Source organism: Collinsella sp. AM38-1BH (assembly GCF_003467545.1).
Lineage (GTDB): Bacteria > Actinomycetota > Coriobacteriia > Coriobacteriales > Coriobacteriaceae > Collinsella.
The window spans coordinates 1-57671 of sequence record NZ_QSHC01000006.1; the positions used below are offsets into that span (position 1 = coordinate 1).

A 57671-nucleotide genomic window follows, 5' to 3' on the forward strand; every position below is an offset into this window, starting at 1 on the left:
TCGACGGGGTTGTTGCCGAGAGCGTTGCCGCCAAGGGCGACGACAATACGATCGGGCTTGCCAAGAGGCTTAGACATTGCTGGAATCCTTTCTGTAAAAGGCCTACAACCCATTAATAACCCGCGTCCGTGCGATACGCGAGTTTATTAAGGTTTATATTCTCTTTATCGCTCATTTTATTCATTTTGAAAATAGTGGAGCGGTGAACGGTCGTTTTTATCCGCTCAGCGTACAGAACCCCAGCTCAGACATATCTACGCCATTTACGTGCGACTTTATTTGAATACAGCAAGGATTATGTTGGATTATACAAACTATACCTCTGCTAAACACAAAACGGACAGCATAATATCTTACTCGCACTATACGAGATTCTATGCACTTATAGGACGAGTATGCATCCCTGCAAAAACATGGGGCTTTTCATCCAACAAAAAGGATAGTCGATCGTGCTTCACCCTGCGGTAAGCGACTGTGAACAAGTTGCGCTGTGCCCAAGCGTCCAAAAAAATCTAAACAGGGATATTGCTTCGGCTCCCAAGGCGTGATACTTTAGCCAAGTACAGCACGGGCTGGGGCGGCAGGCATCTGTCGTGAAGTTTGGGTTCGGCGACCCCGTGGCTGTCTTCTCCTTTATCCGCCAGCGAGCCCCTTGAGCGACGGATTGAGGAGGTCCTTACTATGACAAAAATGCTCAAGATTGCGCTGAATGGTGAGACGTTTCTCGCCGACATGCTCTGGGACAAAGCGCCCGAAGCATGCAGATTGTTCGAAGCGTCCTGTCCGGTCGAGTCGCGCATCTTCTCGGCAAAGATTTGCGATACCGAGGTGACCTATCCCGTATCGGGCCCCATCGCCAACTACGAGCACATCGAGAATCCCGTCTTTAACGAGCCGGCGGGTGCGGTGAGCTGGTACGGCGGCTGGTCTTCGGTCTGTATCTTCTTTGATGTTTGCGAGCCTTTTGGCACCTGCAACATGTTTGCCCGCATCTGCGAGGCCGACCGCGAGCGCTTTGCCACCGCTTGTCGCAACATTTGGGACAATCAGGGCATGTACATCAAAAACGAAATCGTCGAGATCGAAGCGGAGGCCTAAATATGATGAGTATCGACACCCTGCTTGTACTCGACCTTGCAGAGTACACCACTTCGCTAGAAGCCCTTGCCGACCAAATGATGCTTGAGGAGCCGCGCGATATCGACTATATGCGTCGCCGCAAGCTCGACACTGGCCGCGAGTTCGCAGTATGGAACTTTACCGTCGGCTACTGCATGAACGCTGCCGACGCCCTTTCGCTCCTGCGCGCCCAGGCAGCCGAGAACGTCAACGGTAACACCGCCGACTTGGCCACCCTCAACAACAGCGCCGCGCGCCTGTGCGACTGGTTCTCGGGCGCCTTTGACGTCACCGGCAAGATGGACGATACGACCGCCGTCCTCGCCCGCAGCCGCGACCTCTACGCCCAGGTCGAGACCCATGAGCAGTTTGCCGCCCTCACCCGCGCCACCGAGCGCTATCTGGTCCAGCTGCAATTTTGGGTCGATCGCCAGATTCCCTGGCCGGCCATCAGCGACCTGGTCCACGGCTACCGTCTGCGCACCGAAACCGGCGAGACAAGGTAAACCGGACTAGCAGCACCAACCACACCCCATCACGGGGCCCAAAGTAGTAATCAAGAGGCTGGAGACGCAAGCAACAGCGTCCCCAGCCTTTTTGCATGGTACCGCGCCGGTTCGATGGCTTTGAGACCTAAGCGAATCTTCGCTATCTGCCAATTTCTGTATGATTTGGGTCATTTCTAACTGCCAATTTTTGTACTTATAGGGGCAATCCTATCTACCAATTTTTGTCATTTAGGAGTTTTAATGCCACCCAGTAAGATCATTGATGGGCTTTTGAACTGGCAAAACAACTCCAATAAGGCGTTGCTTGTTATCAGCTCCCCCTCTATACCCAGAGAAGCGCGTGGTTTCGCGGCAATGCCGCGAAACAGCAACCGGGACAAAAGGCCCTGCCAACCACGCCCCCCGTTCAGCCCCACAATCCGAGGACGTAGTCGTAGCAGGATCTGAGGGCTGACCTTCGCGGACATTCCGCAGGACGAAAGAACCCCCGCCGCACGAAGTGCGCAGCGGGGGTTCTTTCATGTCCGAGGACGTCCGCGAAGGTCAGCCCTCAGATCCTGCGGTGAGAGACCTAGGCCTCGTTGTACACCGTCTTGAGCTTCAGCAGGTGCTGGTAGCGATCCATGGCGGCCTGCTCGTTCTCCTTGAAGAGCTCCTCGGCGCGCTCGGGGAAGGAACGCGTCAGCGAAGCGTAACGGGCCTCGTTCATCAGGAACTCCTGATAACCGCCCGCGGGCTCCTTGGAATCGAGCGAGAACTTCTTGCCGGCAGCAGCCTCGGGGTTGAAGCGGAAGAGGTTCCAGTAACCGCACTCGACAGCCTTCTTCATCTCGGCCTGGCAGTTCTGCATGCCGCCCTTCTTGATGGAGTGCATCTCGCAGGGGCTGTAGCCGATGATGAGGGACGGGCCGTCGTAGGCCTCGGCCTCATGGATGGCCTTGAGGGTCTGAGCCGGGTTGGCGCCCATGGCAACCTGTGCCACGTAGACGTAGCCGTAGCTCATGGCAATCTCGGCCAGAGACTTCTTCTTGGTCACCTTACCGGCAGCGGCGAACTGAGCGACCTGGCCCAGGTTCGAGGCCTTGGAGGCCTGACCACCGGTGTTGGAGTAGACCTCGGTATCGAAGACGAAGACGTTGACATTGTGGCCGGAAGCCAGGACGTGGTCCAGGCCACCGAAGCCGATGTCGTAGGCCCAGCCGTCGCCGCCGAAGATCCAGAAGGACTTCTTGGTGAGGTAAGCCTTGTCGGCGAGGATCGCCTTGGAAGCGTCGCAGCCGCACTTCTCGAGCTCGGCAACGTAGGCAGCGGCAGCGGTCTTGGAAGCCTCGGCGTCGTTGACGGAGTCGATCCAAGCCTGGCCGGCGGCCTTGAGCTCGTCGGACGGACCATCGGCAGCGATGATGTCCTGGGTGGCGGCGATCAGCTTGTTCTGGACGGCCTCGTAACCGACAGCCATGCCCAGACCGTGCTCGGCATTGTCCTCGAACAGGGAGTTGTTCCACGCCGGGCCGTGACCGTCCTTGTCCTTGCAGTAAGGAGCGGTGGCAGCGGGGTTGCCCCAAATGGAGGAGCAGCCGGTGGCGTTGGAGATGAACATGCGGTCGCCGGCGACCTGGGTCACCAGACGTGCATAGGCGGTCTCGGCGCAGCCGGCGCAGGAGCCGGAGAACTCCAGGTAAGGCTGCTTAAACTGGCTGCCCTTGACGTTGGCCGCGATGAGCTCCTTCTTCTCGGAGACGTTCTCGACCATGTAGTCCCAAACGGGCTGCTGGTCCATCTCCTGCTCGGTGGGAACCATCTCGAGGGCGCCCTTGGGGCAGACCTTGACGCAGTTGGTGCAGCCCATGCAGTCGAGCGGGGACACGGCCATGGTGAACTTCATGCCCTTGGCCTTGGGGCCCATAGCGTCGAGCGTGCGGGTAGCCTCGGGCGCGGCGGCAGCCTCGTCCTCGGTCATCGCGAACGGACGGATGGTGGCATGCGGGCACACATAGGCGCACTGGTTACACTGGATGCACTTGGTCTCGTCCCAGTGGGGAACGACCACGGCGACGCCGCGCTTCTCGTATGCGGAGGCGCCCAGCTCAAACTGGCCGTCGGCGCAATCGACAAAGGCGGAAACGGACAGGCTGTCGCCATCCATGCGATCGATGGGCTCGAGCAGGTTCTTGACCTGCTGAGCGATGGCGGACTTGGTCTCCTCGGAGAGCTCGACGGGAGCGGCATCCTCGGCGGTAGCCCAGTCGGCCGGAACCTCGAACTTACGGAAGGCGGTAGCGCCAGCATCGATGGCCTTATGGTTGGCGTCGACGATGGCCTGGCCCTTCTTCATGTAGGACTTGGTAGCCGCGTCCTTCATGTACTGCAGGGCGTCCTCGGCGGGCAGGACCTTGGCCAGCGCGAAGAAGGCGGACTGGAGCACCGTGTTGGTGCGCTTGCCCATACCGACCTTGGCCGCCAGGTCGATAGCGTCGATCAGGTAGACGTTGACGTTGTTGTTCGCGATGTAGCGCTTGGCCACGGCGGGCATGTGCTCGGCGAACTCCTCGTCGCTCCACTGGCAGTTGACCAGGAAGGTGCCACCCGGCTTGACGTCGCGGACCATCTTGAAGCCCTTGACGATGTAGCTGGGGTTATGGCAGGCGACAAAGTCGGCCTTGGTCACGTAGTACGGCGAACGGATCGGGGAATCACCAAAGCGCAGGTGCGAGACGGTGACGCCGCCGGTCTTCTTGGAGTCGTACTGGAAGTAGGCCTGGACGTATTTGTCGGTGTGGTCGCCGATGATCTTGATCGAGTTCTTGTTGGCGCCGACGGTACCGTCGCCACCCAGACCCCAGAACTTGCACTCGATGGTGCCGGGGGCTGCGGTGTTGGGCGCATCCTCGGCCTCGGGCAGGCTCAGGTTGGTCACGTCATCGACAATGCCGATGGTGAACTCGCGCTTGGGCTCGTCCTTCTTGAGCTCCTCGAAGACAGCGAACGCGGACGCGGGAGGCGTGTCCTTGCTGCCCAGGCCATAACGGCCGCCGACGACCTTGATGCCCGTCTTGCCGGCCTCGTAGAGAGCGGAGACGACGTCCTGGTAGAGCGGCTCGCCGATGGAACCCGGCTCCTTGGTGCGGTCCATGACGGCGATCTTCTGGACGGTCTCGGGGAGAACGTCGACGAAGTGCTTGATGGAGAACGGACGGAACAGGCGAACCTTGACCAGGCCAACCTTCTCGCCGTGAGCGTTGAGGTAGTCGATGACTTCCTCGAGCACGTCGCAGAAGGAGCCCATGCAGACGACGACGCGGTCAGCATCGGGAGCGCCGTAGTAGTTGAACAGGCCGTAATCGGTGCCGAGCTTCTCGTTGATCTTCTTCATGTAGCCCTCGACGACGGCAGGGAGCTCGTCGTAGACCTTGTTGCAGGCCTCGCGGTTCTGGAAGAAGATATCGCCGTTCTCGTGGCTGCCGCGGGTGTGCGGGTGCTCAGGGTTGAGCGCGTGGTCGCGGAAAGCCTGGACGGCGTCCATGTCGCACATCTCGGCCAGATCCTTGTAGTCCCACATGGCGACCTTCTGGATCTCGTGGCTGGTGCGGAAGCCGTCAAAGAAGTTAAGGAACGGGGTCTTACCCTCGATGGCGGCAAGGTGAGCCACCGGCGAGAGGTCCATGACCTCCTGGACGTTGCCCTCGGCGAGCATGGCGAAACCGGTCTGACGACAGGCCATGACGTCGGAGTGATCGCCAAAAATGTTCAGGGCGTGGGAAGCGACGCAACGCGCGGAGACGTGGAAGACGCCCGGGAGCTGCTCGCCCGCGATCTTGTACATGTTCGGGATCATCAGGAGCAGACCCTGAGAAGCCGTGTAGGTGGTGGTCAGAGCACCGGCACCCAGCGAACCGTGAACGGTACCGGCTGCACCTGCCTCGGACTCCATCTCGACGACCTTGACCGGGGTGCCGAAGATGTTCTTGCGACCCTGGGCCGCCCACTGGTCGACATGGTCGGCCATCGGGCTGGACGGCGTAATGGGATAGATTCCCGCTACCTCGGTGTACGCATACGAAACATATGCGGCCGCCTCGTTGCCGTCCATAGACTTAAACTTACGCGCCATATACCCCTCTCCTCTCATATAGGTATACAGGCCCCGGCGATCGCCGGGATGTTGGCGTGATGGGATTTTCGCTGTTGCTTCCATCATCTGGCAGGCAGACTGAGCAGCAGGTACATGGCGTGGAGAGAAGGCATGCCGAGGCGAGGGGCAGCTGATGCACCCCACAGACTCGACCGCCCGTCTTGCACATGACCGAGCGCCGCAAAGGCCGCATGCCGGATGCTCCCGGGCACGCCCCGGCGATGGGAAGCGCCCGCAACGGAAATCCGCATGCGGGTTTATTGTACCCCGCCGCCAAGCTATATTTCGTCAAATATAGGTGGGCGGTAAAGGTTTGCCTTGGGTGACCGCCAAGGGCCAAAATGGCCCCTCCATCCCCGGGCGACTGGCTCTGGCGCGACAAGGAGTGTCCCCAAGTGCCGGCAGAAAAGGAGCGTCCCTATCTGCCGGCTAGAGGGCACCGAAGAGGATGGCGTAGGTAGTGGATTCGCCGAGCTTGAGCTCGTCGCCGGGATTGAGTTGGGCGGAACGACCGGGCTCGACCTGAATGCAGACACGCGTGGCCCCGTTTACCACCACGGTTCCGTTGGTGGACGACAAGTCCTCGACGTGCCAGATATTTTGAGCATCGCACCAGATATGGGCATGGCGGGCCGAGACATCGTCGCCGACGTCGGTAATATCGCCCTCACCAGTGGCCAGCGCGCCAATCTCAACACCCTGCTCACTCGGCTGAATCCAGCGCGGGGCGCTCACGACAAAACTGTTTTGTATGCGCAGCAAGCCCAAAGGGTGCGCCGGGGCGGGTTCGCGTTCGCCCGCGGTCATCGACATGCCAAGCGAACGCGGCGTGGATGTGCCTCCGCCACAGGTCGCGTGCGCGTAGTCGATGGCATAGTTCACCGAGGACCGCACATCCGCCGAACAACCGACGGCGACAAACAGCACCAGCACGGCCTCGGCGCGCTCGGCGGGCATGAGTTCCGCCGCCTGGGACAGGCGATCGAGCGCGTTGCGATAGAGATTCGTGTCCTGGTGGCACTCTTCGAGCGCGCGTACCATCGGTTCACCTGCAGGACCGCAGACCATATTGATTACAGCCGTGGAGTCCATGGGATTGCGCTGGCGCAGGGCCAGTTGCGACATAATACGCGCAGCCGAGGTACCGTATTCGGCAAAGTAGCGCTGCTGAAGCGTGCCGACCGGCGCGCGAACGATAAAGCGGGAAACCCAAGAGCGATCGGCGGCTCGGCTCTGCGGGCTGCGGCCGTCGGCGAGCGGACGGGACGAAAGCACCAAGCCACACAGCTCGATATGGCTCAGATGCGCCGCGCGCTTAAAGATATCAAACATGGCGCCGCATGGGGTGAGCTCAACTTGAGATGCCATGACCTAGGCCTCCTTGGTCGTAGAAATAGAATCGGACGATACTTCGACAGGTCCGCCAAAAGTGCGGGCAGCTGCGGCGCCACCAGCAAGCGGAGTCGCCATCTGGGCTTTTGTGCGTCGCGGTGCCGAAACGGGAAGCTCAAAGGCAAAGCCCATCGCAAGCAAAAACCACGTAAGCGTATAGGTTGCAATCAGAGCGGCAACAAGGCCGCCCATCACGGCGCGTTGAGAAAATACGCTACATGCAGCCACAGCCAATACCGGAACCTCGCAGGCAGAAAGCGCAAGCACACCCTGCAGGAACCCCGAGCGCCGATCGCGCGCAAGTGCCCCCGCGGCAACGCCGGCTATGCCTGGCAGCGCCAACGCCAGTGCGGCAATAATACCCGGTAGCGACCCAGACCACACGAGCGATCCCAAAGTCGCCGTCACGCGAGCGCCCGATGCCAGCAGCGCGGCCGAAACCACGACCACAGCCCAAACCACGCCGCAGACGACCGCCGCGCCGACCATCAGCGCGCGACGAACCGCGCGGCCGGACGCATCCATGGGGCACGGCGTGAGCGGCTCGCCACGGAGCGAACGACCGACATTTTGCGCATAGTGGTCACAAAACGCCGAGAGCGCCGCCTCGACCGCCGCCGGCTCGGGACGATCTTTTTGAGAGCTGGACAGACAGGCCATCACCACGTCGAACAGCTGGGCATCGACAAACGCCAGCGCATCGCGTAGCTCCTCGGAATCCGGCTCAAGCCCCAGCTGCTGGGCCTGCTCGGCCGCGGCGAGCGCCACATCGGGCTCACGACGAAGCAACTGAGTCAAATCGCAACCGGGCGCATGGGCACCAATGGGATAGTCGGGCCGCGTGTCCATCTTGAGACGGTAGGGGCTCGCGATGTCGCGCGTCTTTTTGCGCGAACCCGAGGTGCCCGAAGTGCTCGGCGCGGCTTCGTATGGCGCGACGCCGGCAATGAGCTCGTAAACCGTGCTTGCCGCGGCATAGACGTCGATCGCCGGCGACATACGCAAAGCGCGCAGATCGGGAATATCGTCGGTGAGCATCTCGGGCGGGGCATAGGCAACCGTCGCGCGACGCAGCGTGGCATAGCGCTCGGTAAAGGATGCCTTGCCGCCGGTACCGGCCACGGCCGACGCAGGCTCAAGCGCCAGCGACGAGCCAAAGTCGATCAGGCACAGGTCAAAGGTGCCCTCGGCAAGCTGCCGGTCAAGCGGTAGACGCGCCGTGCGCACCATAATATTAGCGGGCGAGATATCGCGATGGACAAAGCCCTCACCCACCAGGCTCATACGGCAGAGCAGATCGAACAGGTCGCGACCCAGACGCGCCGCCACAAGCGGCGACAGGCGTCCGGCATCGTCCACGGCGAGTCGCGAACGCAAGCGGGCGAGCGTCTCGCCCTCGACCCATTCCATGACAATTGCAGGCACACCATCAACCTCGCCCCAGCCATAGAGGCGGGGAAAGCCCTTAAGGCCCGAAAGGGCGCGATGGCATTCATATTCCTCGCGAAATGCCGCTTTGAACTTGGCGACCAGCGACTCATGGGCGGCATCGTCGTCAAACTCATCGCGCGTCGGCAAGATGAGCTGTTTGAGTGCTACGTCCTCGCCTTGGGCGTTGACAGCACGCGTCACGCGGCCGATACCGCCACGGCGCATGGTGGCATCGTCGGCAAACAGTATCGTAAAACGACGCAGATAGGCAGGCAGTTCGTCCTGACCGAGCGCAATGGCCGGCTCAAACCCGTCGACACGCGCCAGGCGCAGGCCGACCATGGGATCGCGACCGAGCGATTGTGGTGTGGTGGATGCAAGATCGGTCATCATAGGGCAAGCGCCGCCACGTTATTGTTGAAGTTACCGAGCGCGACGTCATCATCGCCGTAATGGCCGACCCATTGACATAGGTTGGTGTAACAGCCCCACAGATTGGCATACTGCTGATACCACCTTGACCGGGGCGAGAATGTCTGACGACCGAACTCGGCTCGAATGACAAACATCTCCCCGACCAGGCTGTCGCACGGCCTGGGATCTCCCGTAGAGTTATAGGTCGAGACCACGTCATTGGCACGAGAAACATAGCCGTCGAGCATGTTGTACTTGGCCACAAGCCAACTGTGAATGCTCTCTTCCTCAGCAGCGGAAAGGCCGCCGGAGTTTGCATCGTTGTCAGTGTTGCCGCCCGTCGAGCCGCCGTTTCCAGGCCCTCCGGTAGAGGAACCCGACCCAGAGCCGCCGCCCGAACTCGATGAATCCGAGCCGGAGCCAGAAGTATCCGAGCTACCGGGCTTTCCGGACTGCTGGGCGTCCTGCTCCTTTTGCTGCTCGACCTTATTCACCGTTGCCGCCACGCTATTGTTGGACAATCGATCGATGATCTTGGTGTTGGTGAGCACGATGGTTTTGCCATTGGCAAGCGTGACTTCGTTGTCCGGGGCCTCGGCGCCGTCCGCATCGTCGGTGCCAAACACAATATGCCCGACCACACTTGCCCAAGCATATCCAGTCGTGGTGCCCAGATCGCTTTTGGCCTCATGCCCCACGCGCGGTTCGCGTGCGGCATGCGCCTGCATCATGGACGGCACGGTCATGCCATAGGCAGAAACGCCAGCTATGACCAGCACCAGCGAGCACGATAGCAGTGCGTACGCCCGCGGCGCCAAGCCCAGTCGGCGTCGTATGCGCACCGCGGCGCCGCGCTTTGTCTGAGTGCCACCGGGCCGCATGCGTTCTCCTCCAACAAAAACACGCCGCTCGGGAGCGGCGCATTCATTCGAATCCATATTTGAGTGTATCAGCGAACCCAAAAGGTTGCGCAACGAATGAGCAAATTAAGGATGCGAGTGGAAGCATCCATGCGATAAGCGGATACAAAGCATCTTTGTTGCACAACAAACTTACAGTCGCACAGGGAAATTATGACTACCCCGTGCGTCGCGAGGAAAACATACGGCAGGAGCAGGCTCGCCACCTAAATCGCGCGACGGGCCTCGATGGCGCGGCCAAGCGTAAGCTCGTCGGCATACTCCAGGTCGCCGCCCACGGGAAGGCCGCTTGCCAGACGCGACACCTCGACGCCCAACGGCTTGATAGTGCGGGCCAGGTAGCTCGCCGTGGTCTCGCCCTCGATGTTGGGGTTGGTGGCGATGATGACCTCATGGATATCCTCGTGGCCCAGACGCGCCAGCAGCTCGCGGATGTGCAACTGCTCGGGACCAATCTTGTCCATGGGACTGATCACGCCGCCCAGCACATGGTACAGGCCATGGTAGCTGCCCGTGCGCTCGATTGCCTGGACGTCGCGCGGCTCGCCCACCACACAAATGCGAGTGGTATCGCGCATCGGGTCCTGGCAGATGGAGCACTCGTCGGCCGTGGCGTAGTTAAAGCAACGGCTGCAAAAGTGGACCTCCTGCTTGACCTCCAGGATGGCCTCGGCCAGGCGGCGCGCCTCCTCGGCGTCGGCCTCCAACAGGTAATAGGCGATGCGCTGGGCCGACTTGGGACCAATGCCCGGCAGGCGGCCCAGCTCATCGAGCAGTTTTTGCAGACTGTGATTCGCACTCATATATATATGCGTGTCTTAGAACGGCATGCCCGGGATGTTGAGGCCGCCGGTGATGGCGCCCATCTGCTTGTTGGCGAGCTCGTTGACGCCGCGGACGGCCTCGTTGACGGCAGCCATAATCATGTCCTGCAGCATATCGACGTCCTCGGGATCGAGGGCATCGGGATCGATGGTGAGGTTGACGAGCTCCATCTCGCCGTTAACGGTCACCTTGGCCATGCCGCCGCCGGCAGAGGCGTCGACGGTCTGGGACTTGAGGTTCTCCTGCGCGGCGGCAAGCTGCTCCTGCATCTTGCGGGCCTGCTTCATCATCTGCTGCATGTTCATACCGGCCATGATGGCTCCTTTACGTGCGGCCGCACGCCGAGCTGCAAGGGCAGCCGGGACGCGGCGGGACTTTCAAACTCAAAAATCGTACCACGGCGCGCGGCCAGCAAGCGGGGCAGTCACGCTACCTCAGTCGATATACATGTCCTGGAGTGCAAGCCGCACCCGAAGATTATGCAAAGTTGAATAATTCGCATCTGCATAATATTGAAAGCTAAATCTTGTAGAGCCGGAATCCGACATTTCATTTGCACCGCTAAAGACCTGCATGCCGATCCGTTGCTCACGGTGACGCGCATGGCAGCGGGGTATAATTTGATTGCCATAGATAGTAATTTGGAGGTGCCCCATGAATGCCCCCAACGCGCTCCAAAACATCCGCTCAAAACACCCCGTTGCATATGTGGTTCTCTATCTCTTTGTCGGCTGGGCATTGTTGGTTGTCATCACCCATGCCATAGCTTTTGGAGCAGAACTGCTGATAGCCAGCTCGGACCAGCCCGTCGTCAAATGGGAGACGACCGATGAGTGCACCGACGGAACCCGAACCGTCTACTACAACAGCCCGTCCCTCTATCAAGAGTTCAAGGTCAAGATAAAGGACTTCAAGATTGTCGATGCCGAGCTAGGCGTTTATTTGGCAATCGGAGCAACCATTAACGCCGAGCAAGTCGAGTACACGGACAGCCATGCGACGTATCGTATCGACCTCAGCATCCTAGGCCGACCGTCACGCACCTGTCTGCTCAAATGCGACATACGCGGCACCACACTACACATGTCCGAAATACAAATGCGCCCGGGCAAGGGGTTCTCTTCTTGAGCAGTATACCCGCCCGTACGGCTACTCCACCGGTTTGAAGATGGTGGCCTGACCGAAGACGCTGCGGATGAGGTCTTTGGCCTCGTCCTCGGTCTGCGGGATGCTCGGGGCTGCGCCCTGGTGGCCGAAGGGGCTGCCGGCGCCGGGGTTGGACTCCCAGGGAGCTGCAGGAGCGTCCTCCTCTTTGGGGGCAGCTACAGCGGACTTGGGCGCGGGCGTCGCACCCGGCACGTCGAACGGAGGCAGATCGTCCCCGCTCGCATCGCCAGCGAAGCCGCCGACCATAGCGTCGTCGTAGGGCACCTGCTCGGATTCCCACGGCGCGGACTGCGCGACAGGCTGAGCTTTGGGGGCAGCCGAGCGCTCGGGCGCACGGGGTGCGGGCTCGGTCGGGAGCTTACCCGTGGCAGGAGCACCGGCGGGGTTGTCGGAGCGTAGCCAGGGGGCTTTGCCCAGGTCAGACGACTTGGGCGCGGGCGAGACGGGCTTGGGCGCGGGTGTCGGAGCAGCCGGTTTGGGCGCCGCGGGCTTAGGCGCCGACGAGGTCGATGCCGTTACCGGTGCCGCTTGCTGCTGCGGCGCGCTGGCGCTCGAGGATACAGGGGCCGCCGAGGACACGGGTTGCGGGTCCGCAGATGCCGCAGCCCGTGCAGATGGAGAATGCTCCTCATGTTGAGGAGCCGGCGTGCCACCCCCATCCAGGACATAGTCGACGGTACGACGACCGAAGACCGCGCAGACCGTCGGTAGGACCACCGACTGCGTATCGGCGCGACCGAGCATCTTAATGGCAAAAGTCGAACCCGCGGGGAACGAGACCGTGAGCTTGGAGCCGTCGTCGGCCGTGGCGCGGGCGTTGAGCAAAAGCCCTGCGTAGGAAGCCTGACGCGCCTTGACGCGCTCGACGACCTCGGCCCATTTGCGCTGCAGCTCGCCGGCGTCCTCGACCGCGGGGGTCTCGGCGGCGCCGGCGGCAGCAACCTGGGCGGCATTGTTGGACTGGGGCTGAGGCGTCGGAGCCGGCGCAGGCTGAGGTGCAGGCGCTGCAGGCTTGGAAGCTGACACGGGTGCAGGCTGAGCCGCCGGAGCGGCAGCACCACGGTCCCAAGGCATGCCACCCTGGCGCGCGGACGTAGCAGCAGGGGCAGCGGATGCCGCCGGAGCGGCAGCACGAGCGCCCGAAATGAGCGTCGGCTGTTGGGCAGCAGCGGGTACGGATGCTGCAGGCGCGGCGGCCTGAGCAGCAGCCACGCTCGCCGGCACGGCGCCGTTGGCAACCATGGCCTCCAGGCGTGCCACGCGCTCGGCCAATGCCTCAATCGTTAAATCGGCCTCGGGACGCGCCAGACGCGTGCAGGCAATCTCGAGCACCAGGCGCACGTCGCTCGCGCCCCTCATCTCCAGTGCGGCATCGTCGAGCACCGTCAGCACACGGGCCAGGCGGTCGGCAGGATGCTCGCCAAAGGCAGCGGCCTCGGCAGCAAGCGCCTCGGCCTGCTCGGAGCCGCCCTCAAACAGCTCGGCACGAGCACCGGCAACGCAGGCAACGTACACGTCACGCACGTGCGCCACCAGGTCGCGCGTCAGCTCCAGCAGGTCGTTTCCTTCCTCGACCTGCGTACGGATCAGTCCATAGAGCTCGGCAACATCGCGATCGGCAATGGCGCGGGAAAACTCGCCCAGAATCTGGTCCGAAACCTCGCCTAAAAGAGAGCGGGCGTCGTCCGCATGCACAGAACCGTTGCCAAAGACGCTCAGCTGCTCCAGCGTGGACAACGCGTCGCGCATGCCGCCCTTGGCATGGCGCGCCACGATAGCCAGCGCCTCATCGTCGTAATCGAAGCCCTCCTGCTCGCACACGTATGCCAGGCGGTGCTCGATATCCTCGTTGCCGATGCGATGGAAATCGAAACGCTGGCAGCGCGAGAGGATGGTCTCCAGAATCTTTTGCGGGTCGGTGGTGCACAGCACAAAGATCACGTGCGCCGGCGGCTCCTCAAGCGTCTTGAGCAGCGCGTTGAACGCCGCCGTCGTGAGCATGTGGACCTCGTCGATGATATAGATCTTGTACTTGCCGCGCACCGGGGCAAAGTTGACGGAGTTGATGATCTCCTCGCGCACATTGTCCACGCCCGTGCGGCTTGCGGCATCGAGCTCGTAGACATCCGGGTGGTTGCCCTCGGCAATGAGCTCGCACTCCTCGCAAGTACCGTCGGGCATGCAGCCGCTTGCACCCTCGGCGCGCGCCGCCTCGGCATTGCGGCACAGCAGTGCCTTGGCCAGAATGCGCGCCATGGTGGTCTTGCCCGTGCCGCGCGGTCCGCAGAACAGGTAGGCGTGGGACAGGCGCCCCTCGGTGATGGCGTGCTCGAGCGTCGAGACGATATGCTGCTGGCCCACCACGGAGTCGAAGGTGAGCGGGCGATACTTTCGGTACAACGATTCCATGGGTGCTCCCCCGGGTATACTGAGTCTTGTTGCCGCGACGGCCATGCGGTCGCACGGCATACTGCATTCATAATAACCCGTACGGCGAGCCCGCCGCGATAGGAGTCCAAAGAGCATGGCAGACGCAGAGAGCAACCTCGTTCCCTCCGAAGCAGCCGACCAGGTCGAGGTCGCGCTCGAGGAGCAGGCCGCAGCCGACGACGGCATCCTGTACCTCAACGAGTACCAGTACGAAAACGACCTCGTCACCGACTTCGCCCGCCTGGTCGCCTCGCCCAGGCGCCGTGGCTCGCTGTATGTCGCCGCCGCGATTGCCGCGCTCATCGGCATCGGCATGTTGGTGGCCGGCGGCAACTGGATCAAGTTTGGCGTCGTCCTGATCGTATTCGGCGCCTTTTTGGCCTGGTGGAGCAAAAACCTGCACCACACCCTCGCCCGCGACTTTATCGACGCCGTCGAGGCCGACGAGTCCATGGGTGGCCGCTATCGCCGCGTCGCCGCCAACGAGGACGGCCTGATGGTTTGGGGCAAGAGCGGCAAGTCGCAGTTCTTCCCGTTTGAAAAGCTCGACCACGTGCTCGACGGCGAGCGCATCTTTGTGGCCATGTTCGCCGACCAGGGCGTGACGATCCCTAAGGACACCTTTGTTCGCGGCGATGCCGAGCAGTTTGGCACCTTCCTTAAGGCACGCATCAACAAAAAACTCCGCATCGAGACCAAACGCAAGAAGATGAAGGCAGAAAAGGCCGCCGCCGAAGCCAAACAGGGCGACAAGCCCCAGGAGACCAAGGGCAAGCAGCGCAAGCAGAAGAAGAACAAGAAGAAGCGCTAACCCGAGCCGGGGTCCAAACTCCGGCCGCCTGCTTAGGCGTAACTTAGATTGACAGCGGAAACCGCATCCCGTTTTGGCGCTCCAAAGTGGGATGCGGTTTCCTTTTGAGCGCCCATCCGGAAAGCGCATCCCGCTCTACGCCAATATTCTGGGACGCAGTTTCCGCAGACCACCCCATTCGGAAAGTGCATCCCTTAATTTGGTCGCAAAGTGGGGTGCGCTTTCCGAGCGAGCCAAAACAGAGCCAAGCCAGACAGGCAACCTCGCATCCCGCTATCCTCCCCATGCACCCGAGCGTGCTACACTAGCAGCATCTATGCCACCGCGAACGGCTCGGCTCGGCGCCCGCCGCTCGCAAACGAACTTTAAACGCACGAGGGTTGGCCATGCCGCTTTTCTCGCAACATACCGCCCGGTTCTCGCCGGACGTTCCTTTGGAGGGCACCAGCTCTCGCGAGCTGCTCAAGCGGTACCAGCCGCTCGAGACACTTGCGACCGGCGGTTTTGGCTCCATCGAGATCTGCCGCGACACGCACCTGCGCCGCCGCGTCGCCATTAAGCGTATCCCCCTTATCAACGGTGCCGGCATGCCCGCCAGCGACATCATGGATGTCCTGCGCGAGGCGCACACCGCCGCCATGCTTCAACATCCCAATATCGTGCAGGTCATCGACTTTACGCACGACACAGCCTATGCCTACCTAGTCATGGAGTATGTCGATGGCATGTCGCTGGCCGAGTTTTTGCACCGCGTGGACGGCCACTCACTTACCTTTGACGAGGCCGCAGCTATTGCCGATGCCCTGGGCCAGGCGCTCACCTTCGCCCATAGTAATGGCGTACTCCACCTGGACATTAAGCCCGCCAACGTGCTCATCGACCACTCGGGCAATGTAAAGCTCACCGACTTTGGCATGGCGCGACTGTCGTCCGCCGGTGGCTTTGGCGGTTCGCGCGGCGGCACCATCGGCTACATGCCGCCCGAGCAGCTCGATATCGAGACCGGCACGGTCGACGAACGCGCTGATGTCTTTGCCCTTGCCTGTGTGATCTACGAGGGCCTGTGTGGCAGCGCCCCCTTTATGGCGGCCACGCCCGCCGACTCGCTCGGCCACATCATCGGCGGCGCCACCTATCCCAGCGAGCTGATACCACACTTTCCCCCGGGAGCCGAGAGCGCGCTCATGAGCGCGCTCTCCCCCATGCCGCAGGACCGCCCCAACAGCATCGAGGCATTTTGCGACCAGCTCCTTGCCGGTCTGGGCAGCGTGCGCGAAGGCCGTCGCAGCCTGGAGCAAATGGTTGGCGAGCTTTCGGATGACGAGCAGGAGCTCGACGATATCGAGCCGTCGCACTACGAGGACGACGCCATCGAGGTCGACCCCGCACTCGGCTGGGCGGGCACGCGCTGGAGCCATGCGCGCGACTACACCATGCGCACTATCTCGGCGCTAACGTGCGGCACCTTTAGCTTTTTGCTGATGCAAACGGCCGGGGTCGCGGCGCTTCCCGGCCTGGTCATTGCGGCTATCGCGATCGGAGCGGCGGCTGGCCTGGCCCCCCAGATTGGCTCGGCCATCTCGGCTGTGGGCTTTTTGGTGCTCATGGCCAACGCCACCATGCAGGCACAGGGCATCCTGTCGATGCTGCCCGTCGCGGTGATCTTTGCCGCCGCCATGTCCGGTTGGTGGATCGCCTGGGGTCGCACCGAGACTGCCGCGAGCGCCACGCTCACCTGTGCACTCGCGCTTGGCTGTCTGACCGGCAATACCTTCCTGGCAGCTGGGGTCGCCGCCGGCGTCGCGTCATTTTGGCTCGGCCCGGCAAGCGCCGCCGCGGCAACGGGCATGGGCGCGCTTTTTGCCCGTCTGGCCACGGTCGCGCTTTCAGCCGGAGGCGTGCTGGGGCTCGGTAACGTTGCTGCAGCGCTGGGAGACCCGCTCCTTTGGGCTGCCTTTGTGCTGGTCGCGGCAACTGCCGCGGCGTCATCTGCGCTGCTCAATGTCCATGCCAAGCGTGCCAATCAGGGCTCAAACCTTGCCGCAATCGCCGCCATCGCTGTCACCGGCATCGGCTGCGCAGCGGCGTCCTGTCTTGCACACCATATGGAAATTGCCAGCCTTGCAGCCGCGGTCATCGCCAAGGCGGCGGTTGCGGGAATCCTATCCTCTATAATCGTTGGGATATGCCTATATTTGCTCGGATACCAAAGAACCTATACGGAGAGTGATCTTTCGTGAACTTCCTGAACATCTTCGAGGACCACGTGGCCGGCATCTTCGGTGCCACCCGTGCCCCGTTCTCCTTTAAGAAGCTTGCCAAGCAGGCCGCTCGCGACATGGAGGATCAGACTCTGGTGATTAACGGCGTCAACACGGCGCCGGCACTCTATACCATCCTTATCGCCGCCGACGACGATCCCATGCTCGCCCCGTTCTACCCCGAGCTTTCGCGCGAGGTCCGCGAGTTTGTGAAAGCGCAGGCCGAAAAGCGCCGCTATGTCTTTGTCGGCGAGCCCCTCGTGCGCTTTATGATCGATCCGCAGCTGCGCGCCGGCAAGTTCTCGGTCTTTGCCGAGAACGTCGATGCCCCCACGCTCGGCCGCCTGTACGAAGAAGAGCGCGCCTATCAAAACGGTCTGGGCCAAAACAACTCCGCGGCAAGCCGTGCCGCCAGCGCCCCGCGCGCCGGCCAGCAGCAGTTTGCTGCCCCGCAGCCGCAGCGCCCCGCCGCCATGCCCCAGCAGCAGCCGACGCCTCGCGCCGCCGCTCCTGACCCGCTTGCCGTAGCAGATCCCTTCGCGCCTAGCGTCCCCGACCCCGCCGCTCCTATCCCGGTGCCGCAGACCGTCTCGCGCGACGCGCTTGCCGGCATGGGCGGAGCCGCCGCGACCGGTGCCGCCGTGGGCCTAGGCGCCGCAGCCGGCATCGCCTCCAACATGGCGAGCACTCGCGCCCCGCAGCGCCCGCTCGCCCAGCTCGTCGACGTCGTGAGCGGCGAGAGCCATAGCATCACCTCCGCACAGGTGACTATCGGTCGCGAGCGCTCGGTTTCCGATATTGCCCTGCGCGACCCCAACGTGTCGCGCCGCCACGCCCAGCTCACCTTTACGGGCTCGGATTGGTCGATCGAGGACCTCAATTCCACCAACGGCACGCTCGTCAACAACCGCCGCATTACGCGCTGCCCGCTGCGCAACGGCGATCTGCTGACGTTTGGCCTGAGCACCTTTGAATTTAGGGGATAGTCGCTTATGAACATCGATATCGTCCTTTTTGCAGGCCGCATCGTCCTGGTCGCCCTGCTCTACATCTTCCTGTTCGCCGTCATGAAGACCGGCGTGGGGCTCGTCCGCGGCCAGCGCCGCGACTCGGCCATCTGGACGATCGATGTGGACAAGGGCCCGCGCGGCATCCGCGGCATCCACGTGGATATGCTCGGTCCCGTCATCGTCGGCCGTTCGCCGTCGTCGGACATCTGCATCAACGAACCGTTTGTCTCGGCCTCGCATGCGCGTTTTTCGCTGCAGGGCCCGGCACTTATTATCGAGGACCTCAACTCGCTTAACGGCACGCTCGTCAACGGCCGCCAGCTGGTGGAGCCCGCAACGCTGCGCGAGGGCGACGAAGTCCAGATTGGCGACGTGGTCATGAAGGTGAACCGTCGATGATCGACGAGGAGAACAAGTCCGCAACCATGCCCGAGACGCCGACTGCCCCCGCAGCTGCGCCGGCCCATGCCGCTCCGGCGCGCCCTGCGACCGTGAAGCCCGAGGACACCGTGTTCTCCCTGCCTCTTTCGCATGTAACTCAAGAATATCCGGCGCTCGTCGATGACGAGGATGCCGACACCGAGCAGCTCGACGCCCCCATCGGGGCGCACGCTGCCGAGCCGCCCGCGGAACCGGAGGCAACGCCCGCACCGGCTCACTTTGCCGAGCCCGTCGCCGAGGCGATGAACGAGAGCGCTGCCGTGTTTGCAGCCCCCGAGCCTGCCGCGCCGGTGTTCCCCGTCGCCCCGGCAAGCGAGGCGGCACCCGCATCCGCAACGCCTGCCGAAGTCGAGCAGCCCGTTGCCGCGCCCGCCGCAGCTCCCGAGCCCTCCGCTCAACCCCAGAGCACGGCCGCACCGTCGCACTTTGCGACGCCCGAGCCGACGGCTGTCGAGCCGCAACAGGACGGCGATCCCGCCGACCGCGTAACCGAAGATCTCAACCTTCCGGACATCTCCGACGCCGAGTCGGGAGACGATGCCGACACCGTCTCGCCCGGCGATACGGCCGAGATTGACGTTGCCGCCGTGGAGGCCAAGCTTAAGGACCCCGGCTCGACCATGAGTTTTGAGCCGCTGACCGACGAGCGCGTCGAGACTGACTCGACCTACGACGCCGGCACGACCACGCAGCTCATGTGGGGCGCCCGCTCCGATGTTGGCTGTGTGCGCCCGCATAACGAAGACTCCTATCTGGTGCAATCGCCGCTCTTTTGCGTATGCGACGGCATGGGCGGCCACGCCGCCGGTGAGGTAGCCTCCTCCATCGCCGTCGAGACCATTGCCAAGACAGCGCCGCAGGCAGCCGACGCCGCACGACTGGCGGCCGCCGTCGAAGCTGCAAACGCCGCGGTCATCGAGGCTGCGCTCAACGGGCTTGGCAAGCCCGGCATGGGCTGCACGGCAACCTGCGCCTATATCGAAAACGACATGCTCGCCATCGCCCACGTGGGCGACTCGCGCGCCTATCTGCTCCACGAGGGCACGCTCATCCGCGTGACCCGCGACCACTCCTATGTGGAGGAGCTCGTGGACGCCGGCGAAATTACGGCAGACGAGGCTCGCGTCCACCCCAACCGCTCGGTCATCACCCGCGCGCTGGGCTCGGATCCCGCCATGTATGCCGACCACTTTACCCTGCATATCGAGGAAGGCGACCGCCTGATCCTGTGCTCGGACGGCCTGTCGAGCATGATTCCCGATAGCGATATCGAAAACATCGCCACGCAGTCCTCGACCGCGCAGATTTGCGTCGACAACCTTGTTGACGCGGCACTGGTCGCCGGCGGGCACGACAACGTCACCGTGGTTGTCGTTGACCTGGTCGACGATGGCGTCATGCGCAAGGCAAAGCGCGTCCGCCGCCGTAACATCACCATTGCCACCGTACTGGGCATCGCTTTTGTGCTGGCTGCAGCCATCTGGGCCTACGCAGGCATCACCGGCTCGTACTACCTGGGCACCTACAAGGACACCGTCGCGGTCTACCGGGGTATTCCCGGCAAGCCGCTCGGCCTTAAGCTGCACTGGCTCGACAGCACGACCACCATCAAACTGTCCGACCTGCCCGAAGACACACAAAATCGCCTTAAGGCGGGTATTCAGCAGACGAGCATCGACGATGCGCAGGACACCATCTCCAAGTACCGCCATCAGATCGACGAGGAGCAGACCCGCCAGGTGATCGACGCGCAAACGATTCGCAATAACACCGACCAGGGTTCGACCTCCGAATCGAATTCCGAGAAAACCGCCGAACAGTCCGCCGAGGCCGAAGCCTCCGATAAGAATTAGAAAGGGAGTGCCGCTTATGAGTCGTCGTAATACTGAACTGCTCTTACTCATCGCCTCGGCGTTCCCCGTCATCCTGCTGTATGCGATGTACGTGCTCACCGCAGGCGCCGCCATCTCGTTTGAGACACTTGCCGTTCCGATCGGTCTCTTTGCCGCCTTCGCCGCGGCGCATATCGCCGTGCGCATTCTGGCACCCGGCGCCGACCCGGCCATCCTGCCCATCGTCTTTGTTCTTTCGGGCATTGGCATCACGTTTGTGACGCGCTTGGCGCCCACGCTCGCCATCTCGCAGCTCGTCATCCTGTTTATCTCGGTGGCGTTGATGGTAGGTACGCTTGCGCTGGTCAAAAACCTCGACGTGGTCATGCGCTACAAGTACACCTTTGGCATCATCGGCATCATCTTGCTGATGCTGCCCATCTTTATCGGCACCACGATCTCGGGCTCCAAACTGTGGATTCGCATCGCCGGCTTTACCATTCAGCCCGGCGAGTTCGCCAAGGTCTTTATCGTGCTGTTCCTAGCCGGTTACCTGGCCGAGAACCGCGAGCTGCTCTCTATCTCCAACCGCAAGATCTTGGGTCTTAAGATTCCGCGCCTGCGCCTGCTGCTGCCGCTGTTCGCAGTCTGGGGCGTTTGCCTGCTCGTCGTTGTCTTCGAACGTGACCTGGGCTCGGCCTTGCTGTTCTACACCATCTTCTTGCTGATGCTCTACGTTGCCACGGGTCGTTTCTCGTATGTCATCATCGGCCTTGCGCTCTTAGCCGTTGGAGCCGTGGGCGCCTACAAGTTCCTGTCTCACGTTCAGGTGCGTTTCCAGGTTTGGGTCGATCCGTTTAAGGACGCCCAGGGCCAGGGCTACCAGATCGTCCAGTCGCTCTTCTCGCTTGCCGATGGCGGTCTGGTCGGTGTTGGTATCGGCAACGGCATGGCCAACAACATCCCTGTCGTCGAGTCCGACTTTATCTTCTCGGCCATCGGCGAGGAGATGGGCCTTTTGGGCGGCGGCGCCGTGCTCATCCTGTTTATGCTCTTTGCCGTGCGTGGCCTCACCACGGCTGCCCGCGCTAAATCCGACCTCGCCGCCTTTAGTGCCACGGGCCTTACGGCCGCCATCAGCTTCCAGGCCTTTTTAATCGTGGGCGGCGTTACCCGCCTGATCCCGCTGACCGGCGTCACCCTACCCTTTATGAGCCAGGGCGGCTCCTCGCTGCTGGCGAGCTTTATCATCGTCGCGCTCCTGCTGCGCGCCGGTGACGAGGCGACCGGACGCGAGGCCGAGCTTACCGGCACCGGTACCATGGCTGCCATCACCGATGATCAGGTCGCATCTGCCGCCGCCCCGACGAGCACGCGCTTTGCCACCTCGTCTTCCTACGGCAGCGGCAGCCATTCCGTCGGCTCGCGCATGCGCCGTCGCCTGCTCGACACGCCTGAATCCGGTGTGCTCGGCCGCGTTGCGCTCGCCAACCGTCTAACCCGTGCGGTGCTCGCCTTTACGGCGCTATTCGCCATCCTTATCGGCAACCTCACCTATGTCCAGGTCATCAAGGCCAAGGACTATCAGGACATGCCGACCAACAACCACACCATCGCCCGCTCCAAGTATATCCAGCGCGGTTCCATCATCACGTCCGACGGCGTGACGCTGGCCGAGTCGCTGCAGCAGGAGGACGGCACCTACGTACGCTCCTACCCCAACGGTAACCTGGCAGCGCACGTGGTTGGCTACGTGAGCCAGCAGTATGGCACCACCGCCATCGAGAGCGTCATGAACGACACGCTCACCGGTTCTAAGGACTACTCCAGCTGGAACAACGCCATCGCGTCGCTCGCGGGCCAGACCCAGCCGGGCAACACCGCCAAGCTCACCATCGACTCGCGCATCCAGACGGCGGCCGAGCAGGCACTCAAGGGCTTTAAGGGCGCTGTAGTGGTCATCGACCCGCGTACCGGCGCGGTGCTCGCATGTGCCAGCTCGCCCACCTACGACAACACCAACATCGACGCCCTACTGCAGGCTGGCGGCGGCGAGGACGGCTCTATGTACAATCGCGCCATGGACGCGCTGTACACGCCGGGCTCCACGTTTAAGGTCGTTACGCTTTCCGCGGCACTCGAGACCGGCACCGCCAGCCTTACCAGCACCTACCAGGCGCCCGGCTCCATGGACATCGGCAACGCACCGGTCACCAACTATGCCAACGAGAGCTACGGCACCATCAGCCTGCAGCAGGCCTTTGCCGTGTCCTCCAACGTCGTCTTTGGCCAGGTGGCAAACGAAGTTGGCGCAAACACGCTCGTGCAGTTTGCCAACGCCTTTGGCTACGGCCAAAAGCTCGGCCAGGACCTGACCTCCGCGGCCTCCATCATGGCCGACCCGTCGCTCATGACCGAGTGGGAGACCGCTTGGGCCGGCGCCGGCCAGCCTGTCGGCATGGACCACACGCCCGGCCCGCAGACCACCGTCATGCAAAACGCCGTGATTGCCGCCGCCATCGCTAACAGTGGCGTGGTCATGGACCCGTACTTTGTAGCCCAGGTACTCGCCCCGGACGGAACTGTGGTCAAGACCACGCAGTCCCGCTCGCTGGGTCAGGCCGTCAGCTCCGCCACGGCCGACCAGGTCAAGCAGGCCATGCTCGCCGTCGTCCAGTCCGGTACCGGCACCGATGCCCAGGTCCCCGGCGTCAAGGTCGCCGGCAAGACCGGCTCGGCCGAGACCGGCGGCACCAACGTCAATTCGATGTTCGTTGGCTTTGCACCTTACGATTCACCCACGGTCGCCATCTCGGTGGCCTTGGAGGATTACGACAAACACGACGTCAAGGCGGCCAAGATTGCCGGCATCGTCCTGACCGCAGCGCTCGCCGCACAGGGAGCGTGATGTCCATGATCGAATCGGACACCCGAGGCGCGCCGCGGCCGAAGAGTTAGCGGCAACGCGCCACACGGCCCCAGCGGCCACATCGTAGGTACTACACACATCGTTGAGCGAATAGTTATGTTAGGAGCAGGAATGGAACAGAGGGTCCTCGGGGGAAGATACCTCCTCAAGGATAAGGTGGGGACAGGCGGCATGGCGACCGTCTTCCGTGCGCAGGACCAGGTCCTCGACCGCACGGTAGCCGTCAAGATCATGCTGCCGCAGTATGCTGGCGACGCAACCTTCGCCGCACGCTTTAAGCAGGAGGCCCAGGCAGCAGCCGGTCTCTCCTCCCCCTATATCGTGGGCGTCTACGATTGGGGCAAGGACGGCGACACCTATTACATCGTCATGGAGTACCTGCGCGGCACCGACCTTAAGAGCGGCATCAAGAGCCACGGCGCCCTCGACCCCAAGAAGGTCGCCCAGATCGGCTCGCAGATCAGCTCCGCGCTTTCGGTCGCCCACAAGCACGAGATCATCCACCGCGACATCAAGCCGCAGAACATCATGGTGCTGCCCGACGGCAACATCAAGGTGATGGACTTTGGCATCGCGCGCGCCAAGAACAGCCACCTCACGCAAGACAACAACGTGCTGGGAACCGCCCACTACGTCAGTCCCGAGCAGACCCGTGGTCAGGACCTCGGCCCCACCTCGGATATCTACTCGCTGGGCGTCGTGATGTACGAGTGCGCCACCGGCCGCGTGCCCTTTGACGGTGATGACGCCATCTCGGTCGCACTCAAGCAGGTCAACGAGCTGCCTATTCCGCCGAGCCAGATCAACTCCGGTGTCGATGCCGACCTTGAGCGCATCATCCTTAAGTGCATGGAGAAGGACCCGGCAAACCGCTTCCAGACCGCCGACGAGCTGCGTCAGGTGCTCAACAGCTACCTGTCCGGTCGTGCCGTCAACATTTCAGAGCCCACGCGCATCATCGGTGCCCCCGGTGAGCTGGGCGCCACCAAGACTCGCGAGCTTTCCGATCAGACGCGCGCTTTGGTGCGTCCCGTCTCGGGCGTGAGCGGCCAGAATACCGCCCGTAGCTCGGTTTCGGGCTCCACCGGCTCCTACGAGGTCGAAAAGCCCAAGTCCAACAAAAACAAGATCATCGCCGCCGTGGTGGCAGCTGTTGCCGTCATCGGCATCGTGGTGGCCTTTGCCACTGGGCTCTTTGGCGACGAACAGGTCACCGTGCCCGACGTGCTGGGCAAGGACCAGCAGACTGCCGTCGAGCTGATCAAGGAGGAAGGCCTTGAGGTCGGCACCATCGACCAGAGCTATAACGACGATGTCGACGAGGGCAAGGTTGCCGAGCAGACCCCCAACGGCAACACCAAGAAGCCCAAAGGCACCAAGGTGAACCTGGTGATCTCCAAGGGCCCCAAGCCCTCCGAGAAGGTTGAGGTTCCCCAGCTTCTCGGTCTAACCAAGGACCAGGCAGAGGCGGCACTGGCAAGCGTTGGCCTAAAGGGCAACGCCACCGAGGAGGCCAACGAGGCCGATGAGGGCCAGGTCTTTGAGCAGGGCACCGAAGCCGGTAAGGAAGTCGAGAAGGGCACGACCATCTCGTACAAGGTCTCGAGCGGCCCGGATACCACGTCCGTCCCCGACCTGACCGACATGACCGAGGCCCAGGCGCGCAACGCCCTCGATATGGCAGGCTTTGGCGTCGACGTGAGCTACCAGGAGAACGACTCGGTTACCGAGGGCACCGTAATCAGCTGGAACCCCAGCGGCAAGCAGAAGCCCGGTGCCACGATTACCGTCGTCATTGCCAAGAAGTCCGGCAAGGCCACCGTCCCGGGCAACCTGTACGGCAAGAGCATTTCCGCCGCCGTCACCGCGCTCAACAACGCCGGCTTCTACAACATCGCGTTCTGCGATCAGAACGGCAACCCCGTGAGTGGCAACGAAAACGCCACCGTTACGGGCGTCTCCCCCACCGGCAAGCAGTCTACCGACAGCACGATTACGCTGACGGTCGCACTTTCTGGCTCGGGTTCGGGTTCGGGCTCGGGCACGGGCGACGATTCCGGTACGGCCAACTAGTCGCCACCCCACCACCCATTACGGCTCTCGCCGCAAACATATTCACTCACAGGCGCCCGCTTGCTCCCCCAGCAAGCGGGCGCTTCGTTTTTGACATGGCATCAACCAGAAGAGCCCGGCACCGTGGCGGTGTACCGGGCTCGATCAATCTCTGGTGCCCCCGGGCGAATTCACCCCCCCCGCGGGGAAATGAGTGACGCGGGCGCCGACGGTCCGAATCCGCCGGCAGCTCCCACAAACCAGAAACGGCGCCGCTCTCGCGACGCCGTCATAATCTTCTGGTGCCCCCGGGCGGATTCGAACCGTCGGCACCCGCTTTAGGAGAGCGGTGCTCTATCCCCTGAGCTACGGAGGCATGTTGTATTAGTGTAGCAGATTTGCGCCACTACCATGCAGCGCATAACCGCTCTTCGAGATAGTCATCTGCGACGTTCTTTAATGACTAGTCGTTTAAGAACGTCCCCAATGACAACCCAACGACTACTTGCCTTTGTGGAAAAGGTTTTTGATAACGGAGGGGATGCTCTTGGCGCCCTTGGCCGTCACATCGATAAAGTCGGGCGAACGCACGAGCTTATCCTCGTCGACGTACTTACGGACCGCGCGAAGCGTCTCTTTATCGTCGCGCGTCGAAAACGTAAAGTGGCCGTTGTCCTTGGTGAAGATGGCAAAACGCGTAATCTTCTTGGTGCCGCGCAAAACCTCGGCGGCAATATAGTCGACCTCGTCCCACGGGATTTGGATATAATCCTCGGGATTACGCTCGTTATAGTACTCAAACGCCTTATTGCCCACCATCACGTTACCGTGACTGGTAAGCCCCATCAGGCAGGTTGCCGGCGTTGCCAGATCGACCGTGCTGTTCTGTGATTGCGCCATGCGCGCCTCGCCCTCCAAATAAAACAATCGGACCGCATCCAGTGTACCCACCGGGTGCGGTCCGTTTCAATGGCTCAAAAGCCCTTGCCTAGCAACTCTCGGTCTTAAGCCGAAGCGTGCTTACATGAAGCCGCAGACGCGACCGATGATGCCGACGGCGAAGAGAGCCAGGATGATGACGATCGGGCTGACCTTCTTCTTGAGGAGCTTGCAGACCAGAAGGGTCAGGCACACGGCGGCAAGGCCGGGGATGAGCTGATCGAGGTTGGCCTGAAGCGTGGTGACCTTCACCGGGTCGAGTGCGTTGGCACCGACAGAGCTGTACATCGTCAATGCCTGCTTGATGCCCTCAGAACCGGCGGGCAGGTTGGCCCAGTCGATATAGGCGCCAGCGGACTGCGTGACCTTGGAGACGACCGGAGTGAAGGAGATGGACACCCAGCGCTCGACCAGGGCGCCGATGATGAACATACCCAGGATGGAAGCACCTTCGGTGACCTTGCCCATCAGACCGCCGGAGAGGTCCTTGGCGATGGAGGAGCCGACCTTGTAGCCAAACTCCTGCGTGTACCACAGGAAGGCGTAACGGATGATGTTCCACGCGAAGAAGAACAGCAGCGGACCGGCGATGCTGCCGGACAGGGCCAGGGAAGCGCCCAGTGCGCCCAGAATCGGGCGAAGGGTGAACCAGAAGGCGGGGTCGCCGACGCCGGCGAGCGGGCCCATCATACCGACCTTGACGCCCTGAATGGCGACGTCGTCAATCGGAGCACCGTTGGCGCGCTCCTCCTCGAGGGCGAGGGTAACGCCAATGACGGGGGCGGAAACATAGGGGTGGGTGTTATAGAACTCCAGGTGGCGCTTAAGAGCGGCAATCTGGTCATCCTTGCTGTTGTAGAGCTTCTTGATCGCAGGGATCATTGCGAAGCACCAGCCGCCGTTCTGCATACGCTCGTAGTTCCACGAGCCCTGAAGGAACTGATGACGGAAGCAAACCTTCTTACGGTCAGCCTTGGTGAGCTGAATCTTGTTCTCTGCCATATGTATCACTCCCCTCCTACTCGTAATCGTTCAGAATGTCGCCGAGCGGGTCACCGGAGCCACCGCCCATGCCGCCACCCTGCTTGGCCAGATCCTTAAGGCCAAGGTAGATGAGGGCAAGGGAGATACCGATGAGGCCAAGGGCGATCAGCGTGAGCTGAGGGATGGCAGCAAGGACAAAGCCGAGGATGAAGAACGGCCAGGTCTCCTTGGTGGCCATCATGTTGATGACCATGGCGTAACCGACGGAAGCGACCATGCCGCCGCCGACAGCCATGCCGCCGGACAGCCAATCGGGCATAGCGTTAAGCGCGTTGGTAACGGCCTCGGCCGGGATGATGCACAGAAGTACTGCCGGGATGGCGATACGAACACCCTGCATGAGGATGCCGGCGTACTGCCAACGCTCGATGCCGGCGAAGTCGCCCTTCTCGGCGCAGGCGTCCATGCCGTGAACCATAGCGGTAGCCAGGGTACGGCAGATCATGGTCAGGAACAGGCCAGCGACCGACAGCGGGACGGCGACGGCGATAGCGGCGGTAACGGCCTTGGCCGAATCAGTGGCGCCACCGTTGAGGGCGAGCACCATGATGATCGAAGAAGCGACCGAGGCCAGAGCGGCGTCAGGCGCGACGGCGGCGCCGACGTTAGCCCAGCCAAGGGCCATCATCTGGAGCGAACCGCCCAGGAGGATGCCCTCCTGAAGGTGACCGGTTACGAGACCGATAAGCGTGCATGCCACGAGCGGCTGATGGAACTGGAACTCATCCAGAATGCCTTCCATACCGGCAAGCAACGCGACAATCGCAACAAGCAGAATAGTGATTGCAGACATGTATCGGACCCTCCTTTACTATGCTTGAGCGGCCAGTTCGGCCTTAGCTTTCTTCAACATGGCGTCGAGATCCTCGGAGGAATCCGAAGGAACCTTGCGGACCTCGAACTTGACGCCCTTGGCCTTGAGAGCCTCGATGGTCTTGACGTCGTCATCGCCCATGGCGACGGCGTTAGTGACGACGACCTTGCCCTTGGAGTGGGCCATGGAACCGATGTTGGCTTCCTTGATGTCGACGCCGGCCTCGATGGCCCTGAGCAGATCCTGCGGGTTCTCGAACAGCAGCATCGCCTTGGTGTCGCCAAAGCGCGTGTCCTTGACGACCTCGGCCATCTTCTTGATGGGCACGACGTTGGCGTGGACTCCCGGAGGGGCAGCCTGCTCGATCATGGTCTTGCGGAGCTCGTCGTGAGCAACGCCGTCGGAGACCACGATGATGCGGTTGGGGTTGATCTGCTTGGTCCACGTGGTGGCCACCTGACCATGCAGCAGACGCGTGTCGATACGGACGTGGGCGATCTTGATGTGCCCGTCGCCGATCACCGTTCCCGGAGGAATGGCACCCGCAGGAGCAGCGGCGGCCGCAGCCGGCTTCTTCTCCTCGGGCTCCAGAGACTCGGGCTTGACGCGCACGCCGGCCTTAGCCTCAGTCACGAGATGTTTTGCGATCGCATGTGCAGTGTTCTTTGCGTCAAAGCGCTGCGAATATGCCTCGATGAGCATAGGCAGGTTGACACCGGTGACGATAGCCCAGGAATCATGGCCCTCGATGAGACCGCTGATCTGGTTGAAGGGCGTGCCGCCCCACAGATCAACGAGGAAGAGCACCTGCTCCTGGTCCTCGAAGGAAGCGACTGCTTCCTCGACCTTGGCTCGGAAGTCGTCGGGGCCCATGCTCGGCTCGAGCGAGACCACGGCTACAGACGGCTGATCGCCAAAGACCATCGAGCCCGTCTGCTTGATTCCAGCCGCCAAGTCACCATGGCTAGCAAGAACAATACTTACCATCACATAACCTCCTTTTTGTCTACGTAATTCCTACACGACAGTTATGGAGTATAGCTGCAAATACAGCAGAATTGTTTGAAAAACTGCAAAAGGTAGCATTATTTGTTTAAACGTCTTAATTTGTTACAAGTTGATTACATTCCGGCATCATTGGCTGATCTGCCGCTGATAACTGATACCCAACCAATACTTACACGACGGATATGCGCATGCTGTCATTATTACCGCTTTTAAACAGATGCAAACGTGCTGAGACTGAGGCTATTTCGTTTAAACAGCTATGCCTTGACTAATGGCGAGCGATATGCTCTAGCAAAGTAGTTATTGGGGACGTTCTTAAATGGCTAGTCATTGGGGACGTTCTTTTTCGACTAGTCGTTTAAGAACGTCCCCAACGACTAAGTTAGGCGATGTGGAGGGGGTTGGCGGCGTCGACGGCATCGGGGGCATCGGATAGGCCGTCGGGGGCAGCGTCTGTCGGGTCCTCGTCGGGGGTCTCGATCTGTTTGATCATTACCTCTTGGCCCTGCAGCAAATAGGTCTCGCCGCTACCGCACTGGGGACAGGTCTTGCCGTGCTCGACCGTCGCGTAGTCGCAGCCGCACGCCTCGCAATGCGTCACGGCCTCGACAGGCTCCACAATAAGCTCCGCGCCCTGCGTGATAGGCTTTTTATCTGCCGCCCAGCGCCAAGCGCCGAGCAGCAAGTCGGGAACGACGCCCGAGACCTCGCCCAGGAGCAGCGTCACGCTCGAAACGCGACTCACGCCATTGGCGCGCGCCACATTCTCGACATCGCGAATGATGTGATAAACAATCCCGAGCTCGTGCACTTTATTTCCTTCCGCCGTTCTACCGAACGGCGGTCGGCTTGACGCTGCGCGAGCCCCAGACGGGCGATCTGCCTTTCAATCGTCGGGCATGGGCAAAAGCCCTATGCCCTCCTCTTTCAAGGCACCTCGCCACGCCTGGGACCCGCTCGCTGTTCAACCGCCTTCTGCGCCGTTCACTTACTTGGTAGATTCTTTTACTTCTTCCCAAATTTGATTTTGATCGCACGCTTCAAAGCGTACTTGCCGAGGCTGGGGAGCTTTTGCTCGTATTTGACCATCGTGGAGCACTCGGGGCGGTCGCGATCCAGATGGATGGCGTCAAACGCGCACTTGGTGGTGCACAGGCCGCAGCCGATGCACTTGTTGGGGTCGACGATCGAGGCACCGCAGCCCAGGCAGCGAGCGGTCTCGGCGCGCACCTGCTCCTCGGTAAAGGTCTCGACGTACTCGCTAAAGGGCGCAGCCTTCTCGCGCTCGCGGTCGACACGTGCCACCTCGCGGCTTGCGTTGTCATAGCTCTCAATCACAACATCGTCGCGGTCAAGCGCGGTGTAGCGGCGCTGGTTGCGGCCGATGGTGAGCGTGGAGCCCGGCTGCACAAAGCGATGGATGGACACGGCGGCCTCGTGACCGGCGGCGATGGCGTCGATAGCAAAGCTGGGACCGGTGTAGACGTCGCCGCCCACAAAGATGTCGGGCTCGGCGGTCTGGTACGTCTGCGGATCGGCAAGGGCACCCTGGCCGCGGCCGAGCTCCACCTTGGAGCCAGCCAGCAGGTCGCCCCACACAATGGACTGGCCAATCGACATGACGACACGGTCGGCATCGACACGGCGCAAGTCGTTCTCGTCATACTCGGGCGCAAAACGGCCCTCATCGTCAAAGACACGCGTGCAGCGCTTGAAGGTGATACCGCACACACGACCGGCCTCGTCCAGGTGAATCTCCTTGGGGCCCCAGCCGCAGCTAATGTGCGCGCCGTCCTCAATGGCCTCGCGACGCTCCTCCTCGCTGGCAGGCATCTGGGCCTCGCTCTCCAGGCAGAACATCTCAACGTGCTCGGAACCCAGACGGCAGGCGTTGCGCGCGACGTCGATGGCCACGTTGCCGCCGCCCACCACGATGGTGCGCCCGGGCAGTGCGTCGATCTTGCCGCTGTTAACCTCGCGAAGGAAGTCGACGGCCACGGTCACATCCTCGGCATCCTCGCCCGGAATGCCGGCAAGGCGGCCGCCCTGGCAGCCAATGGCCACGTAGAAGGCCTTAAAGCCCTGCGCGCGCAGCTCGTCGAGCGTCACGTCGCGACCGACTTCCACGCCATAGCGGAACTCGGCACCCATCAGGCGAATGACCTCGACCTCGGCCTCGATAACATCCTTCTGCAGCTTAAAGCTGGGAATGCCGTAGGTGAGCATGCCGCCCGGGCGCTCGTTTTTCTCGAACACGACGGGCTTGTAGCCCTTCTCGGCCAGATAGAAGGCGCAGGACAGACCGGCCGGACCGGCGCCGATGATGGCGATCTTCTGGTCGAAGCCGCCGGCACGCGTCGGGGTCACCACAGGTGGGACATAGCGAGTCGCGGCATCCAGATCGCGCTGGGCGATAAACTTCTTGACCTCGTCGATAGCCACGGCGGCGTCCACACGGCCGCGGGTGCAGGCATCCTCGCAGCGGCGGTTGCACACACGGCCGCAGATAGCGGGCAGCGGGTTCTCGCGCTTGATGAGCGCCAGAGCCTCGTCGCAGCGGCCCTGCGCCGCAAGCTTTAAGTAGCCCTGAACGGCAACGTGAGCGGGGCAAGCCGTCTTGCAGGGCGCGGTGCCAGACTCGTGCGTCTCGATGCGGTTGTCGTTGCGGTAGTTGGGCGACCACTTGGTGTGATCCCACTTGGTGGCATCGGGCAGCTCCTGGCGCGGATACTCGGGCACGCGGCCGCCGGCCTTTTTGCTGCAGAGCTTCTGGCCCAGTTTGGCGGCGCCGGCCGGACACACCTCAACGCAGCGACCGCAGGCCACGCACTTGTCTTTCTCGACCTTGGCGACATAGGCTGAGCGCGACAGGTTGGGCGTGTTGAACAGCTGCGAAGTGCGCAGGGCGTAGCACACGTTGACGTTGCAGTTGCAGATGGCGAAGATTTTGTTCTCACCGTCGATGTTGGTGATCTGGTGCACAAAGCCGTTGTCCTCGGCCTGGCGCAGGATGTCGTAGACCTCCTCGCGCGTCACATAATGGCCGCGGTCGGTCTCGACCACGTAGTCGGCCATATCGCCCACGGCGATGCACCAATCGGCCGGGTCGTCGGCGCAGCCCTCTCCCATCACGCGACGGCTCGCGCGGCAGCTGCAGGTGCTAGCGGCATATTTGCCATCGTATTTGTCGAGCCAATGCTCGATATGCTCGATCGGCACCGAGGTGCTCGCGGCATCGATGGCCTTCTCGACCGGAATGACATGCATGCCGATGCCGGCACCGCCGGGCGGCACCATCGGCGTGGCCTTGGACAGCGGTCCCTTGGACGCCTGCTCAAAGAACTTGGCATAGACCGGATGCTCCTCGAGCTGACCCATGCGCATGTTGAGGAACTCGGCAGAACCCGGCACCAGCATGGGCAGCACCCACTGCTTGGCGCGCTCGGGGTTTTCCCAGTTGTACTCGAGCAGACCCGTGTAGCTCATGTCGTCGAGCATCTTCTCGATATCGGCTTCGGTCATGCCGGTGAGCTTGACCATCTCGGGCAGCGTATAGGGACGGCGCATCTTCATCTTGCAGAGCACTTCGGCCTGCTCGTCGGTTGCGGCCTCGGCAAACGACCAGTACTCGTAGCCCAGCAGCTCGTCGCGGTGCAACAGGCGGTTGGTGCAGTGCTCACACAGTTTGACGATGGCCTCGCGCGGATGCTCCGGTATCGGCGGCACGAACTCCGCGCCGATATCGGGCTCGGTATAGCTAATCCTCGGTCCGTTGAGAATCATAGTCGTCCCTTCTCTTGCCGCAGCCCGGCGAGACCGCAGCGCCCCTCTTTTTTTGCAGGCCGGGCATGCCCCCATGCCGTTCACCCGCTATTGTTGACATTGTGTCAAAAACAGTATTGACGAACCGTCAACAATATTCAAGACTGTTAGGCGAACGGTCGGGCCCAAACGGATGAAAGGCGGCAAACGCATGAGCGATAACACGGCAAACATCTCTGTGGCTGATGCCGTCCTCGCGTCCGACAGCACGGCAAAGCGCCTGACGGGCGACGAACGCCGTCGCGAGATCCTCGATGCCGTGCGCACCGTAAGCTCCGAGCTGGGCGTGTCCCACCTATCCGTCTCGGCCGTAACCAAGCGAGCCGGCTGCACGCGCTCGCTGTTCTACCACTACTTCGCCGACATGGACGCCGCCGTCACCGCCGTCATGGACGAGGCAATCGACGGTTTTATCTCCGAGCTCGAGCGGTGGAACGCCGGCCGCACCGTTGGTGATATCGAGGGCGCGCTCGACACCGTCGCCCCGCTCTTTAAACGCCTGGTCGCCAGCGGCCACGAGCTGCCGAGCACGCTCACCTCGAGCAGCGGCGCGCTATACGGCGGCTTTTTGCACAACGTGGTCCAGCGCGTGGCGCAGTATATCTGCGATACCACCGTGGTGGATTTTGTCGCCCATCATGAGCTACGCATCGACCATGTCTACGAGACGTTCTACACCCTCATCATGGGTCTTTTGATGTATATCCGCACGCACCCCGATGTGCCCGACGAGACGGTCAAGGAAATCATCGCCTCGACACTCCACATCGAGGGCTATACCGCCAAGTATCCGGAGCGCAAGCCCCAGAACTGACGACATTTGGCCAAACTGCCCGCGATCAGAAGAGGGGCCGCGGGCTTGTGAAAGGAGAGCAGCATGCTGTTCGATGTTTGGGGTAGCAATACCCTTATCCACTGGGCCGGCTGGGCCATGGTCTTTATTGGCCTGATCGTGCTCAACGAGGTCGGCCGCCGCACCAAGCTGGGCGCGGCAATCATCTTTGGCGTGGCTCCGCTGGCCATGACCATCTACTGCGTCGCCATCGCCATTGGCGTCTCACAGGGTGCCGAGTGGGCGCTCACCAACCCCACCCATGTGTACCAGAACAGCTGGTTCCACTACGCCAAGGTCTACGCGGCGTTGGCCGGTTGCTGGGGCTTCATCGCCATTAAGTATCAGTGGGGCAAGATCGGCAAGGCACACTGGTTCCGCGCGTGGCCGTTTGTGATCGTCGCCATCAACATCATGATCGCCGTCGTGTCCGACTTTGAGAGCGCCTATCACTTCTTTGTCCTGGGCCAGTCCACTTGGGTCACCTCCGAAGGTGCTACGCAGCTGGCCGGCTGGAACAACGTGTTCAACGGCATCGCCGGTATCATCAACATCTTCTGCATGACCGGTTGGTGGAGTGTCTACGCCTCCGAGGATCAGACCGACATGCTGTGGCCCGATATGACCTGGGTCTACATCATCGCCTACGACATCTGGAACTTCTGCTACACCTACAACTGCCTGCCCACCCACTCCTGGTTCTGCGGCTTTGCGCTGCTGCTGGCGCCCACCGTCGCCGCCTTTATCTGGAACAAGGGCGGCTGGATCCAGAACCGCGCCTTTACGCTGGCCATTTGGTGCATGTTTGCCCAGGTGTTCCCGTACTTCCAGGAGGAGTCCATCTTTGTGACCCACTCCGCGCTCGACCCCAGCGCCGCTACTGCGGTCTCGATCGCCGCACTGGTCGCCAACATCGCCGCGATCATCTACATCGCCTACCGCGCCAAGAAGCTCGGCCGCAATCCCTACAAGCAGGATGTCTTTGAGGGCACCAGCGATTGGGAGAAGGCTACCGCTCGCCGCGCCAAGGTGGATTACGCGCACGCCGAGTAACGCGCCCGGTGCACATGCCGCTTGAATGTGAAGTCGCCTGGCCGACTCCGCGCAATGCAACGTATTGCATACCCCCGGAAAGCGATTTGTCCGCTTTCCGGGGGCTTTTTGCTGTTGCGCGCATCCACGCACATATTCAAAACCTCTCGCACAGATAAAATCAGACTTCCAATTGCCTGACAGCTCTATATGACCCTGTTTTTGGGTACATTGTTGTCCCGATATTGAGCTTGGGGGATGTATGAAAGATGAAACGATGGGCCAAGAGGATGCGGCCCAAGATGCAGAAGCTTGCGCTGAGGCCTTGGAGAGCTTAGACCGGATTTCACTCGATGAGATTGCGTTTGACGATTCGGGCGCTGACGTGCAGGATGAGCCGGAAGCCGAGGCGCAGTCCGATGATCAGGATGCAAAAGACGATGGCGCCGCGCCCACCGAAGACGAGGCAGGTCACGAAGACACCGAAAGCGAGGCCGGCAATCAGCCCGAATCCGACACGGGCGAGGAAACCGTCTTGCTCGACAGCTTGCCGGCCGAGGATTCGCTGACCCGCGAGCTTCCTGGCCTGGGTTCCGCACCAGCCGTGGACGAGACCATCGCCATGGGCGATATTCCCCTGCCGTCCGTTCCCTCGGCACGCGAGGCCGAGGTTCGTCATCGTAAGATGTCGCCCAAGCGCCGCAATCTGATGGTTGCCGGCGCTGTGGCCGTTGCGCTTGTCGCCGGCGGTGCAGGCTATGCTGTCTGGAACGGATATCAGCAAGAGCAGGCTGCCGCTGTCGCCGCCAATGCCCACACGATGATGTCGGTGCAGATTGGCGTACATGCCGCGGGACTCGACTGCTCCACCGGCTCAAAGATCCCCGTGCAGGTGAGTGGCCAGGACTCCGACGGCTCTTCTGTGAGCGAAACGCTCTACGTTGACGAGCACGGCCACGGCATCAAACTGCTGCCCGGCGATTACACGCTCTCCATCGCTGCCTCCCCCATCGCGGCCGACGGCACCATCTATACCGTCCCGACCACCAAGACGCAGGTCACCGTTAAGAGCGATGGACAGGATTTAAGCGCCCAGGCTGCCTTTAAACTCAAGGTGCCTTCGGCCGACACGGTAACCAACGACCAGATCGACGCCGCCGCCAAATATGCCGAGGAGGGAGGCGCGAGCTCCGCCGCCACCGCCAAGGTGCTCCAGCAGGCGGCAACTGCGCGTCGCAATGCCGCCGTCAATGCCGTGAGCGCGCAAAAGGCACAGGCGGCCCGTGATGCCGACGCCCGTCACAAGGCAACCGACCTTTACCAGCTCGATATCCCCGTCGAGTGGTACGGCAAGGTCGAGACTTGGCAGAATGGCAGCACGCTATGCATCTATCTTGCCGGCGACAGTGATACGCCGATCGTGACGCTCGTCGCGGTGCACGAGGGCGAGAGCTTTACGCCCGATGAGGGCGATACGGTTTTGGGTGCGGCCAATCTAGGCAACGGTTATACCGTCTACGCCAGCGGCCCCGTTTATCCGTATGTGGTGCCCCAGACCATCAACGGGCGCACGCAGAACCCCGTGTCGACCTATCCCATGAACACGGCCATTGAGCTTGTCGAGCTCACGACCGGCAACCGCTACACCTACAGCCAAATCAAGAACGTGCTGGTCGGCAAAGACGGCAAGGCGGACGCTGCCACCAAGCTCGAATGCGACCATCTCGCCCAGATTCTCCTACCAAGCATCAAGGCCCAGGACTAGCCGGGCGCATCATGGTACTCCCCAACCGTGATGAGGGGGCCAGGAGGTCCTGGCCCCACAGGTCCGTAGATGATTAGGCAAGGAGCCACTTCCATGCGGGCACAGCGTGTACCACACCGTGTTCACATGGAATATCGGCCTGTCCATCCATAGTAACGATTACCGACTCGCCAAGATCAAACTGGGCCATCGAGGCATCGAGGGCGGCAATTTCGCGTTCGCGCGTTTTCTCGCTTGCCATATCCACACTCACCTGAGTCAGGCTATAAGCCTGCATGAGAAGTGCATCCCCAGCCACAAAGTCAACCTCATGGCTTTTATTCTTCTCCTTGACCAATAGGCGACAGACCGAACCGACCCGCACCGCAGGAGTCCTTCTTCTGAGCGCATTGAACACCGCAGTCTCGAGCCTCTGGCCCTGGTCCAATGCCGATGCGGGAGAGAATGCTCCGAACATCGCAGGATCGACAGCGTAGACTTTAGACGCAGACCGCGTATTATTTGCCAGTGAACGCGTGAACTCCGGCACGGAGAACAGCAGGTAGGCATCCTCATAATACTCAAGTAAGTCGCTGAGCGAATTACGACTGACGGGTATCTGCCTGCTCTTGAACTCGTTGTACACTTTGTTCACTGACAGCTCTCGTCCCGAAGATGCCATGCACCGCGCCAGAAACAGCGAGGCCAAACGGGGGTTCTTGACGTCGTAACGCTCAATGACGTCCATAGCGACCGTTCGCGAAGCATATTCCTGTAGCAGCTGAATCGCGTCTGCGGGCGTTTGCTCAAGCGTCGCGATGAATCCCCCTCGTTCAAGATATCCGATCAGATGATGTCGAAGCAGCGCTGCATCGCTTGGGGAAAAGGTCGCATCTGGCTCGAAAACGCTCCCCGTCTTATATCGAACGTATTCAGAAAAACTCAACGGAAAAAGCTCTCGTATAAGAGAACGACCCCTGAACTCGCTCTTAAGTTCTGAGGACAGCATCTTAGAAGAAGATCCCGTCACATAGACGGTCGCTTTCTCCGTATCGACTACACGCCGCAGAAACGCACCCCATTCGGGAATTTCCTGGATCTCGTCAAAGAAAATGTAAGCGCCCTCGGTTCGAGCAGCAGGATGCAGCGCATAGAACGTGTCGAGCACGTCCGCCAGCAGCGATGGCTCATACGGGCGCAAGCGCTCGTCCTCAAAATTAAAGTAAAGCATCCGGTCAAGCTCGACGCCCCGGCCCCGAAGCCGCTGCATCTCCTGATACAGGCGATACGTCTTTCCACAACGGCGGGCCCCCACAACCACATTTACGATGTTGTCGCGCTTTGGCTCCTGTGAGTTTCCCAGATCAAGATCTCGCTCAAAGACCTGCGGAACTCCCTGCTGTTCAAAGTCCTTTATTTTCTGGGCGATCAAGTTGTTGAATGCCACGATTCTCCAATCTTGCTCTCTAGCTAATCAAGATTATAACGATTCTTGATTAATTAGAGATCAAGATTATGTCTGACTTGATTAACACTTAAGCAAGTTTTTTCACTATTACTGCTCGAAGGATGCCGAGTGGCTGAGAGGGCAACCAAGCTCGAATGCGACTCCCTGGACAGTCGATTTGGGACGGGACTTTTTTGACTACCCCGTCCCAGGAAATCATCGCCAAATTAGCTACTTGATGCAACTAGCGCCAGGGGTCGGCTTCGAACAGCGGCTCGCGCTCGGGGCGGCGATCGCTGTAGGGATCGTAGCCGTCATCGTCCTCGTTCTCGGCACGGATGTAGGGGTCGCGCGGCTTGGGCGCCGGCTTAGGCACAGGCTTGGGTGCGGCGGGTGCGGCATCGGTCGCCGGCGCGCTTGTCTTGATCTCGTCTTTCATCTGCATAGCTCCTCGCATCGCATCCGTTCAATATCATCGATTGTCGCACGAAAAAGGGCGGCGGACCCAATTGGATCCGCCGCCCTTGGCGTTTAGAGACGGCTGGTAGATTTTAAGGCATGGCCCAAAACCTACTCGGCGTCGGGGACCTCGTAGGTGGCCGCCGGCGTGTTGTCGCACACGACGGTAAAGCCGCCGTCCTTGTCGGCATCGACCGTCACCTGATCGCCCTCGCGCACCGTGCCGTCGATGATAGCGGCGGCGATGGCATCCACGACCTCGCGCTGAACCAGGCGCTTGAGCGGACGGGCACCGAACACGGGGTCCAGGCCACCCACGGCGAGCATCTGCTTGGCCGCCGGGGTGATGGCAAGCGTCATGCGCTCCTTGGCCAGGCGTGCGCGAACGTCGGCAAGCTGGATGTCGACAATCTTCTCGATCTGCGCCATGCCGAGCGGATGGAACACCACGATATCGTCGATACGGTTGAGGAACTCGGGGCGGAAGGTCTGAGCCATGGCGGCGTCGACCTGATGGCGCATCTCCTCCTCGTCCTTACCGGACAGATCGGCGATGGCCTTGGAGCCCACGTTGGACGTCATGATGATAATCGTGTTCTTGAAGGACACCTGGCGACCCTGGCCATCGGTCAGACGGCCGTCGTCGAGCACCTGCAGCAGCACGTTGAAGACATCAGGATGAGCCTTCTCCATCTCGTCGAGCAAGATCACGGAGTACGGACGACGGCGCACGGCCTCAGTGAGCTGGCCGCCCTCGTCGTAACCCACGTATCCTGGGGGCGCACCGATCAGACGCTGGACGCTGAACTTCTCCATGTACTCGGACATGTCGATACGCACGAGCGCGCGCTCGTCGTCGAACAGGCACTCGGCAAGTGCCTTGGCGAGCTCGGTCTTGCCCACGCCGGTGGGGCCCAGGAAGAAGAAGCTGCCGATGGGCTTGTCCGGATCGGAGAGGCCCGCACGGCTGCGGCGCACAGCCGCGGCGACGGCGGAGACGGCCTCGTCCTGGCCGATGACGCGCTTATGCAGCTCACCCTCCAGGCCCTTCAGCTTGTCGAGCTCGCCCTGCATCATCTTGGACACGGGCACGCCGGTCCAGGCACTCACGACCTCGGCGATCTCATCGGAGGTCACCTGCTCGTTGAGACCCTCGCCGTCCTTCTGCTTTTGTGCCTCGAGCGCAGCCTCGGAATCCTGAATCTGCTGCTGCAGACCCGGAATCACGGAGTAGCGCAGCTCGGACGCACGGCCCAGGTCGCCGTTGCGCGTCGCGCGCTCCTCTTCGCTTCTGGCCTCGTCGAGCTGTCCCTTAAGCTCCTGCACGTGGTCGATGGCGTTCTTCTGGTTGAGCCAGCCGGCCTTTTGCACGTTGAGCTTTTCTTGGACCTCGGCGATCTCTTGGCGCAGGGCCTCCAGACGCTCCTTGGAGGCGTCGTCGGTCTCCTTCATGAGCGCCTGCTCCTCGATCTGCAGCTGGGTGAGCTGACGCGTGGTGGCGTCAATCTCGACCGGCATGCTGTCGAGTTCCATGCGCAGGCGGCTTGCGGCCTCATCGACCAGGTCGATGGCCTTGTCGGGCAGAAAGCGGTCGGCGATATAGCGATCGGAGAGGTCAGCAGCGGCCACGAGCGCGCTATCGGTGATGTGCACACCGTGGAAGATCTCGTACTTCTCCTTGAGGCCACGCAGGATCGAGATGGTGTCCTCGACGGTAGGCTCGCTCACCATAACGGTCTGGAAACGACGGGCGAGCGCCGCGTCCTTCTCGATGTACTTGCGATACTCGTCGAGCGTGGTCGCGCCGATCGCGTGCAAGTCGCCACGGGCAAGCGCCGGCTTGAGGATGTTGCCGGCGTCCATGGAGCCCTCGGTGGCACCAGCGCCCACGATGGTGTGGAGCTCATCGATGAACAGGATGACCTTGCCTTCGGACTTCTGTACCTCCTTGAGCACAGCCTTCAAGCGGTCCTCGAACTCGCCGCGGTACTTAGCGCCGGCGACCAGCGCGCTCATGTCGAGCTCGATAAGGTCGCGGTCGCGCAGGGTACTCGGCACGTCGCCGGCCACGATACGCTGGGCGATGCCCTCGACGATGGCCGTCTTGCCGACACCCGGCTCGCCGATGAGCACGGGGTTGTTCTTGGTGCGGCGGGACAGGACCTGAATGGTGCGACGGATCTCGTCGGTACGGCCAATGACCGGGTCGAGCTTGCCGGCGCGGGCAAGGTCGCAGATATTGCGGCCGTACTGTTCCAGCGCCTCAAACTGGGTCTTGTCCTCGGCGGACGTCACGCGGTCATCGCCGCGCAGCTCCTCGTAGACCTGCTCGATGCGCTCCTTGGTGACGCCGGCGTCGCGCAGCACACGGCCCGCCTCGCCCTTGTCCTCGGCAAGCGCCATCAGCAGATGCTCGGTCACCACAAAGCTGTCGCCCATCTTGGTGGCCTTCTTCTCGGCCTTCTCGATGACGCGGACGAGCTCGTTGGACAGGCCCATCTGCTGACCCTCGCCCGAAACCTTGGGCGCGCGGTCGACGGCATCCTGCGTGGAGCGTGCGAGCTGGGCCGGATCAGCGCCGATGCGCTCGATGATCACGGAGATATTGCGCTCGCCGGCACCGAGCAGGGCAGACAGCAGGTGAATCGGCTCCACCGCGCCGGCCTGCGCATCGGCAGCCGTGCTCATGGCGGTCTGCAACGCCTCGCGCGACGTCATTGCTAGCTTATCGATTCTCATGGAATCACCTCTCTTGGGGCGGCCGCCCTACGGGGCGGCTTCACGTTGTTCGAGAAGTATTGTTGCCAGCTTTGTGCGATCTTATACATAAATCTAAGTCTCTATATATAAGATTTTCTGAGTGTTCCCACGACATGCAAACCACCACAAAGGGGACAGACACCTTTGTGGTGGTCGCGGTCTCTACTCCTTCGCCGGACCCGTACTTCCCGATTCGACGGTCCAGGGCATCTCATCCTCGAACAGCCATGTACGGGCAGACCCACTATCGCGTGCAGCCTGCGGGTCAGGCAAGCAGGTCTGTTTATAGGCATCTTGGATACACTGGCCCATAAAATCGTTGAGCTCGGTCTGGTCGCCCTCCATGACATAGGCGACATCGCCGTCCATGATGTAGATGCCCGGACCCTCATTGTCCTCGTAGCCCGGATCGTACGAGACATCACATAACTTTGCGCCGTTTGCAGTGTCCAGCTCGATGGAAGAGTGGCATCCGCCAACCATGTCGTTCGCTTTTGCCCGATAGGACGCATATCCATACCAGCGCTTAAAGATTTTGCCCTTGAGCAGCTCGGACGCCCTGTCGATCAGACCAGAATCCGTGGTATAGCGCATAGCCCCAAGCTGAATGCGTGGATAATTACTAATGCCCAGCGCAGCCGGTTGCTCATCAAAATCAACGGTAATGGTCTCAGGCTTGTCGTCGCCGGTCAGAAGTTCGACAGATTGAGTCACAGGCTTGACCACCGGCTCCGTCACCGCAGCAGGTAGAAATGCCATACCGACAGCGCCCGCGCCAACCACAGCGATCGCAAGCGCCAAGACAATCAATCCAATACGGGCAGGACTTCTCACAGCAAAGCACCTCACAATGCAAACCCGCGCCATTTGTCCTAATGATACCGCCGGCTAACACTATCACCAAAAGAAGCCGCGCGCTCCCCACCACCACAAAGGGGACAGGCACCTTTGTGGTGGTTTTCGACGCTAACGGTCGACCATCTCACGCCATGAGATTAAACTTGAATTGTTCTCTGAACATATCCATTTCTGCCTATCCTCAACAGCTCTTTGTCTCGAGGAGCGCATATGAAGCCGTCTCATTCCACCGGTCGCAACGTCATCGCCATTCTCGCCATACCCATCGTGATGCTCTTCCTTATCGTCATCACGCCCTTTTCTTTTGGTATCGCCTCGCCCTTCGATCTTTGCGGGATGATCGACGCCGGCTCGCGTGCCACCTCGCTCTCCTTTGTCTGCCGTGGCGTGTTCTACGAATATGCAATTCCCACCGGAAGTTGGCAGTCCAAGTTACCGTTGCTCGGCAAGGTCGACGGATGCTCTCCTTATTTCTGCCTCGAACCTCAGACAATGAATTATCTGATCGACGACCAGCCCCTTGACTCCATCACCCTCGCCTACGACTACGCACCAAACACCGATGAGCGCCACATGAACCAAGTCCTCGACAAGCTGCTTGGACAGTGCGGGCTCACCGCGGAAGCCGGTCGAACCATCTATAGCAACCAGAAATTAAAGCGAACAGAACTCCGCCGTGTCGGAAAAATCAAAGGGCGAAACGGGGCCGCCTACTGGGATGCCTGGGCAACACGCGACAAGGGCGAATTCGGACACAGCACCTATATGGTCACTGTCTACACCAAAGACGGAATTAAGGACAATGTTGACGATTTCGCGTCATCCAAACTCGGCATCCCCAAAACAACCAAACCCGCCAGCCCAGATGAAATTCTGTAGAGGTGCCCATTAACATGCCGCTCAACGATCACAACAACATCGAGCTCGTCCCCACCGCCACAAAGGTGCCTGTCCCCTTTGTGGCGGTTTTCGACAAAAAGAAGCCGCCCCGATAACAGAGGCGGCATCAAGCAAGCCTATTTATTAGCGTCCCTCAAGACCCAACGAAAACGCAGCGATGGAATCGAGAACCGACAATAGCCCGTTCGCACAGATAGAGGCGGAGATTCAAGGTCAGAGTCCGGCTTAAACGGCTTAGCTATCGCACGTCACAACGTTCTCGTCGTCCTCCCTATCGTATTTATAGTGCTTACTGTGAAAATAGTGAGTTTAGTGAGAATAGTATCGCTCAAGACTCGTGAACTGAATTATTGACCTCTCGCCCAGAATGAGTGGGGCAAATATTCCTATTAGAGGTCAAATCGAAGCCCAATAGGGCCTTTTCGCCCCGTCATTTCGACCGATCGCTTTCTTTTGAATATTGTCGTAAGCTGGTATCACTTATCTTAATGAATGCATACTGTTTGCGAGGTACCCGCCGTGAAACGCTCCACCTATATCGGCCTGCTCGTCTTAGCGTTTGCGATTACCGCAGTCGGCGTAGGAATTATCTATCTCGCATTTCTCCCTGCCTCGGCAACGCAGGCGGCGGTTGAAACCGTAAGCTACCCCATCGAAATCCTCACCGATATCGTCAAACCCGATTCGATCACCGTCGATTTCGACGGTACGCCCGCAGCGCTTGGGGTCAGTAACTATCCCCGAATCGAACTTGGAGCCACGCGCTATACCCAAGATGAGCAGCTTATCGGTAAGGCAACCAGTTTACTCAAAGGCAAGACGTTTAAGCGGTGGTACGGCGCCGCAACATATCGAGCCAAGAACGGCCAAATGGTTGGCGGGTATCATTCGACCCTTGAGCTCGATGCGGCAAACGGGAGCAAATTGTGCAACGTCTCATACGACCCCGGCTGCGTGGACAATGAAGGACCGGGGGTCTATATCTCGGATGGCGACGTAATCTACGTCATGGAGGGCGACCAGACGGCAGTCGTCGATTTTATGGATCGGTGTACCGAGGATGCCTACGAACAAACCTGCGAGCCCGATCCGCAGACAGCGCGCAACAGTGGCTCGGCACGCACTTGGCTATTTGACGATGAAATAACCTGGACCCCATCGAAATAAGGACCCGCCGGGCAGGCACCTTTGTGGTGGTTTCGGCTCCGATGTTCCACTGTCTCGATCTGTAACATCTAGCGGCCCTTTTCGATCCTAGATGTTACAGATTGAGATGAAATGATCGGCGGCGATCGTTTGTCTCAATCTGTAACAACCGCTCGTCAAATAGGGGCCCAGATGTTACAGGTCGAGACAAACGGAACCACCGCAAAGGCGCCTACCCCTTCATGGTGGTTTTCGACAAAAGAAGCCGCCCCGATAACAGAGGCGGCATCAAGCAAGTCTATTTATTAGCGTCCCTCAAGACCCAACGAGAACGCAGAAATGTAGCCCGGGGCTTACCCTTTCCCGAACGCGACCCTCGCGAAGCGCGTGAGCGGGCGGGAAAGGGTAAGCCCCGGGCGGACAATTAAGTGCGTTACTCGGCAGCGGCCTTGAACTTGTTGTAGTTGATCAGGCAGCCGGCCTTGACGATGGCACGCTCCTCTGCCGTCATATCGGCAATGTAGAGCTCAATCTGCTCGACCGCACCGTCGGCGCGCACCACGTAGGCGGCGATGTCCTTTAGGTCACCGTCGAGCGCGGCACGGATACCCGGCACAAAGACATAGTCGCCCACCTCAAAGCTGGGCTCGGCCTCCATCTGGAAGGGCACCATACCCCAGTTCATCACGTTGGAGCGATAGCGCTTGGTGGCGTACTCGTGGACGATGTTGGCCAGACCGCCGATCACGCGCTGACAGCTCGCGGCCTGCTCGCGGGCGGAACCGTCACCGGGCTTCTTGGCATAGAGCATGGAGCCGTACTCAGTCGCCTTGGCATCGGCCGCGACACCCGCGCCGACCAGCGCCTCAAACACGCCCGCAAGCTCGGCATCGAGTGCCGCCAGATCGCCTGCTGCCTCGCCGGCAACGCGGCGCTTCTCCACGGCGTCGACCTCCTTGGAGCGACCCACGTAGGCCGGATCGCGACGGCTGAGCGTAAACTCGGCCAGGCCCAGCGGGTTGGAGCGGAAGGAGCTCGTCTCGCCCGAAGGAATGAGCTCGTCGGTCGTGGTGACCGGATCCATGATCTTGGAGCACACCTTGAGCAGGATATCGTCGCCGAGCGGCTCCATCGCGGGCCACGGCTTGATGTTGGGACCCTCGACCAGCTCGTCGGCAGGCTCCGCCTTGCCAAAGCCCCAGTACACGCGCTTTTTGTACGGCGCGTCGTCAAAGGTGTACTCGCAGGCCTCGTCCCAAGTCTCCTCGGGCAGGTCGGTCGCCGGCGTCAGGACGCCGCCGTTGGCAGCCGTCGCCGCAATGGAGCGGGCGTCCATCAGGGCCACGGCGCTCAGCTGGCCATTGCCCGGCTTGGAACCCTCGCGGTTGGGGAAGTTGCGCGTAGTGTGGCGGATCGAAAGGCCGTTGTTGGCGGGCGTGTCGCCGGCGCCGAAGCACGGGCCGCAGAACGCCGTGCGCACGATCGCGCCGGCCTCCATGAGGTCGTAGATGTAGCCGCGGCGTGTAAGCTCGAGTGCCACGGGCTGGCTCGTGGGATAGACCGACAGCGAGAACTCGCCGCAGCCGGTGTTGGCGCCCTTGAGCACGCGGGCAGCCTGGACCACGGAGTCGTAGTTGCCGCCCGAGCAGCCGGCGATAACGCCCTGCTGCACGTGCAGCTTGCCGTCGACGATCTTGTCGAGCAGGCTAAAGTGCGTCTTGCCCTCGCCGATCTTGGCGGCCTCGAGCTCCACCTCGTGCAGGATGTCCTCGAGGTTCTCGTTGAGCTCGTCAATCTCAAAGCCGTTGGAAGGATGGAACGGCAGCGCGATCATGGGCTTGATGCTCGACAGATCGACCTCGACGCAGCCGTCGTAGTAGGCGACATCGGCGGGCTTGAGCTCGCGGTAGTCGTCGCCGCGGCCGTGCATGGCCAAAAACGCGTGTGTGTCCTCGTCGGTGGCCCAGATGGAGGAAAGGCAGGTGGTCTCGGTGGTCATGACGTCGACGCCGTTGCGATAGTCAGTCGTCATGCTCGCGATGCCGGGGCCCACGAACTCCATGACCTTGTTCTTGACGTAGCCCTTGGCAAAGACGGCGCGGATGATGGCGAGCGCCACATCGTGCGGGCCGACGCCGGGGCGCGGAGCGCCCGTGAGGTAGATGGCGACGACGCCGGGATAGGCGACATCGTAGGTGTCGCGCAGCAGCTGCTTTGCCAGCTCGCCGCCGCCCTCGCCCACGGCCATGGTGCCCAGGGCGCCGTAGCGGGTGTGCGAGTCGGAGCCCAAGATCATCTTGCCGCAGCCGGCGAAGTTCTCACGCATAAAGGAGTGGATGACCGCAATATGGGGCGGAACGAAGATGCCGCCGTACTTCTTAGCAGCGGAAAGGCCAAAGACGTGGTCGTCCTCGTTGATGGTGCCGCCCACGGCGCACAGCGAGTTATGGCAGTTGGTGAGCACGTAGGGCAGCGGGAACTGCTCCATGCCCGAGGCACGCGCCGTTTGGATGATGCCGACAAAGGTGATGTCGTGGCTCGCCATGGCGTCGAAGCGGATCTTGAGCGCCTCGGGATCTCCGGACGTATTGTGTGCCTGGAGGATCGAATACGCGATGGTGCCACGCTTGGCATCCTCGGGCGTCTGCGTAATACCGCGCTCGGCAGCCTCGGCCGCAGGCACAACCTCGCTGCCGCCGCGCAGGTAGATGCCGTCCTCGTACAGCTTGACCATACTGTCTCCCACTCTGCCCGAAAGGCTCGGGCGCATAGCATACATTCATTCAATATCGTGCCATAGAACAGTTGCGAGTGGGTTGCGAATCTGCACGTTCACTTTATCTCGGTAAAGTAAAGGACGAGCCCCTTGCATCACTCTCCTAACAAGGAGTGTCCCAAAGTGCCGGCACAAAAGGAACGTCCCCAAGTGCCAAATGCCGCAAGAATGTCCCCTTTGACTAGTCATTTAAGAACGTCCCCAATGACTACCCTGCCGTATCCGGAGCAAGGCAACGCCGCAGGTAGAGGACGGACAGCGAGCGACGTCCAGAGCGAACAAGTTGGCATGAAAAAGGCAAGGCATAGACCTTCTGGTCATGCCTTGCCTTTTGAATGACAAATTGTCGCTCTGGACGTCGAGCAGCGTCGGCCCGTTACGCGGTTTGGTAAAACCGCGTAACTACAAATCCCCGCCGGCGCCCAGCAGCTTGCGCATGACTTGCTCGGGGTTAACTGAGCCGTCGCGCGGGGCCAGGGCGGTGATCTTCTTTTGCATCTTGTACTCGTGCAGCTCGTCCTCGAGCTGGCGTACGCGGGCGCGGAGCTTCTCGTTCTCGCGTTCGCGCTCCTCGGCACGCTCCTTCATATCGAGGATGCGCACCACGCCGGCGAGGTTGATGCCCTCGTCGGTCAGTTGGTTGATGAGCTCCAGGCGCTCGATATCGGCACGCGAATACAGACGCGTGTTGCCGCCCGAGCGCTGGGGATTCACCAAGCCTTTGGACTCGTAGACGCGCAGAGTCTGCGGGTGCATGCCGGTCAGCTCGGCCGCCACGCTGATCATGTACAGCGGTTTGTTCCTATTGTCCTCGGCCATGCTACCTGACCCCTTTCCGTCTCGTTATCGTCCATCATAAGCCCGTGGGCGCGGGCGTGCGCCGCGACCGCCCTAGTACGTCGCCTTGTAACGGTTGACCTTCTCGCGATAGTCGCGTGTGTCGGTCTCGCGCAGCTTGGTCATGGCATCGCGCTCGTCATCGGATAGGTTCGTGGGGACCTGCACCTTGATCTCGACGAGCAGCGCGCCTGTGCGGCCACGGTGCTTAACGTCGGGCGCCCCCATTTCCTTAAAGCGGAACTTCTTGCCCGTCTGGGTACCCGCGGGCACCTTCAGACGAACCGTCGCACCGCCGGGCGTCGGCACGTCCACCGTGCAGCCGAGCGCCGCCTCGTAGACCGAGACCGGTACCTCCATGGTCACGTCGGCACCTTTGCGCTTAAACAGCGGGTGCTCCTCCACATGCGTGGTCACGACCAGGTCGCCGCGCTCGCCACCCGCAACGCCATACTCGCCGCGACGCTTGTAGCGCAGCTTGCCGCCGTCGACCGCACCCGCAGGCACCGAGACCGTAATGGTCTGCTGCTCACCTGTCGAGGGAATGCGATAGGTGACCTTGTGCGTCACACCGCGAAACGCGTCCTCGGCCGTCACATCGACGGTCAGCGACAGGTCGCCGCCCTTGCGAGCACGGCTGCGGCCAGCGCCGGCACCGGCAGCGCCCGCAGCCCCGGCAAAGCCCGAGCCCCAATCGCTGCCCCAGGCGCCGTTGCCGCTAAAGATGCTGTCGAAGATGTCGCCCCAGCCGCTGGCACCCGCGCCGGCACCGTAGCCGCCGCCATACGCGCCGCCCGCGCCCGGCATACCGCCAAACATGAGCATCTGGTCGTACTCTTTGCGCTTCTTCTCGTCCGAAAGCGTCTCGTAGGCCTCGCTGATCTCCTTGAACTTGGCCTCGTCGCCGCCGGCATCGGGGTGATATTTTTGCGCGAGCTTGCGAAACGCGCTCTTGATCTCTTTGTCGGAGGCGCTCTTGGATACGCCCAGGATGTCATAGAAGGTTTTGCCTGCAGCCATCGTAGCTCCTCTCCTGTTTCATCCGCCGTCCATGCAGACGACGGCCCATGCTTTCATATGGCACTAGGCCAGAAAGGGCCCCGGGTGTTGCCCCGGGGCCCTTCTCAATTACTCCTCGGTGCTCTCGGCCGTATCGGCCGCAGCATCCTCGGGCGCCGCTTCGGGCTCCGGTGCGGGGCGCTTCTCGCCACCGTAGGTCACCGTCACCATCGCGGAACGCAGAATGCGGTCCGCCATGCGGTAGCCCTTCTGGTACACGTCGTTGACGGTCTCGTCGTACTGCGATGCGTCCTCGACGCGGCCCACGGCCTGGTGCTCGAGCGGATCGAACGCCTCGCCCTTGGGGTCGATGGGCTCAACGCCCTCGTGCGCAAACACATCGAGCAGCTTGGCATGCACCGCGTCGACGCCGTCGACGAACTGCTTAAAGTCGTCGGCAAGCTCCTGGCTGCGGGCATGGTCGATCGCACGCTCGATATCGTCGACCACCGGCAGCAGCGCGGTGACGAGCTTCTCGGTCGCGCGCTCGCGCTCGGCGATACGCTCATTGGCGGTGCGGCGACGGAAGTTCTCCCAGTCGGCCTGCAGACGGGCGGTGCGCTCGGTGGCGTCCTTTGCCTTGTCCTCGGCGGCCTTCTGGGCCTCTGCCGCAGCATCGAGCTCGTTGCGCACGTCGGCAAGCTCTTTCTGAGCCTGCTCGAACTTGAGCTTAAAGTCGTTGTCGGCGGCTTCCTCACCGGCGCGGATAGCAGCTTCCACCATCTCGTCCTCGGTCATCGTCGCCTCCTTGTTGGAATCCTCTACCTGGTTCTCGACAGCCTCGGCGGCCGCGGCCTCGTTGGCCTCGGTATCGTCGACGGCCTCTACGGGAATCTTCACGTCCTTCTCCTCAGAGTCAACGGGGGCGGCGCCAGCGGCAGCCGCCTCCGTGCGAGCTTTACGGGCGGACATGATTACTTGTCCTCGTCGTCCACAACCTCGTAGTCGGCGTCGACGACGTCATCGTCGGCAGGCTGGGCGCCGGCGGCACCGTCGGTCTGCTGCTGAGCGTCGGCGTAGACAACCTGAGCCAGCTCGTAGGCCACGGACTGCAGGGACTCGCCAGCGGCCTTGATGGCCTCGACGTCAGAGCCCTCGAGCGCCTTCTTGGCGTCGGCGATAGCGGCCTCGGCCTTGGACTTCACGTCGGCGGAAACCTTGTCACCGAGCTCGTTGAGGGTCTGCTCGGTGGAGTAGCACAGGCTGTCGGTCTGGTTGCGGACCTCGACCTCTTCCTTCTGCTTCTTGTCCTCCTCGGCATGAGCCTCGGCGTCCTTGACCATGCGATCGACTTCGTCGTCGGAAAGCGCGGTGGAGCCGGAGATGGTGATCTGCTGCTCCTTGCCGGTGCCCTTGTCCTTAGCGGAGACCTTGACGATGCCGTTGGCGTCGATGTCGAAGGTGACCTCGATCTGCGGCACGCCGCGGCGGGCAGCCGGGATGCCGGTCAGCTGGAACTTACCGAGCGACTTGTTGTCGCGGGCAAGCTCGCGCTCGCCCTGGAGCACGTTGATCTCGACGCTGGTCTGGTTGTCGGCAGCGGTGGAGTAGACCTCGGTCTTGGAGGTCGGGATCGTGGTGTTGCGGTCGATCATCTTGGTCATGATGCCGCCCATGGTCTCGACGCCCAGCGACAGCGGGGTAACGTCGAGCAGCAGGATGCCCTCGACGTCGCCGGTGAGCACGCCGCCCTGGACGGCAGCGCCGTCGGCAACGACCTCGTCGGGGTTCACGGACATGTTGGGCTGCTTGCCGGTCATCGTCTTGACGAGCTCCTGGACGGCGGGCATACGGGTGGAGCCGCCGACGAGGATGACCTCGGTCAGGTCGGAGAGCTTAAGCTTGGCGTCGCGCAGGGCGTTGGTGACAGGCTGCTTGCAGCGCTCGAGCAGGTCACGGGTGATCTTCTCGAACTCGGCGCGGGTCAGCGTGTAGTTGAGGTGCAGCGGGCCGGACTGGTTCATGGTAATGAACGGCAGGTTGATGGTGGTCTGCTGGGCGGCGGAGAGCTCCTTCTTGGCGTTCTCGGCAGCCTCCTTCAGACGCTGCAGGGCCATGGGGTCCTGACGCAGGTCGACACCGTTCTCCTGCTGGAACTTATCGGCCATCCAGTCGATGACGCGCTGATCCCAGTCGTCGCCGCCCAGGTGGTTGTCGCCCGAGGTGGACAGAACCTCAAACACGCCGTCGGCGAGGTCGAGGATGGAGACGTCGAAGGTGCCGCCGCCCAGGTCGAAGACCAGGATGCGCTGGTCGGTGCCCTGCTTGTCCAGGCCATAGGCAAGAGCAGCAGCGGTCGGCTCGTTGACGATACGCTTGACGTTGAGGCCGGCGATCTTACCGGCGTCCTTGGTGGCCTGACGCTGGGCGTCGTTGAAGTAGGCCGGGACGGTGATGACGGCGTCGGTGACGGTCTCGCCCAGATACTTCTCGGCGTCGGCCTTCATCTTTGCGAGCGTCATAGCGCTCACCTGCTCGGCGGTGTAGTCCTTGCCCTCGATGTCGACGACGGCACGGCCACCCTGGCCCTCCTTGACCTCGTACGGCACGGTCTTGATCTCGGAGGTGCACTCGGAGTACTTGCGGCCCATGAAGCGCTTGATGGAGAACACGGTGTTCTTGGGGTTGGTGACAGCCTGGTTCTTAGCGGCCTTACCCACGACGCGGTCGCCGTCGGCACGGAAGCCCACGACGGACGGGGTGGTGCGGTCGCCCTCGGCGTTCACGATAATGGTCGGAGAACCGCCCTCGAGAACGGCCATTGCGGAGTTAGTAGTACCAAGGTCGATACCAAGAATCTTGCCCATTAGAAATTCCCTCTCTCTTGTGCGTTTGCACCGACTCGGCGGTCTGCCGCGCGGTGTTTCGGCTTGTCTTTCAGGATGTAGTGTATCCCCTTATGGGCCGGAATATACAAAATCTAAGTCAATTCATATAAGATTTCTTATTGCTGAGACTTTAGGTTCTTAAATGCGCAGGTAGACGCACTGTTTGAGTTCTGGGCAGATCTATCGAGATCTATGTAGAGATGGCTGAGGTTTGGGTCCGAGGGTGCCTGGGGCTGCCTTGCGGAAAGCTCGTCCCGTTTTGAGCGTGGATACCGGGTCGCAGTTTCCGCTAGCGGGCCCAACCGGAAACTGCGACCCGGTTTTCGGCAAAATAACGGGATGCCTTTTCTGCAGGCGCGCTCAATAGCTCAATATTTCAAGTCACCTTTAGCTAACATTTACGCAGCTCAACGGCCCCACCTGCACGTTTTTTAGTAAACCTTGGCATACTCGGCGAACGGTATGAAGATGCCGGCCAGAGGGTATTGCAAACGGTCGCTCCCGTGGTATGTTTTTGCCCGAATCAAACCGGCGCGCATCGCCTGTAGCGTCGGTCAACAGAGAGGAAACTACCATGGCTCATCCCGTAATTGATGCCGACGAGTGCATCGCTTGTGGCGTTTGCGTCGACTCCTGCCCCGCTGGCGTTCTGGAGCTCCAGGACGTCGCTACCGTCGCTGACGAGGACTCCTGCGTCGCCTGTGGCGCTTGCCAGGACGCTTGCCCCGCTGGCGCGATCACTGAGATCGTCGAGGAGTAACAACTCCCCACTTGCACACTCAAAAGTACACCGTGCACAAAAAAGGAGGCTTCCGCATCGCCGCGAAGGCCTCCTTTTTGTTTGTGCGGATAACTAATTTGGCACCGCTGCAGATTGCCGCTTAGGGGCGTTTGCAGCATCGGCTACGATAGGTCGTCTTCGTAGGGCATGAGGTCAGCCAAGTAGCCTTTCTCCTTGAGCATGGCCTCGATCTCGTCGAGGGTCTGCTCGTCTTCCGCCGCGATGCGATGGAAGTGATAGCCGCTCGTCACCGTCAGCAGCGGAAAACTCTTGCCGCTGGCAATGCCTTCCAGATAGCGCTCGACATCGCGACGATTGCGGATGTCCAGGTCGGCCGTAATCTTACCGTACACGCGGTGATTGACAATCACGTTGAGCACGGCGCCGCCGGCGTCGACGATACTCGTGAGCTCATCGCCTGCCTGCTCCACGCTGTGGCGAACCTTGACCAAGCGCGTAGGCACGGCGGGGCTGCTGGGGGCCTCCTGCAGCACGTAGCCGCGGTTGGTCGCCACGATATCGTGCCCATCGGCGCGCAGCAGGGCGATGTCCTGCACCACGATCTGGCGGCTCACACCCACCTCGCGGGCAAGCGCGCTGCCCGATACGGGCCCCTTGGCCCCCTCGAGCACGGCCATGATGGCACGGCGACGCTCGCGGGCGTTCATTATTTACCGTCCAGCAGACGCAGGTGCTTAAGCGAGAGGTCGAGGATCGGCGCGGAGTGCGTCAGGGCGCCCGAGCTAATAAAGTCAACGCCCAGGTCGGCAAGCGCGCGGATATTGCTGGCATCCACGTTGCCCGAGCACTCGGTCTTGGCGCGGCCGGCGATAAGTTCAATAGCGGCGGCCATGTCGTCATGGGTCATGTTGTCGAACATGATGATGTCGGCGCCGGCCTCCACGGCCTCGCGCACCATGTCCAGGTTCTCGCACTCGATCTCGACCGTCGTGGTAAACGATGCATGGGCGCGCGCCATCTCGATCGCGCGCGTCACGCCACCGGCGGCATCGATGTGGTTGTCCTTGAGCATGACGGCCGTCGACAGGTTGTAACGGTGGTTGCTGCCGCCGCCAATCTCAACCGCCGCCTTCTCAAACACGCGCATGCCCGGTGTGGTCTTGCGCGTGTCGACGAGCACGGTCTTGGTTCCCTCGAGCGCCGCGGCCATGCTGTGCGTATAGGTAGCGATGCCGCTCATGCGCTGCAGGTAGTTGAGCGCCACGCGCTCGCCCGAAAGCAGCACACGCGCATCGCCGCGCACCTGACCCACGTGGTCGCCGGCATGCACCTCGTCACCGTCGGCAACATCAAACAGCACCGAGCTCTGCGAATCCAGCAGCTCAAAGGTGCGAGCGAACACATCCAGGCCGGCAATGATGCCATCGGCTTTGGCGATAAGCTCCACCGTGGCGGGACGCGCCGTGGGGCACACGCTCGCCGTGCTCACGTCCTCAAACGTAATGTCCTCGCGCAGAGCTTGCAGAATCAGATCATCGACGACGAGCTTCATGGTAATGGGATTCATGGTCTACTCCTCCACGGCCTGCGTGCCGGCGGCACGGGCCAAATCATCGATTGCCAGAGGGTCGGCGCCCAGGGCGCGATGACGGCCATCGAGCGCGGGATCGCCCGCCTGCTCCACGGCCAGCGACTCGCCGGTACGCATATACCACGCGGCGCGACGACCCCAGACCAGCGCCTCGAGCAGGCTGTTTGAAGCAAGGCGGTTCTTGCCGTGAACGCCGTTGCAGGCCGTCTCGCCCGCGGCGTAGAGCTCGGGCATCGAGGTGCGGCCGTCCTTGTCGACCCACACGCCGCCCATAAAGTAGTGCTGCGTCGGCGTAACGGGAATGGGCTCATCCAGGATGTCGCGACCGTCCTCCAGGCAGCGCGCGCGGATGTTGGCGAAGTGCCCGGTCACCACGTCGCGCTCGACGGGGGCAAAGCTCAGCCACTCGTGCTCGGTGTCATCCTGCTTCATCTGCTCGCGGATGGCGGCGGCGACAACGTCGCGCGGCTGCAACTCGTCGGTAAAACGCTCGCCGGCGGCGTTGAGCAAAATCGCGCCCTCGCCGCGGCAGCTCTCGCTGATCAGGAACGTGCGACCCGGCTGCGGCGAGAACAGACCCGTGGGATGGATCTGCACGTAGTCCAGGTGCTCCATCTTAATGCCATGCTCCTGAGCGATGTAGCAGGCGTCGCCCGTGAGCTGCGGGTAGTTAGTCGAGTGGTCGTAGACGCCGCCAATGCCGCCCGTCGCCCACAGCGTGTGGCGGGCATGGATCTTAAACGGCTTACCGGCATGCACGCCCTCAGCGGCATTTGCCAGCTCGTCGGCGGGGCGAACCGAGTTGTCCTCGTCCACGGCTACGGCGACGACGCCGGTGCACACCGTGGCGTCATCGCGCTCGGCGGTCAGGATGTCGGTCATGGCCACGTGCTCCAAAATCTGCACGTTGTCCAGCTTGCGAACGGCCTGGAGCAGCTTGGTCGTGATCTCCTTGCCCGTAATGTCGGCATGGAAGGCAATGCGCGGACGGCTGTGCGCGCCCTCGCGGGTAAAATTGAGGCTGCCGTCGGCCTTGCGCTCAAAATCCACGCCCATCGCTAGCAGGTCGTTGATGACCGAGCGGCTCGAGCGAATCATGATGTCGACGCTCTCGCGGCGGTTCTCGTAGTGGCCGGCGTGCATGGTGTCCTCAAAGAAGGCATCGTAGTCCGAGCCTTCGGGCAGCACGCAGATGCCGCCCTGCGCGAGCATCGAATCGCACTCATCGACCGCGCCCTTGGAGAGCATGATCACGCGCGTGCTCGTCGGCAGATTGAGGGCCGCGTACAGACCCGCCACGCCGCAGCCGGCAATGACGACGTCGCACTCCATATCGGGGTATTGCTTGGTTTCCACAGGAATCCTCTCCCTTGAATGTGACATAAGGGACCGTCCCTCATGCAACATTGTTCTAGCGTGCTGCGTACTCGAGCATACGGTCGAGCGTGAGCTTGGCCTGGTCTGCTGCCTCGTCCGAGACGCCGATCTGCACCTCGCCCTCGCCCGTCTCCAGGCAGCGCACGAGCTTTTCGAGCGTGATGAGGTCCATGTTGACGCAGGTGGGCTGCACCGCGGGGAAATAGAACTTCTTGCCGGTGCCCTGGCAGCGGCGCTCGAGCTCGTAGAGCACGCCGCGGACCGTCACGATAATGAACTCGCTCGCGTCGGACTCCTCGGCATACTTGATGATGCCGGCAGTAGAGCCGATGTAGTCGGCCTCGGCCAGGACGTCGGCCTTGCACTCGGGGTGCGCCAGCACGAGCGCGTCGGGGTGCGCCTCCTGCGCGTCGACGATCTGCTCGACGGTGATGATGTGATGACGCGGGCAGTAGCCGTTGTTGAGGATGACGTGCTTTTGCGGCACCTGCTCGGCTACGAAGCGGCCCAGGTTTTGGTCGGGAATGAACAGAATATGCTGCTGCGGCAGCTCGGACACGATCTTAACGGCGTTGGAGCTGGTGACGCACACGTCGCTCCAGCTCTTGATCTCGACCGTGGAGTTGACGTAGCAGACGACAGCCAGGTCGTCGCCGTACTCGGCGCGCGCCGCGTCGACCGTCTCGCGCTTGACCATGTGCGCCATGGGACAGTCCGCGCCCGGCTCGGGCAGCAGCACGGTCTTGGTGGGGTTGAGCAGCTTGGCGCTCTCGCCCATAAACTCCACGCCACACAGCACGATAGTCTGTTGCGGCAGGCTCTTGGCAAGCTTTGCCAGGTAGAAGCTGTCGCCAACGTAATCGGCAACGGCTTGGACCTCGGGCGCCACGTAATAGTGCGCTAGGATCACCGCGTCACGTTGGGTTTTTAGTTGCTGAATGGCCTCGACGAGCTCTGCGGGCACCAGTGCCGCGCGCTCCGTTGCCGTCGTTGCCGATGCCAGGCCGGCCGCGATATCGCGTGCAAGCTCCGATGCATCCATGTTCGCGCTCTGTGCCATCAAGGCCCCTCTCTTTTGGCGAATCTTGGGGCTTTAGTATGACACCTAGGTTTACAGCTGACAAGACAGCTGTAAACCTAGGTGTAAAGTTGAAATAAAGATTCAATCATGTGGCAGGTCCATTTTCGAACCGGCAAGCTATGGATAGCCGAGTTCTCGATAGCGCAGGAGGCATCTTTCGCCACCGCAATACCGCTCGGCGCGAGTTGCGCGACGTGGGGCGCAAATGGGACACGCCTCCGCGAGCGGTCCGCACCCAATGTGGCAAAATCGAACTACTAAGGGGGCTCAGAATGCTCAAGATTATTGCCTGCGACGATGATGTCGCTTTTCTAGATAGACTGCACCGGATGATCGACCGTTGGTCGACCGAGACGGGCACGGCGGTCGATGTTGCGCTCGTCACGCGCGGCGAGGACCTGCTGGCCCGCCATGCCGCATCGCGCGCCGACATCATTCTGCTCGACATGATCATGCCGCTCGTCAACGGCATGGACACCGCACGCGAACTGCGCCAGGCCGACACCGCCGTGCGCCTGGTGTTTCTCACCTCGTCGCCCGAGTTCGCACTGGAGTCCTACGAGGTCCGTGCCTTCGACTATCTGCTCAAGCCCGTGACTTACGAACGCCTGGCGCAGTTACTCGACGAGCTTTCGAGCATGCGCCCGGCGGCAACCGACGAGCTCGTGATTAAAACTTCCTTTGGCTACCACGCCCTGCGCCTGTCCGACATCGAATATGCCGAGGCGCGCAACAAGCACGTGGTCTTCCACCTGCGCGACGGACGCGATATCGAGGCACTCGAATCGTTCCGCAGCGTCGAGGACCGTTTGGCGCAAAATGCCACCTTCTTTAAATGCCACCGTAGCTACCAGGTCAACTTGCGCAACATCGACCACTTCGATCGCACGGACATCGTCA

At 61.5% G+C, this 57671-nt stretch carries 43 protein-coding genes and 1 tRNA gene (1 of these 44 running past the window's edge); 17 read left to right on the forward strand and 27 right to left on the reverse strand.

The annotated features are described in order from the left end of the window. Window positions 1–681: 681 nt before the first annotated feature. Together DW870_RS03790 and DW870_RS03795 are read left to right on the forward strand one after the other, a co-directional pair. Window positions 682–1098: a DUF3830 family protein gene (locus tag DW870_RS03790; protein ID WP_117735414.1), complete on the forward strand. Its 417-nt coding sequence runs from the start codon at window positions 682–684 to the stop codon at window positions 1096–1098. A gap of 2 nt (window positions 1099–1100) precedes the next feature. Further along, window positions 1101–1625 carry a hypothetical protein gene (locus DW870_RS03795; RefSeq protein WP_117735413.1) on the forward strand — a complete coding sequence of 175 codons (525 nt, stop codon included), beginning with the start codon at window positions 1101–1103 and terminating at the stop codon, window positions 1623–1625. A gap of 574 nt (window positions 1626–2199) precedes the next feature. On the opposite strand, the gene nifJ is transcribed toward DW870_RS03795, so the two are convergent. The 6 genes from nifJ to DW870_RS03825 form a co-directional block, all read right to left on the reverse strand. Further along, window positions 2200–5739, reverse strand: coding sequence for a pyruvate:ferredoxin (flavodoxin) oxidoreductase (gene nifJ, locus DW870_RS03800; RefSeq protein ID WP_117876900.1), 3540 nt, complete (start codon window positions 5737–5739; stop codon window positions 2200–2202). A gap of 450 nt (window positions 5740–6189) precedes the next feature. Further along, entirely contained in the window at window positions 6190–7128 is a 939-nt protein-coding gene (locus tag DW870_RS03805; protein WP_117648550.1) for an FHA domain-containing protein, read from the reverse strand. A gap of 3 nt (window positions 7129–7131) precedes the next feature. Next, window positions 7132–8976 carry a hypothetical protein gene (locus DW870_RS03810; protein ID WP_117876902.1) on the reverse strand — a complete coding sequence of 615 codons (1845 nt, stop codon included), beginning with the start codon at window positions 8974–8976 and terminating at the stop codon, window positions 7132–7134. Further along, window positions 8973–9878 (reverse strand): hypothetical protein, encoded by a 906-nt coding sequence (locus tag DW870_RS03815; protein WP_117848325.1) that lies wholly within the window; start codon window positions 9876–9878, stop codon window positions 8973–8975. The genes DW870_RS03810 and DW870_RS03815 overlap by 4 nt, the downstream gene beginning before the upstream one ends. A gap of 245 nt (window positions 9879–10123) precedes the next feature. Then, on the reverse strand, window positions 10124–10720 hold the full coding sequence (gene recR, locus DW870_RS03820) for a recombination mediator RecR (protein WP_006235173.1): 597 nt from the start codon (window positions 10718–10720) through the stop codon (window positions 10124–10126). Window positions 10721–10735: 15 nt separating this feature from the next. Beyond that, complete coding sequence (locus DW870_RS03825) at window positions 10736–11056, reverse strand: YbaB/EbfC family nucleoid-associated protein (protein ID WP_117770639.1); 321 nt, start codon at window positions 11054–11056, stop codon at window positions 10736–10738. A 340-nt stretch (window positions 11057–11396) separates the two neighbouring features. On the opposite strand from DW870_RS03825, the gene DW870_RS03830 reads away from it, so the two are divergent. Further along, window positions 11397–11870, forward strand: coding sequence for a hypothetical protein (locus DW870_RS03830; RefSeq protein ID WP_117770638.1), 474 nt, complete (start codon window positions 11397–11399; stop codon window positions 11868–11870). 21 nt (window positions 11871–11891) lie between these two features. Here DW870_RS03830 and dnaX read toward each other — a convergent pair whose 3' ends face one another. Then, window positions 11892–14318, reverse strand: coding sequence for a DNA polymerase III subunit gamma/tau (dnaX, locus tag DW870_RS03835; protein ID WP_158556941.1), 2427 nt, complete (start codon window positions 14316–14318; stop codon window positions 11892–11894). 115 nt (window positions 14319–14433) lie between these two features. Here dnaX and DW870_RS09315 point away from each other — a divergent pair, with 115 nt between their 5' ends. The 7 genes from DW870_RS09315 to pknB all read left to right on the forward strand — a co-directional run bounded on the left by DW870_RS09315 (window position 14434) and on the right by pknB (window position 25696). Beyond that, entirely contained in the window at window positions 14434–15150 is a 717-nt protein-coding gene (locus DW870_RS09315; protein ID WP_158556940.1) for a hypothetical protein, read from the forward strand. Window positions 15151–15536: 386 nt separating this feature from the next. Next, window positions 15537–17390 (forward strand): serine/threonine-protein kinase, encoded by a 1854-nt coding sequence (locus DW870_RS03845; protein WP_006235178.1) that lies wholly within the window; start codon window positions 15537–15539, stop codon window positions 17388–17390. Further along, a complete protein-coding gene (locus DW870_RS03850; RefSeq protein ID WP_117564937.1) occupies window positions 17387–18397 on the forward strand; it encodes an FhaA domain-containing protein in 1011 nt (336 codons plus the stop codon). Before DW870_RS03845 ends, DW870_RS03850 begins: the two co-directional genes overlap by 4 nt. A gap of 6 nt (window positions 18398–18403) precedes the next feature. Beyond that, window positions 18404–18820, forward strand: a complete 417-nt coding sequence (locus tag DW870_RS03855; protein WP_006235180.1) for an FHA domain-containing protein — start codon at window positions 18404–18406, stop codon at window positions 18818–18820. Continuing rightward, complete coding sequence (locus DW870_RS03860; protein ID WP_117876904.1) at window positions 18817–20715, forward strand: Stp1/IreP family PP2C-type Ser/Thr phosphatase; 1899 nt, start codon at window positions 18817–18819, stop codon at window positions 20713–20715. Before DW870_RS03855 ends, DW870_RS03860 begins: the two co-directional genes overlap by 4 nt. A gap of 16 nt (window positions 20716–20731) precedes the next feature. After that, window positions 20732–23602, forward strand: coding sequence for an FtsW/RodA/SpoVE family cell cycle protein (locus DW870_RS03865; RefSeq protein WP_117876906.1), 2871 nt, complete (start codon window positions 20732–20734; stop codon window positions 23600–23602). A 132-nt stretch (window positions 23603–23734) separates the two neighbouring features. Continuing rightward, window positions 23735–25696, forward strand: coding sequence for a Stk1 family PASTA domain-containing Ser/Thr kinase (gene pknB, locus DW870_RS03870; RefSeq protein ID WP_117876908.1), 1962 nt, complete (start codon window positions 23735–23737; stop codon window positions 25694–25696). 279 nt (window positions 25697–25975) lie between these two features. Here the strand turns inward: pknB and DW870_RS03875 are convergent. The 7 genes from DW870_RS03875 to DW870_RS03905 all read right to left on the reverse strand — a co-directional run bounded on the left by DW870_RS03875 (window position 25976) and on the right by DW870_RS03905 (window position 33263). Beyond that, window positions 25976–26051 (reverse strand) — tRNA-Arg (locus tag DW870_RS03875). A gap of 125 nt (window positions 26052–26176) precedes the next feature. Continuing rightward, window positions 26177–26575 carry a DUF956 family protein gene (locus tag DW870_RS03880; RefSeq protein WP_117759121.1) on the reverse strand — a complete coding sequence of 133 codons (399 nt, stop codon included), beginning with the start codon at window positions 26573–26575 and terminating at the stop codon, window positions 26177–26179. Between the two features lie 120 nt (window positions 26576–26695). Beyond that, window positions 26696–27616: a PTS system mannose/fructose/sorbose family transporter subunit IID gene (locus DW870_RS03885; protein WP_117876910.1), complete on the reverse strand. Its 921-nt coding sequence runs from the start codon at window positions 27614–27616 to the stop codon at window positions 26696–26698. 16 nt (window positions 27617–27632) lie between these two features. Beyond that, window positions 27633–28451, reverse strand: coding sequence for a PTS mannose/fructose/sorbose transporter subunit IIC (locus tag DW870_RS03890; RefSeq protein ID WP_089573274.1), 819 nt, complete (start codon window positions 28449–28451; stop codon window positions 27633–27635). 18 nt (window positions 28452–28469) lie between these two features. Beyond that, window positions 28470–29459 carry a PTS sugar transporter subunit IIB gene (locus tag DW870_RS03895; RefSeq protein ID WP_117637934.1) on the reverse strand — a complete coding sequence of 330 codons (990 nt, stop codon included), beginning with the start codon at window positions 29457–29459 and terminating at the stop codon, window positions 28470–28472. 403 nt (window positions 29460–29862) lie between these two features. Beyond that, a complete protein-coding gene (locus DW870_RS03900) occupies window positions 29863–30291 on the reverse strand; it encodes a hydrogenase maturation nickel metallochaperone HypA (protein ID WP_117876912.1) in 429 nt (142 codons plus the stop codon). 194 nt (window positions 30292–30485) lie between these two features. After that, entirely contained in the window at window positions 30486–33263 is a 2778-nt protein-coding gene (locus tag DW870_RS03905; protein WP_199573595.1) for an FAD-dependent oxidoreductase, read from the reverse strand. Window positions 33264–33453: 190 nt separating this feature from the next. Here DW870_RS03905 and DW870_RS03910 point away from each other — a divergent pair, with 190 nt between their 5' ends. The 3 genes from DW870_RS03910 (at window position 33454) to DW870_RS03920 (ending at window position 36931) form a co-directional block, all read left to right on the forward strand. Then, complete coding sequence (locus DW870_RS03910; protein ID WP_117876914.1) at window positions 33454–34116, forward strand: TetR/AcrR family transcriptional regulator; 663 nt, start codon at window positions 33454–33456, stop codon at window positions 34114–34116. Between the two features lie 63 nt (window positions 34117–34179). Further along, window positions 34180–35187 (forward strand): DUF5692 family protein, encoded by a 1008-nt coding sequence (locus DW870_RS03915; protein ID WP_117876915.1) that lies wholly within the window; start codon window positions 34180–34182, stop codon window positions 35185–35187. A 241-nt stretch (window positions 35188–35428) separates the two neighbouring features. Next, complete coding sequence (locus DW870_RS03920; protein ID WP_147349117.1) at window positions 35429–36931, forward strand: hypothetical protein; 1503 nt, start codon at window positions 35429–35431, stop codon at window positions 36929–36931. 73 nt (window positions 36932–37004) lie between these two features. On the opposite strand, the gene DW870_RS03925 is transcribed toward DW870_RS03920, so the two are convergent. The 4 genes from DW870_RS03925 to DW870_RS03940 form a co-directional block, all read right to left on the reverse strand. Further along, on the reverse strand, window positions 37005–38357 hold the full coding sequence (locus DW870_RS03925; RefSeq protein WP_117876919.1) for an ATP-binding protein: 1353 nt from the start codon (window positions 38355–38357) through the stop codon (window positions 37005–37007). A 244-nt stretch (window positions 38358–38601) separates the two neighbouring features. Beyond that, window positions 38602–38796 (reverse strand): hypothetical protein, encoded by a 195-nt coding sequence (locus DW870_RS03930; protein WP_226790497.1) that lies wholly within the window; start codon window positions 38794–38796, stop codon window positions 38602–38604. A 131-nt stretch (window positions 38797–38927) separates the two neighbouring features. After that, the gene (gene clpB, locus DW870_RS03935) at window positions 38928–41555 is read right to left on the reverse strand and encodes an ATP-dependent chaperone ClpB (RefSeq protein WP_117770270.1); all 2628 of its coding nucleotides are present in this window, start codon (window positions 41553–41555) and stop codon (window positions 38928–38930) included. A gap of 183 nt (window positions 41556–41738) precedes the next feature. Beyond that, window positions 41739–42410, reverse strand: coding sequence for a hypothetical protein (locus tag DW870_RS03940; protein WP_147333364.1), 672 nt, complete (start codon window positions 42408–42410; stop codon window positions 41739–41741). Between the two features lie 234 nt (window positions 42411–42644). Between DW870_RS03940 and DW870_RS03945 the strand changes: the two genes are divergently transcribed. Both DW870_RS03945 and DW870_RS03950 read left to right on the forward strand, forming a co-directional pair. Further along, entirely contained in the window at window positions 42645–43313 is a 669-nt protein-coding gene (locus DW870_RS03945; RefSeq protein WP_117770268.1) for a hypothetical protein, read from the forward strand. A 540-nt stretch (window positions 43314–43853) separates the two neighbouring features. Further along, entirely contained in the window at window positions 43854–44501 is a 648-nt protein-coding gene (locus tag DW870_RS03950; protein ID WP_117770267.1) for a hypothetical protein, read from the forward strand. 412 nt (window positions 44502–44913) lie between these two features. On the opposite strand, the gene DW870_RS03955 is transcribed toward DW870_RS03950, so the two are convergent. The 5 genes from DW870_RS03955 to dnaK all read right to left on the reverse strand — a co-directional run bounded on the left by DW870_RS03955 (window position 44914) and on the right by dnaK (window position 51959). Next, window positions 44914–47214 (reverse strand): hydratase, encoded by a 2301-nt coding sequence (locus DW870_RS03955; RefSeq protein ID WP_117876923.1) that lies wholly within the window; start codon window positions 47212–47214, stop codon window positions 44914–44916. Window positions 47215–47658: 444 nt separating this feature from the next. Then, window positions 47659–48075, reverse strand: a complete 417-nt coding sequence (locus DW870_RS03960) for a heat shock protein transcriptional repressor HspR (RefSeq protein ID WP_006235210.1) — start codon at window positions 48073–48075, stop codon at window positions 47659–47661. Window positions 48076–48147: 72 nt separating this feature from the next. Further along, the gene (locus DW870_RS03965) at window positions 48148–49113 is read right to left on the reverse strand and encodes a DnaJ C-terminal domain-containing protein (RefSeq protein WP_117876925.1); all 966 of its coding nucleotides are present in this window, start codon (window positions 49111–49113) and stop codon (window positions 48148–48150) included. A gap of 108 nt (window positions 49114–49221) precedes the next feature. Continuing rightward, window positions 49222–50064, reverse strand: a complete 843-nt coding sequence (locus DW870_RS03970; RefSeq protein WP_117876927.1) for a nucleotide exchange factor GrpE — start codon at window positions 50062–50064, stop codon at window positions 49222–49224. Between the two features lie 2 nt (window positions 50065–50066). Further along, window positions 50067–51959, reverse strand: a complete 1893-nt coding sequence (gene dnaK / locus DW870_RS03975; protein WP_006235214.1) for a molecular chaperone DnaK — start codon at window positions 51957–51959, stop codon at window positions 50067–50069. A 595-nt stretch (window positions 51960–52554) separates the two neighbouring features. Here dnaK and DW870_RS03980 point away from each other — a divergent pair. Then, window positions 52555–52740, forward strand: a complete 186-nt coding sequence (locus DW870_RS03980; RefSeq protein ID WP_006235216.1) for a DUF362 domain-containing protein — start codon at window positions 52555–52557, stop codon at window positions 52738–52740. A 143-nt stretch (window positions 52741–52883) separates the two neighbouring features. Here the strand turns inward: DW870_RS03980 and DW870_RS03985 are convergent, their stop codons facing one another. The 4 genes from DW870_RS03985 to nadA are packed head-to-tail and all read right to left on the reverse strand — an operon-like array spanning window position 52884 to window position 56750. After that, window positions 52884–53429 (reverse strand): transcription repressor NadR, encoded by a 546-nt coding sequence (locus tag DW870_RS03985; RefSeq protein ID WP_117876929.1) that lies wholly within the window; start codon window positions 53427–53429, stop codon window positions 52884–52886. Further along, window positions 53429–54289 carry a carboxylating nicotinate-nucleotide diphosphorylase gene (gene nadC / locus DW870_RS03990; protein WP_035136620.1) on the reverse strand — a complete coding sequence of 287 codons (861 nt, stop codon included), beginning with the start codon at window positions 54287–54289 and terminating at the stop codon, window positions 53429–53431. The genes DW870_RS03985 and nadC overlap by 1 nt, the downstream gene beginning before the upstream one ends. A 3-nt stretch (window positions 54290–54292) precedes the next feature. After that, complete coding sequence (locus DW870_RS03995; protein WP_192923956.1) at window positions 54293–55696, reverse strand: FAD-binding protein; 1404 nt, start codon at window positions 55694–55696, stop codon at window positions 54293–54295. A gap of 28 nt (window positions 55697–55724) precedes the next feature. After that, window positions 55725–56750, reverse strand: a complete 1026-nt coding sequence (gene nadA / locus DW870_RS04000; RefSeq protein ID WP_117876932.1) for a quinolinate synthase NadA — start codon at window positions 56748–56750, stop codon at window positions 55725–55727. A 293-nt stretch (window positions 56751–57043) separates the two neighbouring features. Between nadA and DW870_RS04005 the strand changes: the two genes are divergently transcribed. Next, window positions 57044–57671, forward strand: the 5' portion of a protein-coding gene (locus DW870_RS04005) for a LytTR family DNA-binding domain-containing protein (RefSeq protein ID WP_117770259.1). 95 nt of this gene lie beyond the right edge of the window; 628 of the gene's 723 nt are visible here — the first part of the coding sequence; its start codon is at window positions 57044–57046; its stop codon lies beyond the right edge, outside the window.

Excerpts from the sequence above, each read along its gene's own strand:
- DW870_RS03790 (WP_117735414.1), top strand. The coding sequence starts at position 682 with ATGACAAAAATGCTCAAGATTGCGCTGAATGGTGAGACGTTTCTCGCC.
- DW870_RS03795 (WP_117735413.1), top strand. The coding sequence starts at position 1,101 with ATGATGAGTATCGACACCCTGCTTGTACTCGACCTTGCAGAGTACACC.
- nifJ (WP_117876900.1), bottom strand. The coding sequence starts at position 5,739 with ATGGCGCGTAAGTTTAAGTCTATGGACGGCAACGAGGCGGCCGCATAT.
- DW870_RS03805 (WP_117648550.1), bottom strand. The coding sequence starts at position 7,128 with ATGGCATCTCAAGTTGAGCTCACCCCATGCGGCGCCATGTTTGATATC.
- DW870_RS03810 (WP_117876902.1), bottom strand. The coding sequence starts at position 8,976 with ATGATGACCGATCTTGCATCCACCACACCACAATCGCTCGGTCGCGAT.
- DW870_RS03815 (WP_117848325.1), bottom strand. The coding sequence starts at position 9,878 with ATGCGGCCCGGTGGCACTCAGACAAAGCGCGGCGCCGCGGTGCGCATA.
- recR (WP_006235173.1), bottom strand. The coding sequence starts at position 10,720 with ATGAGTGCGAATCACAGTCTGCAAAAACTGCTCGATGAGCTGGGCCGC.
- DW870_RS03825 (WP_117770639.1), bottom strand. The coding sequence starts at position 11,056 with ATGGCCGGTATGAACATGCAGCAGATGATGAAGCAGGCCCGCAAGATG.
- DW870_RS03830 (WP_117770638.1), top strand. The coding sequence starts at position 11,397 with ATGAATGCCCCCAACGCGCTCCAAAACATCCGCTCAAAACACCCCGTT.
- dnaX (WP_158556941.1), bottom strand. The coding sequence starts at position 14,318 with ATGGAATCGTTGTACCGAAAGTATCGCCCGCTCACCTTCGACTCCGTG.
- DW870_RS09315 (WP_158556940.1), top strand. The coding sequence starts at position 14,434 with ATGGCAGACGCAGAGAGCAACCTCGTTCCCTCCGAAGCAGCCGACCAG.
- DW870_RS03845 (WP_006235178.1), top strand. The coding sequence starts at position 15,537 with ATGCCGCTTTTCTCGCAACATACCGCCCGGTTCTCGCCGGACGTTCCT.
- DW870_RS03855 (WP_006235180.1), top strand. The coding sequence starts at position 18,404 with ATGAACATCGATATCGTCCTTTTTGCAGGCCGCATCGTCCTGGTCGCC.
- DW870_RS03860 (WP_117876904.1), top strand. The coding sequence starts at position 18,817 with ATGATCGACGAGGAGAACAAGTCCGCAACCATGCCCGAGACGCCGACT.
- DW870_RS03865 (WP_117876906.1), top strand. The coding sequence starts at position 20,732 with ATGAGTCGTCGTAATACTGAACTGCTCTTACTCATCGCCTCGGCGTTC.
- pknB (WP_117876908.1), top strand. The coding sequence starts at position 23,735 with ATGGAACAGAGGGTCCTCGGGGGAAGATACCTCCTCAAGGATAAGGTG.
- DW870_RS03880 (WP_117759121.1), bottom strand. The coding sequence starts at position 26,575 with ATGGCGCAATCACAGAACAGCACGGTCGATCTGGCAACGCCGGCAACC.
- DW870_RS03885 (WP_117876910.1), bottom strand. The coding sequence starts at position 27,616 with ATGGCAGAGAACAAGATTCAGCTCACCAAGGCTGACCGTAAGAAGGTT.
- DW870_RS03890 (WP_089573274.1), bottom strand. The coding sequence starts at position 28,451 with ATGTCTGCAATCACTATTCTGCTTGTTGCGATTGTCGCGTTGCTTGCC.
- DW870_RS03895 (WP_117637934.1), bottom strand. The coding sequence starts at position 29,459 with ATGGTAAGTATTGTTCTTGCTAGCCATGGTGACTTGGCGGCTGGAATC.
- DW870_RS03905 (WP_199573595.1), bottom strand. The coding sequence starts at position 33,263 with ATGATTCTCAACGGACCGAGGATTAGCTATACCGAGCCCGATATCGGC.
- DW870_RS03910 (WP_117876914.1), top strand. The coding sequence starts at position 33,454 with ATGAGCGATAACACGGCAAACATCTCTGTGGCTGATGCCGTCCTCGCG.
- DW870_RS03915 (WP_117876915.1), top strand. The coding sequence starts at position 34,180 with ATGCTGTTCGATGTTTGGGGTAGCAATACCCTTATCCACTGGGCCGGC.
- DW870_RS03920 (WP_147349117.1), top strand. The coding sequence starts at position 35,429 with ATGAAAGATGAAACGATGGGCCAAGAGGATGCGGCCCAAGATGCAGAA.
- DW870_RS03930 (WP_226790497.1), bottom strand. The coding sequence starts at position 38,796 with ATGAAAGACGAGATCAAGACAAGCGCGCCGGCGACCGATGCCGCACCC.
- clpB (WP_117770270.1), bottom strand. The coding sequence starts at position 41,555 with ATGAGAATCGATAAGCTAGCAATGACGTCGCGCGAGGCGTTGCAGACC.
- DW870_RS03945 (WP_117770268.1), top strand. The coding sequence starts at position 42,645 with ATGAAGCCGTCTCATTCCACCGGTCGCAACGTCATCGCCATTCTCGCC.
- DW870_RS03955 (WP_117876923.1), bottom strand. The coding sequence starts at position 47,214 with ATGGTCAAGCTGTACGAGGACGGCATCTACCTGCGCGGCGGCAGCGAG.
- DW870_RS03960 (WP_006235210.1), bottom strand. The coding sequence starts at position 48,075 with ATGGCCGAGGACAATAGGAACAAACCGCTGTACATGATCAGCGTGGCG.
- DW870_RS03965 (WP_117876925.1), bottom strand. The coding sequence starts at position 49,113 with ATGGCTGCAGGCAAAACCTTCTATGACATCCTGGGCGTATCCAAGAGC.
- DW870_RS03970 (WP_117876927.1), bottom strand. The coding sequence starts at position 50,064 with ATGTCCGCCCGTAAAGCTCGCACGGAGGCGGCTGCCGCTGGCGCCGCC.
- dnaK (WP_006235214.1), bottom strand. The coding sequence starts at position 51,959 with ATGGGCAAGATTCTTGGTATCGACCTTGGTACTACTAACTCCGCAATG.
- DW870_RS03980 (WP_006235216.1), top strand. The coding sequence starts at position 52,555 with ATGGCTCATCCCGTAATTGATGCCGACGAGTGCATCGCTTGTGGCGTT.
- DW870_RS03985 (WP_117876929.1), bottom strand. The coding sequence starts at position 53,429 with ATGAACGCCCGCGAGCGTCGCCGTGCCATCATGGCCGTGCTCGAGGGG.
- nadC (WP_035136620.1), bottom strand. The coding sequence starts at position 54,289 with ATGAATCCCATTACCATGAAGCTCGTCGTCGATGATCTGATTCTGCAA.
- DW870_RS03995 (WP_192923956.1), bottom strand. The coding sequence starts at position 55,696 with ATGTCACATTCAAGGGAGAGGATTCCTGTGGAAACCAAGCAATACCCC.
- nadA (WP_117876932.1), bottom strand. The coding sequence starts at position 56,750 with ATGGCACAGAGCGCGAACATGGATGCATCGGAGCTTGCACGCGATATC.